Source organism: Nostoc sp. DedQUE12b, from assembly GCF_034530835.1.
GTDB lineage: Bacteria > Cyanobacteriota > Cyanobacteriia > Cyanobacteriales > Nostocaceae > Nostoc.
The window spans coordinates 1-46,625 of the sequence record NZ_JAVRCI010000055.1 but is presented as its reverse complement, the minus strand read 5'-3'; the positions used below and the strand labels follow the sequence as shown (position 1 = coordinate 46,625).

Annotated in this window: 34 protein-coding genes and 2 pseudogenes; 13 read left to right on the top strand and 23 right to left on the bottom strand. The window is 41.1% G+C overall.

Annotated features, from left to right (window positions below; all coding sequences use genetic code 11):
- Nucleotides 1-184: 184 nt before the first annotated feature.
- The 3 genes from RMY16_RS23345 to groL form a co-directional block, all read right to left on the bottom strand.
- Nucleotides 185-880 (bottom strand): hypothetical protein, encoded by a 696-nt coding sequence (locus RMY16_RS23345; RefSeq protein WP_322738352.1) that lies wholly within the window; start codon nt 878-880, stop codon nt 185-187.
- Between the two features lie 64 nt (nt 881-944).
- Entirely contained in the window at nt 945-2,087 is a 1,143-nt protein-coding gene (corA, locus tag RMY16_RS23340) for a magnesium/cobalt transporter CorA (protein WP_322738351.1), read from the bottom strand.
- A 354-nt stretch (nt 2,088-2,441) separates the two neighbouring features.
- Nucleotides 2,442-4,106 (bottom strand): chaperonin GroEL, encoded by a 1,665-nt coding sequence (gene groL / locus RMY16_RS23335; protein WP_322738350.1) that lies wholly within the window; start codon nt 4,104-4,106, stop codon nt 2,442-2,444.
- A gap of 157 nt (nt 4,107-4,263) precedes the next feature.
- Here groL and RMY16_RS23330 point away from each other — a divergent pair, with 157 nt between their 5' ends.
- Nucleotides 4,264-5,346 carry an MraY family glycosyltransferase gene (locus tag RMY16_RS23330; protein WP_322661955.1) on the top strand — a complete coding sequence of 361 codons (1,083 nt, stop codon included), beginning with the start codon at nt 4,264-4,266 and terminating at the stop codon, nt 5,344-5,346.
- 120 nt (nt 5,347-5,466) lie between these two features.
- Here the strand turns inward: RMY16_RS23330 and RMY16_RS23325 are convergent, their stop codons facing one another.
- The 4 genes from RMY16_RS23325 to fabG all read right to left on the bottom strand — a co-directional run bounded on the left by RMY16_RS23325 (nt 5,467) and on the right by fabG (nt 10,294).
- A complete protein-coding gene (locus tag RMY16_RS23325; protein WP_322738353.1) occupies nt 5,467-5,562 on the bottom strand; it encodes a DUF4351 domain-containing protein in 96 nt (31 codons plus the stop codon).
- A gap of 99 nt (nt 5,563-5,661) precedes the next feature.
- Nucleotides 5,662-8,133 carry a GAF domain-containing protein gene (locus tag RMY16_RS23320; protein WP_322738349.1) on the bottom strand — a complete coding sequence of 824 codons (2,472 nt, stop codon included), beginning with the start codon at nt 8,131-8,133 and terminating at the stop codon, nt 5,662-5,664.
- 55 nt (nt 8,134-8,188) lie between these two features.
- Nucleotides 8,189-8,761: a hypothetical protein gene (locus RMY16_RS23315; protein ID WP_322738348.1), complete on the bottom strand. Its 573-nt coding sequence runs from the start codon at nt 8,759-8,761 to the stop codon at nt 8,189-8,191.
- Between the two features lie 786 nt (nt 8,762-9,547).
- Nucleotides 9,548-10,294 carry a 3-oxoacyl-[acyl-carrier-protein] reductase gene (gene fabG, locus RMY16_RS23310; protein ID WP_322738347.1) on the bottom strand — a complete coding sequence of 249 codons (747 nt, stop codon included), beginning with the start codon at nt 10,292-10,294 and terminating at the stop codon, nt 9,548-9,550.
- A gap of 313 nt (nt 10,295-10,607) precedes the next feature.
- Between fabG and trxA the strand changes: the two genes are divergently transcribed.
- Nucleotides 10,608-10,925 (top strand): thioredoxin, encoded by a 318-nt coding sequence (trxA, locus tag RMY16_RS23305; protein ID WP_322738346.1) that lies wholly within the window; start codon nt 10,608-10,610, stop codon nt 10,923-10,925.
- Between the two features lie 596 nt (nt 10,926-11,521).
- On the opposite strand, the gene RMY16_RS23300 is transcribed toward trxA, so the two are convergent.
- The 4 genes from RMY16_RS23300 to RMY16_RS23285 all read right to left on the bottom strand — a co-directional run bounded on the left by RMY16_RS23300 (nt 11,522) and on the right by RMY16_RS23285 (nt 16,487).
- Nucleotides 11,522-13,441 (bottom strand): iron uptake porin, encoded by a 1,920-nt coding sequence (locus RMY16_RS23300; RefSeq protein WP_322738345.1) that lies wholly within the window; start codon nt 13,439-13,441, stop codon nt 11,522-11,524.
- A gap of 544 nt (nt 13,442-13,985) precedes the next feature.
- Nucleotides 13,986-14,498 carry a hypothetical protein gene (locus RMY16_RS23295; RefSeq protein ID WP_322738344.1) on the bottom strand — a complete coding sequence of 171 codons (513 nt, stop codon included), beginning with the start codon at nt 14,496-14,498 and terminating at the stop codon, nt 13,986-13,988.
- Between the two features lie 250 nt (nt 14,499-14,748).
- A complete protein-coding gene (locus tag RMY16_RS23290) occupies nt 14,749-15,531 on the bottom strand; it encodes an isoprenyl transferase (protein WP_322738343.1) in 783 nt (260 codons plus the stop codon).
- 23 nt (nt 15,532-15,554) lie between these two features.
- Entirely contained in the window at nt 15,555-16,487 is a 933-nt protein-coding gene (locus RMY16_RS23285; protein WP_322738342.1) for a ferritin-like domain-containing protein, read from the bottom strand.
- A 190-nt stretch (nt 16,488-16,677) separates the two neighbouring features.
- On the opposite strand from RMY16_RS23285, the gene RMY16_RS23280 reads away from it, so the two are divergent.
- Together RMY16_RS23280 and RMY16_RS23275 are read left to right on the top strand one after the other, a co-directional pair.
- The gene (locus RMY16_RS23280) at nt 16,678-16,977 is read left to right on the top strand and encodes a hypothetical protein (RefSeq protein ID WP_322738341.1); all 300 of its coding nucleotides are present in this window, start codon (nt 16,678-16,680) and stop codon (nt 16,975-16,977) included.
- Between the two features lie 120 nt (nt 16,978-17,097).
- A complete protein-coding gene (locus tag RMY16_RS23275) occupies nt 17,098-17,268 on the top strand; it encodes a hypothetical protein (protein ID WP_322738340.1) in 171 nt (56 codons plus the stop codon).
- 64 nt (nt 17,269-17,332) lie between these two features.
- Here the strand turns inward: RMY16_RS23275 and RMY16_RS23270 are convergent.
- Nucleotides 17,333-18,021: pseudogene (locus RMY16_RS23270) on the bottom strand (Uma2 family endonuclease).
- A gap of 214 nt (nt 18,022-18,235) precedes the next feature.
- Between RMY16_RS23270 and RMY16_RS23265 the strand changes: the two are divergent.
- Nucleotides 18,236-18,490, top strand: a complete 255-nt coding sequence (locus tag RMY16_RS23265; protein WP_322738339.1) for a CopG family transcriptional regulator — start codon at nt 18,236-18,238, stop codon at nt 18,488-18,490.
- A gap of 205 nt (nt 18,491-18,695) precedes the next feature.
- On the top strand, nt 18,696-21,104 hold the full coding sequence (locus RMY16_RS23260) for a tetratricopeptide repeat protein (protein WP_322738338.1): 2,409 nt from the start codon (nt 18,696-18,698) through the stop codon (nt 21,102-21,104).
- Nucleotides 21,105-21,164: 60 nt separating this feature from the next.
- Here RMY16_RS23260 and RMY16_RS23255 read toward each other — a convergent pair whose 3' ends face one another.
- Nucleotides 21,165-22,709, bottom strand: coding sequence for a hypothetical protein (locus RMY16_RS23255; RefSeq protein WP_322738337.1), 1,545 nt, complete (start codon nt 22,707-22,709; stop codon nt 21,165-21,167).
- 226 nt (nt 22,710-22,935) lie between these two features.
- Between RMY16_RS23255 and RMY16_RS23250 the strand changes: the two genes are divergently transcribed.
- Together RMY16_RS23250 and RMY16_RS23245 are read left to right on the top strand one after the other, a co-directional pair.
- On the top strand, nt 22,936-23,667 hold the full coding sequence (locus tag RMY16_RS23250) for a Uma2 family endonuclease (protein ID WP_322738336.1): 732 nt from the start codon (nt 22,936-22,938) through the stop codon (nt 23,665-23,667).
- 27 nt (nt 23,668-23,694) lie between these two features.
- Nucleotides 23,695-24,177: a pentapeptide repeat-containing protein gene (locus RMY16_RS23245; RefSeq protein WP_322738335.1), complete on the top strand. Its 483-nt coding sequence runs from the start codon at nt 23,695-23,697 to the stop codon at nt 24,175-24,177.
- A gap of 87 nt (nt 24,178-24,264) precedes the next feature.
- On the opposite strand, the gene RMY16_RS23240 is transcribed toward RMY16_RS23245, so the two are convergent.
- From RMY16_RS23240 to RMY16_RS23230, 3 genes are all read right to left on the bottom strand, one after another.
- Nucleotides 24,265-26,256 (bottom strand): ATP-binding protein, encoded by a 1,992-nt coding sequence (locus RMY16_RS23240; protein WP_322738334.1) that lies wholly within the window; start codon nt 26,254-26,256, stop codon nt 24,265-24,267.
- On the bottom strand, nt 26,253-27,524 hold the full coding sequence (locus tag RMY16_RS23235) for a DUF4255 domain-containing protein (RefSeq protein ID WP_322738333.1): 1,272 nt from the start codon (nt 27,522-27,524) through the stop codon (nt 26,253-26,255). The genes RMY16_RS23240 and RMY16_RS23235 overlap by 4 nt, the downstream gene beginning before the upstream one ends.
- Before the next feature lie 285 nt (nt 27,525-27,809).
- Nucleotides 27,810-28,241, bottom strand: a complete 432-nt coding sequence (locus RMY16_RS23230; protein ID WP_322738332.1) for an EamA family transporter — start codon at nt 28,239-28,241, stop codon at nt 27,810-27,812.
- 409 nt (nt 28,242-28,650) lie between these two features.
- Here RMY16_RS23230 and RMY16_RS23225 point away from each other — a divergent pair, with 409 nt between their 5' ends.
- Nucleotides 28,651-30,465, top strand: a complete 1,815-nt coding sequence (locus RMY16_RS23225; protein ID WP_322738331.1) for a protein kinase domain-containing protein — start codon at nt 28,651-28,653, stop codon at nt 30,463-30,465.
- 22 nt (nt 30,466-30,487) lie between these two features.
- Here RMY16_RS23225 and RMY16_RS23220 read toward each other — a convergent pair whose 3' ends face one another.
- On the bottom strand, nt 30,488-32,086 hold the full coding sequence (locus tag RMY16_RS23220) for a peptide ligase PGM1-related protein (protein ID WP_322661913.1): 1,599 nt from the start codon (nt 32,084-32,086) through the stop codon (nt 30,488-30,490).
- 569 nt (nt 32,087-32,655) lie between these two features.
- Between RMY16_RS23220 and RMY16_RS23215 the strand changes: the two genes are divergently transcribed.
- Both RMY16_RS23215 and RMY16_RS23210 read left to right on the top strand, forming a co-directional pair.
- Nucleotides 32,656-33,537, top strand: a complete 882-nt coding sequence (locus RMY16_RS23215; protein ID WP_322661911.1) for an SDR family oxidoreductase — start codon at nt 32,656-32,658, stop codon at nt 33,535-33,537.
- Between the two features lie 193 nt (nt 33,538-33,730).
- Entirely contained in the window at nt 33,731-33,988 is a 258-nt protein-coding gene (locus tag RMY16_RS23210; RefSeq protein WP_094352695.1) for a hypothetical protein, read from the top strand.
- A gap of 88 nt (nt 33,989-34,076) precedes the next feature.
- On the opposite strand, the gene mgtE is transcribed toward RMY16_RS23210, so the two are convergent.
- Nucleotides 34,077-35,477 carry a magnesium transporter gene (mgtE, locus tag RMY16_RS23205; protein ID WP_322738330.1) on the bottom strand — a complete coding sequence of 467 codons (1,401 nt, stop codon included), beginning with the start codon at nt 35,475-35,477 and terminating at the stop codon, nt 34,077-34,079.
- 1,140 nt (nt 35,478-36,617) lie between these two features.
- Here mgtE and RMY16_RS23200 point away from each other — a divergent pair.
- Nucleotides 36,618-40,088 carry a PA14 domain-containing protein gene (locus RMY16_RS23200; protein WP_322738329.1) on the top strand — a complete coding sequence of 1,157 codons (3,471 nt, stop codon included), beginning with the start codon at nt 36,618-36,620 and terminating at the stop codon, nt 40,086-40,088.
- Between the two features lie 60 nt (nt 40,089-40,148).
- On the opposite strand, the gene RMY16_RS23195 is transcribed toward RMY16_RS23200, so the two are convergent.
- The 5 genes and pseudogenes from RMY16_RS23195 to RMY16_RS23175 form a co-directional block, all read right to left on the bottom strand.
- The gene (locus tag RMY16_RS23195; protein WP_322738328.1) at nt 40,149-41,699 is read right to left on the bottom strand and encodes a mercuric reductase; all 1,551 of its coding nucleotides are present in this window, start codon (nt 41,697-41,699) and stop codon (nt 40,149-40,151) included.
- A gap of 99 nt (nt 41,700-41,798) precedes the next feature.
- A complete protein-coding gene (locus RMY16_RS23190; protein ID WP_322738327.1) occupies nt 41,799-42,620 on the bottom strand; it encodes a TVP38/TMEM64 family protein in 822 nt (273 codons plus the stop codon).
- Nucleotides 42,589-42,858 (bottom strand): annotated as a pseudogene (locus RMY16_RS23185) (TVP38/TMEM64 family protein); the annotation flags it as partial. The gene RMY16_RS23190 and the pseudogene RMY16_RS23185, both read right to left, overlap by 32 nt.
- A gap of 137 nt (nt 42,859-42,995) precedes the next feature.
- Nucleotides 42,996-43,706: a TIGR04283 family arsenosugar biosynthesis glycosyltransferase gene (locus RMY16_RS23180; protein WP_322738326.1), complete on the bottom strand. Its 711-nt coding sequence runs from the start codon at nt 43,704-43,706 to the stop codon at nt 42,996-42,998.
- Entirely contained in the window at nt 43,703-44,101 is a 399-nt protein-coding gene (locus tag RMY16_RS23175) for a CU044_2847 family protein (protein WP_322738325.1), read from the bottom strand. Before RMY16_RS23175 ends, RMY16_RS23180 begins: the two co-directional genes overlap by 4 nt.
- A gap of 135 nt (nt 44,102-44,236) precedes the next feature.
- Between RMY16_RS23175 and RMY16_RS23170 the strand changes: the two genes are divergently transcribed.
- Nucleotides 44,237-46,625, top strand: a 2,389-nt coding sequence (locus RMY16_RS23170; RefSeq protein ID WP_322738324.1) for a caspase family protein, incomplete at its 3' end; no start/stop codon positions are given.

Here is a 46,625-nt window from a genome sequence, read left to right as displayed (position 1 = left end):
GGCGGTATCTTTCTGTGGCACTATCCTCACGATCGCTCGCACTGGACGTTATCCAGCAAGTTTGGTCTTTCGAGAGTCCGGACTTTCCTCAAACCAGTAACTATGACTGATCTGCAACTGCCTGCGCCTACTCTCTCCTTAGCTCCAGTGTAATCTTTGGTTGGCGTAGTATGTTAACATGGCATTACTTTTTTTTATTCCAAGGTAGAGCGTAAGTCCAAGGTAGTTTCCTAACTGTGAAAGGACAATTGATAATGCTAATGGGAGGAAAATCACGGCCTGGAGCTAGACCTAAACGCACCTCAGATATCCTAAGCACCAATTGCAGGGAAAAGTCCAGCTCTTTTCTTCTGTTAATAAAGTCGTTGTACAACTTTTTTTGCCCTTTTTTTAGTCCATTGATATCAATTAGTGGTTTTTTTGCTGAATAGGTTCCAGCTACTTGATCGCGCTCGAAAACGTCTTCTGCTGTCACTGTTTCAGAAAGTGTTTTCTTGGGAGCAATCAGGCTCGGACTTTGGGGTACTGCTAAGTCGCGGGTTAAGTCTGGTGATTTCCGAATCACGCGGCGCGATTGCTTGCTATGTTCAACTACTAAAGAACTGTTGTCCCAGTCAACGTATATAGCAACCTGATCGGATTTATTTTCAATGCTAATTCCTAAATCTTTCAAATCGTCAATTGGGTATGAGGATTTGAGTTTAAAGGAAATTCCAATTTTATCATCGAGATTTTGTTCTTTGAGTTGCTCGTCAACGATTCCTTTTTTAAACTCAAATTTAACTTGGTCATCGATGGATTCAATCATGCGGTTGAAAACATAAGAAACACCGATAATATAAATCGTCAAAACTACTAAATTCTGGTCGCTACTCCTCATAACTCAGAATCTTAACTCCCAGTGGTAATGAATATATATTCGTCTCATTGCTCATCTGCAATTTTTAATTTTCTTTGATTACTATAGAATTTTGCAGCCAGCCTCTTCGCCAAAAAAAGAATAGCAAACTAAATGCGATCGCTAACATCACTGCCCAGCAAAGTGGATAGCCCCAATACCAGTTCAACTCAGGCATATTATATGGCGATTTTTCAGTATTGAAATTCATACCATATATTCCGGCTACAAAAGTCAGGGGAATAAAAATTGTTGAAACTACCGTTAGTACCTTCATGATTTCATTCATTTTATTACTCACTGCCGAAAGGTACACATCCATTAATCCAGATGCTAGTTCTCGGTAAGTTTCCACCATATCCATCACTTGTACTGTATGGTCATAACAATCTCGCAGGTAGATTCGCACTTCTTCACCAATCAAATCACTGCTATCTCGAATCAAGGAATTAATTGCATCGCGCTGGGGCCAGATAGCACGACGTAGTTGCAGTAATTCTCGCCTAATTTGATAAATACTTTGTAGTGTTTGTGGGGTAGGTTTAACTATTACTTCCTCCTCCAACTCTTCGATTCGCTCACCATAAAGCTCCAGTACTGGGAAAAAGCCATCAATAATTGCATCTAACAGAGCATAAGCTAAATAATCCGCTCCCTGTTTACGGATGATACCTTTGTTTTTTTCAATTCGCGATCGCACCGCTTCAAAGCAATCATGTTCTGGTTCCTCTTGTACGGTCAGTAAATAATTTTTTCCTAATATCAAACTCACTTGCTCGCTATAAAAACCACATGTTCTTTCTTTTGGTACTACCATCCGGGCAATAAAAAGCAATTGATCTTCATAATCTTCTGTTTTGGGACGCTCTGGTACATTGACTACATCTTCTAAAACTAGAGGATGTAACTTAAAAACATTACCCAATCGTTGTAATATGTCTTGACTACCTAAACCTTGTACATCTACCCAAGAAATGGATTCGCTATCAAGATATGGGGCACACTCCTCTGGAGTTGCTATTTGCTCACGGATGAAATTGGTTTGGTTATAGTCAATCAAAAAAATTATCGGTGGTGGTGCATCTGCATCAATAAAAATGGTTCCAGGTATAGTCCCTGGTTGGTGATAGAACTCATCATCATGTGGCTTGTTTAGTATTTTGGGAAGGCGATGCAGTTTTCGTGCCATGCAATATTACCTAATAGTGATTAGTCATTTGTCATTTGTCGTTAGTAAATAACAAAGGACATAAAAATAACTTACACGTTCTTTTACAAAAATTAATATAAAGACGGTAATTTCTAAATTAAGCAATTATTTAGGTTGCTAATTTGGTCATCAGCCAGATTTAATCTGACGAATCTCAATTACGTTAGCGTAGCGGTAGCGAGTCTGCGTCCGCTTTTAGCGTCTCGTAGAGAGCGTCATTACAAATTACGAATTGGTATAGCATATTGCCTTTGAATCAGCAATGCTACAAAAAAAACAGTTTGCCTTGGCAAGACAAACTGCTAAAAAAATATTTATCTGGGTGAGCAGAAGTTAGAACATACCCATGCCGCCCATGCCACCCATGCCGCCCATGCCGCCCATGCCGCCCATGTCAGGGGCAGGAGCAGCGGATTTCTTCTCTGGCTTTTCAACAACGATCGCTTCGGTGGTTAAGACCAAACCAGCAATGGAACCAGCATTTTGCAAAGCTGAACGCACGACTTTGGCAGGGTCGATAATACCAGCAGCAATCAAGTCTTCAAATTCGCCAGTAGCAGCGTTATAGCCAATGTTGATGTCGCTCTCGCGGACTCTAGAGACGATTACAGAACCTTCAGCACCAGCGTTGTCTGCTATTTGGCGCAAGGGGGCTTCTAGCGCTCGTTCGACAATATCAGCCCCAATTCTTTCTTCGTCATTTTCTAGGGTCTTTTTAATCGCTTCTACCGCCTTAGCTAAGTGAATTAAGGTTGTTCCACCACCAGGAACAATACCTTCTTCCACAGCAGCCTTAGTAGCGTTGAGCGCGTCTTCAATCCGCAGTTTACGGTCTTTGAGTTCGGTTTCGGTTGCCGCACCCACTTTAATCACTGCCACGCCGCCAGCGAGCTTGGCGATGCGTTCTTGGAGTTTTTCTCGATCATAGTCAGAATCAGTTTCTTCCAACTGTCTGCGAATTTGACCAATCCGCTTTTGTACTTCTGGCTTGGTGACACTGCCAGCAACTATTGTGGTGCTTTCTTTGTCAATAGTGATTTTGCGGGCAGTTCCCAGCGCTTCTAGAGCAGCGGTATCCAAGCTTAAGCCGATTTCTTCCGAAATCAACTGTCCATCGGTGAGAATCGCAATATCTTCTAACAAAGCTTTGCGGCGATCGCCAAAGCCAGGTGCTTTAATCCCAGCCACGGCTAGTACACCGCGCGCTTTATTCACCACCAAAGTTGCCAAAGCATCACCTTCAACATCTTCAGCAATAATTAGCAAAGGCTGACCTGAGCGGGCAACTTTTTCCAAAATTGGCACTAAATCTTGGATGCTGCTGATTTTTTTATCTGTCACCAAGATCCGAGCGTTTTCAAATTCGACGATTTGCCGTTCGTTGTTGGTGACGAAGTAGGGAGAAATATAACCCCTGTCAATCTGCATCCCCTCAACTACTTCTAGTTCAGTTGTCAGGGATTTAGATTCTTCAACGGTAATTACACCATCTTTGGTGACTTTTTCCATTGCTTGAGCTAACATTTGGCCAACTTCTTCATCGTTACCAGCAGAAACAGTGGCAACTTGAGCGATCGCACTTCCTTCTACAGGCTTGGCTATTTTGGCAATTTCTTCTACCAGTGCCTCAATAGTTTTGTCGATCCCGCGCTTCAAGCTAACAGGGTTACTACCCGCCGCGACGTTTTTCAAACCTTCCCGGATCAAAGCTTGTGCTAAAACTGTGGCGGTGGTTGTCCCATCCCCAGCGACATCTTTAGTTTTTGAGGCCACTTCCTGGATGAGTCTTGCACCAGTATTTTCCAAAGGATCTTCTAATTCAATTTCCTTGGCAACAGTGATACCATCGTTGACAATTTGAGGTGCGCCAAATTTTTTCTCTAAAAGGACATTGCGACCTTTAGGCCCCAAGGTGATTTTTACAGCATCGGCAAGGGCGTTAACACCCCTTTCTAGAGCTCTCCGAGATTCCTCGTCAAATGCAATAATTTTCGCCATGTTTCATTTCTCCAGCGCTTCCATTAGACAATTTAGCACTCACAGCGCCAGAGTGCTAATCTCTCAATCTGCTCAAGTTACAAATGGAAATAAAAAAATTGATTAATATACAGGTGATGCTCATATTAGATACTGGCAGTAATGCTTGAATTGGGAGATGAATCTAGACAACTCCCTTAAGTCCCTTGGTATTGCCGACCCTAGCGGCACCGGCTGGTTGGCAGTAGTATTTACGTTCCTCTTGGCTTGGGTTGTAACTTGGCGTTTAATTCCGATAGTACGCAAATTCGCCTTGCGGGTAGGTTGGGCTGACCAACCCAACGCACGGCGACTCAACCGAGAACCTTTACCCAATGCCGGGGGGCTGGCTATCTACGCGGGTGTCATTGCCGCGCTGGTATTAGCTAGCCTTTTACGACCGATCGAACTCCAAAACGTATTGGCTCAGGTGCTCACTATTCTGTTGGGGGGTTCGATATTAGTCCTTGTAGGCTTTATTGACGATCAATTTGGCTTACCGCCATCTGTTCGATTGTGGGCGCAAATTGTCACGGCACTGTTACTGGTAGCTAATGGCATCAGCGTCAAAGTCCTGTTTGGCACGCCCATCGACTCGCTTCTGTCCATATTGCTAACAGTACTATGGGTAGTAGGGATTACCAACGCCATCAACTTGATGGATGGTATGGATGGCTTGGCAGGAGGAATTAGCTTTATTACCGCCATGAGTTTGTTGGGCGTTGCTGCTCAATTTAACAATCGTGCAGCGGCAATCTTGGTACTTGCAGCTTTGGGAGGTGCTGCACTAGGATTTTTGCGCCATAATTTCCATCCATCACGAATTATTATGGGTGATGCTGGAGCATACTTTTTTGGTTATGTGTTGGCAGCAACTAGTATTTTAGGGAAACTGCAACAAAACACAGTTTATGCGCTAATTCCTACGGTTTTATTTCTGTTGTTACCGGTACTAGACACTACTCAAGTATTTGTGCGGCGTCTACTAGCAGGAAATAACCCTCTGAGTACTCCTGGTAAAGACCATCTGCACCACCGCTTACTTGCTTGGGGACTCTCCCAGCGCCATGCTGCGTTTACGCTTTGGTCAGTTACCTTAGTTTTCAACTTGCTGGCGATGAGAATACAAGGTATGAGTTTGGCTGTGATGCTGACTACTGCCACTAGCATTATCCTGCTTTTGGGCTTTACAGTCTGGCAAAGGATACGCCAACAGCCTTAGTTGCTTGTAGGGTGAGCATTGCAGTGCTAGCCCTACTAGGCTTCTTCTCTGTATGGAAGCGATGTCTACAACAGGCTGTTCGGTGATGCAAAATTCTACTTTGACCAGTCCACTAAAAATTCAAGCTTGAGTTAAATTGTCTTGCAACCAAGTAACTAAATCTCCTTGTGTGGAAAAATCTAACAGTGCTTCGGCTAAATTTTCAAGCTGTTCGATAGATAGCTAACTGATGCTGTCTTGCAATTGCTGACTCAAATTGGCAAAGCTTCGCAGCAGACGCATAATCATCTCTAGAGTCTGTTCTTGCTTGACTACTTAATCAGATAATTGAGATAATTTTGATAACATAACCAAAGTTTGATCAACTTCTTCGTTCATTAGTTCTAAGGAATTATCACCTCTTTGTTTACTATCTTCTACATTAGATTCATTCAAATCATTAATAATTTTTTTTACAGCAGGCTCGTTTGATAATAAAATATGTTCTAAACTAGTTAAAAGATTTTTTCCTACATTATTTTCATTTAACTGACTAATTTCATTATTTTCATCTAACTGACTAATAAGTTCTTTGAATACACTTAAAACTACTTTTGTTGTCTTGACATCATTATTAATATTAATCCGACTTAATAACTTCCTACATAAATTACCAACAGTAGCTATTGTCTGCTCCCTAATAGTTTTGTCTTTTTCTGCATAGTGAACAGCAATATATGCTAAACTAGAAATATTCTCCAGTTTTCGCTTGTCTGATTCATTAAACTTTTCTTTTTGATGACTTGCAACAATTAATAGACCGCGTTGACTTTTATTTTGATCCCAAACAGATACACCTAGTTCTGAATTAATATTATCAAAATATGCTTTATAGTTTAGTTTAGTTCCAACATCATCCACATCACCAATACATCGTGGTTCTTCATACACTTTTACCCAAGCAGCATCATTCTCAGTTATCTTTCCGTGTCTATAAGAAACTTCAAATTGCTTTTCAGTAACATAATTCTCTTGTGTAATAATTTTTTTATTACTCTTATCAAAAATAGTAATTTCTCCTACATCGGCTCCTGTGATTTCTACAGCTTTTTGTACAATTAATTTTATTTGCTCCTGATTTGTTATGATTCCTAGCTCAATACTATCTCGTGTTTGTGACCATCGTAGATTTTGAATGGCAGTAGCAGCTGAAGATGCTAAAGAGTTAATAATTTCCTTTTCTTCATCCACAAAGTTGTGAATTCGTCGGTAGTCAATAAACATGACTCCGACCAGATCATTATTTGCTTTCAATAATATACCAGCCGCAGATTTAATTTTTTCTCGATTAACAAATGATGAGTTTTCTAGAATAGGTTGATCTGAAATTTTAGAAGCATAAATGTCTTTTCCACCTTTGATTAGTGACCAGGGTACTGCATTATCATCAATAGTTTCTGTATCCCTATTTTTATTTTCCAGAAACTTCCCTGCAAAAATTGGTGGAAATTGAAGCTTTTTTTCTGCTTGAATATATTCATAAATAACAACAACATCTGCTGCCAAAGCATTCAATGTATTCCAGGCAATATAACTTATCAATTTACTACCTATCTCATTAAAAGATTGTGTAATAGATTGCAACGCTGATAGCTGACGAGTTTTTTCACGCAATTTTTGATATTTTATAGCATTTCTTATAGCAACAACAGCTTTATCAGCAAAATACTCTCCTAGTTGTAGTTGTTCTATCTTTATATTATGAAATGGGGACTTTTCCCAATAATGGATGTATAATACTCCTACTAAAATAGCGTTTATTTGTTCGTTTGTTTGAGCATTATCTTTTTCATTAATATTGGATATACTACGTAGTATAACTTGATCCTCGCTATTAATTAATAGTGGAATAGCTGCGTAAGCTCTAGATCCTCTTCTCCTGGCTTTATTACTAAAATTAGGATTTAAAGTTCCATCTTCTTGAGAAGAAGATATTACTTTGATTTTTCCTTCAATAATAGCTTCCCATCCCAATCCATTCTGGCGAGGAGAGAATTCATCTACTGGTGTGGGACCAGGATTCCCCGAAAAAATTTCATATATATATTTTCCTTGTCCTTGTTGCAGATTCAATAAAAAATGGAGTGTAGTTAGATCAGCCTTAAAAAGGTTTCTAGCACTCTCAGCAATAGTTTCTAAAACATATGGCTTTAGTTTACCAAATAAATCAAGGACTTCTATCTCTATTGGCTCATTTGTAGTTAGATTGGCGTTAAAAATCATTTTGTAACGCCGAGCTTTGAACTCTTCATCATGCTTCCCTAATACAGTTTCTTCAGAGTCAAATCTTTGCTTTAGCTCATCAGGGAGAGCATTATAAGTGTCTAAGTCAACAATAAACTCTCCAGGATTTGCATTTGCTTCTAGTCGATAAGCCCTAACAATAACGTAGCCTGTAAGCTTACCATTATCTTCTTGAGCAAGTTCACCAGTTGCAGCGCCAATACGAAACCATCTTTTTGCTGATGGTTCAGTTTTACTGGCGTTATGCAATTGCGTGTATTCATGAACAGCTTTTGCAAAATTATAGGCATAAGTGGCATCGTCAAAAATGATAACAGCATTGTCTCCATTACTAGCTATGACAACTCTCTCACGCATCTCACTCACTGCCATTAACCCAGTGTTAACAAACCCTTGAATCTGCTGATTGAGATGTGTGACAGTCTTTACATCTAAATTTTCTTCTAGCATCTTAACAATACTGCTATATCCGACTAAATCGAGTTCAACTACAGTTTTTCTCATTGCTCCATTTTATAGATAGCTTCTGTCCATAACTTGTTTTTGCAGAACAATTTTGTTACAAATTTTGATAAATCAATAGGCTTATTATAATTGAGCATGGAATCACTATGATAGAGGCAATTAAGATATATATTGCATACGTAAAAACCTTTAATTTAAGGAGTGTAATCTTGGCATTAACTGTAATTTGACTAGCAATATCCTCATATTCTTTTTTGTATGGTATATTGAGCTTTTCTTCAAAATAGTGGGTGTTTAACATATCTAGCAGTTGAGTTGGGCGATATTTATACAAATGCCCAAAGTAGTAGAAATTATCTGTATCTTTTGACTGAATAGTTGAATTTATAATTGGTTTAATCTGCAACCATAAGAGACGCTCTAAATTTGTTTTGGGAAGAAAAGAGAGCGAACAAAGTAAAGCACAAATGCACAGTAAAGACGTTGTTGACAAAAGTCCAAAACGCAAGGATTTTGGGAGATTCTGTGCTGTCGCTAAAAGGGTTATAGTTGCAGTAATACCAGCACCAGCAAAAGCAAGCAAAACAGCGTTCTTTGCTTCCGCAAACCTCAGCCACTCATTGACGTTTTGAAAAATCACTAGCAGTTTGTGAGAAACCTCATCCATTAAAACCTGCCCGTTTAATTTCCCTATGTTGAGTTAGTATCCTAACCAGTCGGTTCTAATTAACACAGTTTTCTTTGTTTGCAATTCACTAAATAAACGTATCATATCGGTTTTCAGCCACTACTTGATTAACTTCACTACAACTTGACTCATCTTCAGCCCACGCAAAGCGGAAGCTGCATAGAGCTGTTTCTTCAGGTCGATAACCGCTAGTGTTATAAGTAGTATCTATACAAAACTACAAGTGTATAGAACAGGATTCCAGATTGATATTAGCAATATTAGTAAATTTATTATAGTAGTTAAGCATAAGAAAATATAAACTGTTTAGCCAAATGTTTACTTTCTTCTTACTCAGCATTGATCCCAGCGTTTAGGAATGATTATTGATTTTTGAAAAAATAGAAATATACGTTTACAGTTTTTTTACTCTGACAGCATTTTAGCCCACTTCGGCAGGTGCGATCATAAATGCTGTATTTTTTAAAATGACGTAAATGCTTGATTTTGTAAGGATGACAGCTATACCATTAAATATCAGGGTAGAGGATATTGACCAGTGCGGCATAGTAGAAGGTATATGTGATGAGATGGCACTAGTAACCCAAGTTGCTAGTTATCAAAAAGTGCCTTTTCTTAAGTACAAAATTTATTTTTTTTGTATTTATCAGTACTAAAAATTTATTTTGGTATCTTTATGATACCGTTTATGCGTAACGCACCCTACGAAAATTGTTGTAGAGACGCGACTAATCGCGTCTCTACTTCTAACTCAGCACTATTTATTTATGCCATGACCATACCACCATCGACATTAAAAACTTGTCCGGTAACATAGGCGGCGGCGGGATCGGCAGCGAGGAAGCGCACCATCCCAGCGACTTCTTCAGGCTGACCAAAACGACCGAGTGGGATGTATTTGAGAATATCTTCGGGGTTGTTGAGATCGCTGGTCATGTCAGTTGTGATGAATCCAGGGGCGACAGCGTTAACGGTGATACCGCGAGTAGCGAGTTCTTTGGCAACGCTTTTGGTGAAGCCGATGACACCTGCTTTGGCGGCACTATAGTTTGACTGGCCTGGGTTGCCCATTTGCCCAGCAACAGAGGTAATGTTGATAATCCGCCCCGATCGCTGTTTCAGCATGATTTTACTGACGGCCCGTGTACATAAGAAAACACCAGTTAGATTCAGGTCTATCACAGCTTGCCAATCTTCTGGCTTCAAACGCAAAAGCAGTGTGTCGCGGGTAATTCCGGCGTTGTTGACCAAAATATCCACACGGCTGAACTTTTCCGTGACGGCGTTAACTAATGCGTCTACTTGATCGCCTTTAGAAACGTCAGCCTGGATAGCGATCGCCTGACCTCCTGCTTCGGTAATTTCTGCAACAACTGCCTCAGCAGCTGCACTAGAACTGGCATAATTAATAACTGCGATCGCTCCCTGTGTGGCTAATTCAATTGCGATCGCTCGGCCAATTCCTCTTGATGCACCTGTGACAATTGCGACTTTATCTTGTAATAGTGTCATTTAATGTTCCTCAATCTTAGAAATACCGCGCTAATTATCTTATGGTGATTTCGGGAACATCTGAATATTGTCTGGATAATTAAATATCTATAGTTATTTGTTTGGTCAGGATAAGTTTAAATACATATTTAATCCATATACACAAACAAGAATAATATACGGATTTTATTATGATTATTTAAGATTTTTTGTTGGCAAATCATTCTATATTGACTAATTTAATCCTTTTCCAACAAAAACCCATGAACCTATACCGCTTTTTTTTTCTAAGAATTACTATTGAAACAAACAATTGAAAATCGGTGTGTATCACATGGCAACTAAAAAGCAATTTAACAGCTTTGAAGAGATGCTGTCTGCTTCTGATGTACCTGTATTAGTAGATTTTTACGCTGACTGGTGTGGCCCATGCCAAATGATGGTGCCAATTTTAGAGCAAGTCAATGCTCAACTTAAGGATCGCCTGCGAATTGTTAAAATCGACACAGAGAAATACACAGATTTGGCTACTCAGTATAACATTGCCGCTCTACCAACCTTAGTACTATTTAAGCAGGGTCAGCCTGTGGATCGGATAGAGGGAGTGATGCAAGCACCGCAGTTAGTACAATATCTACAAACAAAGGTTTAAGCTAACACTTAAAATTTGGATTTTAGCTGCCAGAGGCGCGGAATATCGCGTCTTTTTTAGTGCGGGTGCACAGCTAGCTATAGCCCTACGAATCACCGAGTAAAATCTTAAGTAAATATTAAGCATATCTACTTATATGTCTAGAGAAAGTAGTTTAGAAGTTGAGATGTAGATATTGTATAGATATAACAAAACATCTTGACAAGTAAAGCAATATATGAACTATAAGCAGCAAAAACCTGATAAAGCCTATATTTGGGTGAATATTGACTTTGATAAAGTTAAACATAGAATAGATGCGGTGACTTGCCAGATTGAGCGGGTCATAAAAAAGCACCAAATTTCTAATCAAACTGCTAACTCAGGTAGAAGAAACAATTAGGTTATCTCTAGGGTGATGCCTACGATGGGCTAGGGTTACTTACTTTATTTTTAGGGTTTAGATTCTACAAACCTTGGTGGGGTTCAGCATCAAATAAAGATTTTTTTGTCACGATACTAGTCAGATAGGGTAATATTTTTATCACTGTGAACTTTGTTACCCAATCTCAAAATCCCCCAATTTCTTGGAGGATTTTGACTATACTTCCAATCTCTTAAAACGTAAAAGTAGTCCGAAGTACACCTACAGTCGTAGTCTCATTGTTGCTGTTACCTTCTGGGTTAAAAAGAACGAACGCACCAGGGGTAATGCTGATATTATCGCTAACTTGAAGGCGGTAATAGGCTTCCAAATGGTAAGGAGTCGCCCGATTCTCGCCTGTGGGGGTAAGTTGAGCAGAACCACCAGCATCACTACGGAAAAGCGGCTGACCAAAAAGAATCCCGGCGGTGTTCCCTGACTTGAATAAATCTCGGAAGTGAACTCCCGCCATCCAACTAGTAAATGTGGTGGAAGCATTCACGCTGTTTGAAGCAGCATCAACAAATAGTGCTGCACCGTAACCAGATAAGGCTATATTGGGAGACAATCGCCATGTTAGCGTACCGCCAACAGAGTTGAGTGTGACCGGTGTCCCTGCTGCAACCCCTGCTAAAGCACCGATATCACTACTAACTAATCCTGTACCCAAAATATTGATTTCGTGATAACTGTGGGCATAGTTTAAACCAATATCCAGAGCGGAACTTGGCTTGAAGGTTAACTGTGTGGCAATAACACTACTACCACTAAATAAACCTGCTCCCAAAGGTGTAGTAGAAACTCCTGGTACTGCCTCAGCGGCAGATTTTTGGGTTAAATTGGCATTTGGATTGCCGTATAAAGCTCTTAAATCCAAATTTGGCGAAATGTTAAAAATAAATCCCGCCGCCGATGCTAAACCAGTACCCGAAGTCCCACCAGAAATCCGTACCACAGGATTCAAGCCAGCAAAACGAGAAATTGACTCTTGTCCTTCACCATAAAAAGGCGTAATTGCTGGGAAAGCATCTGATGTCTCCGCCGCAGTTCCCCCAAACAAGGTTAATTTATTAGCGACGGGAAAGATATACAGCAATTTGTAAACCTGAACGCTGTTTGCGCTAACACCCGACAAAGTATTGACATTTATTCCCGGAAATTGCGGCTCAAAACTGGTACGTGCGCTACTTGCACTTAAAAGCGGCGCAGCTAATCCTAAACTTTCTTGCAGGCTACCCTCTCCATTAGCTCCACCCAAAAAGTTATAAGCTTGCAATCCAGTAATTAATGAATCTTTACCAGTAAAGCTAGTGGTGAGATTTAACCGCACTCTATTAACTAGGATGATGTTCGGGTCACTGTCATTAGGAGCGCCGCCGCTAGCACCAACACCAGCAATAATTACCTCACCATTGAGTTTAGTCGTAGTAGAAAACTGATTTGCTTCTAGTTCTGCTGTGCGAGCTTCTACAGCATCTACTCGACCCCGCAATGTTGCCAATTCCGCCGCAAATTGTTCTTGTAGTTTCTGCAACGTGGCTAAATCTTCTTTCTTGACCAAATCACCAGTTGCAGTCGCAATCAGTTCGTTGATACGCTCTAAACAAGCATTTAAGCCAGCAGCAAATTCATAGCGAGTCATCGCCCGATTACCGCGATAGGTTTGATTGGGATAACCTGCGATACAACCATAGCGCTCGACTAAAGATTGGAGTGCCTGAAAAGCCCAATCAGTCGGCTGTACATCAGACAATTGGGATACAGATGTTACTTGTGCAAGTTTGTATGAGGTTGGAGATGAACTTGCAGGTTGTGGTATGATTGGCTGCCACAAGTTAACAGTAGAATCTACTTCTAAATCTTGATTTTTTCGCTGTTGATTGACTGAGGATAAGTTTTTTTGATTCTCATTAGCTATCAACAATTTACTGGATATATTATTTGTTAAATTGCTTTGATGAGAATCATTTTTTTGATAGCTGCCATCATCTTGATTAACAGCTACGTTTTTATTTGTAATTTCTAGACTAGGAAGGGCTTGCACAGGTGATAACCCGGCAATTAAACATAAAAATCCCATCCCACTAGCAGAAGCTAGTAGATATTTTGCCATGATAACTCCCAACACCAATAAAATCGTGAAAAAATTGATTGCGATTTCCAAATGGATTGATAAATAAATTTAAAGTATATTTAGCAAAAGAATCTTGTTAACTTTAAACTTTGCATTTCAGGATTTTTTCTGAATTTGCTTACCAGGAAATCAGCTTATATCGCAAGTATTAAATTATAGTAAATACTATTTTTGGAAAGAATTAACAATAAAATATATTGATAGTTTCTATAGTTACTATAGTAAATACCAAATGGTTTGTGAACAGTACGTTCCGTAGGATGCCTAATTTACAAGCCTTCTAAATTTTCTATTTTTAAAGAAAAATCTAATTGCTATATTGACAAAACAGTAATTACATAAGTCTCATTTTGTGATAATGAATATAGGTATTGATCTGAAATCATCGGCTCAATACCTACCAGAGAATAATTTACTCAAAAAAATTAAGAGGCTGCGATCGCTGCTCAATCTAGGTGCAGGCTAAGATTGGGAGGAAAACAGCTGTAGTCTACAATTTCTCTGATTGAGATATTTCAAGTATTCAATCCCACCAAAAACAAACAATCACTGCATCAGAATATCGGCGAACATCTTCACCTGATAGCGCCCCTTCCAATCTAGTTCTCAGTCGGCGCTTCAGGCGCAAACCGTAGTCTTCATTCGTGCCATCACTTACCTCTACTGAGTCAGCCCGCCATTTTTTCCCCAAGTCCAAAAGCTCAGATACTTTTGTGTCTTGGTTCTCTGTCAGAATGTACAGTGTATCGGCAGGATAGGCAATGAAATGGATGATGCTGGTTTCAGGCATGGGACGATAGTTTGCCATTGCAAGAAGGGTATCGACCATACCACCAAAGCTTAAACCGTTTTCATCTGGTGCAAAGATTGGTTTTGTGAACAGAAAGCTTGCCCATAAATTTGTGTGGTTGGAAAGGTCAGTAATCACTTCTTCGCCATCAAACTCATTGAACCGACGCTGCCAAACCAGGCCAGCGAAGAGTTCTTGGGGAGAATAGGATTCCGCAATCGATTGGATTTTGCCTAAATCAAGCATCTTATTGACGGTAAGTAATATTTTTAACAAAACATTTGTAACTACCCTTGCAGTTTATTTACCCAGTGCCTGCTATTCTTATAGTTACTTCGGTCTGTCATAGCAGATAGATTATCCTCGATAATGTTTTATTTGTGAGCGCTCATATACCATCCTGGTAATATGGGTGCTTTTACTTTATCAAGAAAGGCAGAAGGGATATTGCCCTCTGCCTGCTGCCTTTTTCACGTGATGTCTGGTGTTTGGTACACTAAGCTGATAATGAAGCTTTAACTTGACCAAAACGGCGATCGCGATTTTGGTAGCTCAACAAAGCCTGATGAAATGCTTCTCGATTAAAATCTGGCCAAAGAATATCGGTGAAATACATTTCTGTATAAGCCATTTGCCACAAGAGAAAATTACTCAATCGCATCTCACCACTAGTACGAATCAGCAAATCGGGTTCTGGAGTATCTGCTGTGTAGAGATGCTGTTCTACAAGACTTTCATTCACTTCTTGGGCACTGAGTTCGCCCTGTTCTACGAGTTGAGCTACTTGACGGCAAACTCTGGTAATTTCGTTGCGGCTACCATAGTTGACTGCAACAGTAAAGTGGATTGCTTGATTGTTCAACGTCTCTGCCATTGAACGTTCCATTTCGGTCTGTAGAGACTTGGGTAAAGCCGATAAATCTCCAATAAACGAGATTCGTACTCCTTCTTGATGCATCTGAGCCAACTCGCGGTGTAGTAATCGCTCAAACAAATGCATTAGAAAATCTACTTCTTCAACGGGACGCTGCCAATTTTCTGTTGAGAAAGCATAGGCTGTCAAAGCTTTGACTCCCCAATCTTTGCAGCAACGCAATAGTTCTTTGAGCGTTTTTGCTCCTTGGCGATGTCCAGCAATGCGCGGTAATCCTCGACTAGTTGCCCATCGCCCGTTACCATCCATAATGACGGCGATATGTTGGGGGATTTTTTGGGGGTTTAAATCGCTGGGTAATTTTGATTTGTCACTTGTACTGAGCGAAGCCGAAGTATTTGTCATTTGTCATTTGTCCTTTGTTTTGACTAATTAGTTTCAAATAAATTTTGTAAGTACTCTGGTGTGAGGGTGTTGTTCCAACTCCACAAGCGATGCATTGTGTAAGTGAAGGTGAAGAGGAGAGTTGTTTTGTTGGTTAATGACCAAGCATTCCAGTTGAGAGTACCCATCATGCGGCGGAGGGTACGCATGAGGTTGTTACGCTGGTACTTTGGCGATCGCGTTTTGATTAGCGTGCGTCCAATTCGCATCAACCCAGTATCAGGAAAAGCCCAGACTCCAAACCCCCAGAATTTGGTCATGTGGTTGATTTCATCCTGTGCTAGTTCCTCTAGAACATCCTGGAGTGCGCCAGTGGTGTGAGCCATCAACCAAATATAAAGACAGGTTGCACCGTATTCTGTGGCAATGCGGTGTAATCCGTGGCGATATAAGTCTTCGTGAGCGTCATCTGTAGGAAGATAGCCTCTAACAGTACGAAGTTTTGGGGTAATTTTCTCGCCTGTTAATTGGGTGTAGATTTTGATTAATGCAGGTGTGTGCTGACGTTCTTCCTTTTCCCACAAACCAAGTTCTAGCAATTCGCCATCTTTACCGACTGTTCCACCAACAAACCGAGCCATTTGAGGATGCAATTCCAAATACTGCCGACTTGTTTGGGTATAACCGCGAATCGGAGCTTCTGTGTCCATCGCACCGATCAATATAGATAAAAATACTTCTGCGTCTAAACCGATAATTTGATTGCGGTTAATCGTCTGCCAGTCGATGAGTTTCCAGGGACGCGGCTGAGGATTGGCAAACTGTATCGGTAAATCTTGCAGACGTTCATGTAGTTTTTCAACTGCAATATATCTATCTATGAGTGAACGAATGCGGCGCTGTGTTTGCAAGTAATCAGGACTGAGATAGCTTTTACCTGCTAAATCTTCTGCAATTGGGCTGAGGATGTTAAGCATATTTTTATACTTAAATTTTTATCTCTATGCCCAATAGCCTAAGCGATCGCGCTTCGTTTTGTCAGTCGGCTGAAGTCGGCAGTTTGATGCGATCGGGTTGGAAAAGTCGTGGAAATAGTCGGATTTGAACGCTGTGTTAGTTTAGGTTAAAGCTATTCAACTAATAATTTATATGAAGGTTTCAAATCTTATGACAGCATTAACCGAAGCGTTGAAAAAAATTATGAAATGGTTGCAGCAATATCAACCAGAGTTTGCCGCTTCATTTCTACCTGGACTAACTCGTGAAGAAATTCAAGAAAAAACTAAAGATTTACCAGGGTTAGTACCAGAAGAAATCTATGAGCTTTACCAATATAGAAACGGTACTATAAAAGAAATGAAATCAACAGTTGATCCTGTGTTTCAGTTTTTACCATTAGACGAAGCTGTACAGATTTTTCAGGAATTTTTAGCTCCTCATAGTACAGATTATCCTATTTTATATTAAAATCAATATTTGTTTCCTTTTCTTAGAGCTAACTGTTCTCATTGTGCAGTTTTACTTAATAAAGAAAAGCAGCTATCCTCACCAGTAATTGATATTGCTGATGAACTTGAGACTTCAATTATGTATCAGAGCGTAACAAGTATGATGTTGACTATTAGTGATTACTTAGAAACAGGAGTATGCTATCTCGATACAGAAGGGTTTTTAATCACAGATGAAGAAGATAAGCAAGACGAAAAGATGAATAAAATTTTTCTCAAATATAATGCAGGGTTAACTTTAATTCGTTAGCTATATTTGATAATTTTCTGAAAATAATATAGTAAAAAGCCACTATTTAATATTTAGTGCTGACTCAAGCTTTTGGTAAATCTCCAAATTGCTGACGATAACGCTCAAGTTGTTTTTGCGCTAATTCCAACTGTTCTTCTGGAGTTTGATAGCGCTTTCCTTGTTGATCGTACCAATACAAAACCTGACGCTGGATATTACCAGATACGTATTGCCCTCTACCAATTCCCAAACCAATTTCTGGCATCCAAAAGGGTTCACCAATTTGCAGTTGATAGCCACCATCTACTAAGCGATAAACTTCAAAAGGTTGATGGCGAGATGGCGATCGCGTTGCCAATACTTTGGATTATAAATAATATAATACAGTACACCTAACTTGGCATAAGTGTCTAATTTTTTGTCGTATTCTCCACCCGGAGTTAAGGAGACAATTTCTAAAGCCAAGATAGGCACTATGTTATTTTCTTCCCAAACAACATAGCTTTTACGAGATTTATCTGCCTTGCGGCGTTCTACACCCAAGCTCAAAAATCCGTCTGGTACAATCGGCACAAGCGGACTAACCCCTGTAGTATGGTAAACGCCCATATCCACGCTGAAAAACCAGTCATTACGATTTGCCCAAATATATTGCAGCAAAAAGAGAAGCAGGTTAGGAATAAAATTCTGGTCTTCGTTATCCACAGGGGTATCGTCTGAACAAGGAAGTTCAGCACTGCTAGGCAGTTGCCGGGGGTCTGATTTCACCATAAGTAATGATGGTGCTGATGTTACCTAATGATTTTTATTCTAGACGATTCGAGGCGGACGATATACTTTAGGTAAACGTTCTAAGTACAGCTTTGCCTAAATTCATGGAGGATTGAGGGTTGAAATTTAAACGCAAAGGGGCGCAAAGGCAAACGCAGAGGTACGCAGAGGATTCGCTACGAATTAATGAAATGTTGTACTAAGTTTAGTGATAATGAAGAATTTTGATATTCAGCTAGATGAAGAATATGCTCAAAAGCTTGCCTATATTCAACAGGAGGCTGACCAAGATATAGTAGAGGCAATTAAGTCTTCGATTGAACTGCGCTATCAACAACTTCAGCAACAAAAAACAGATCCCTTAGCTAAACTCAAACAAAGTAAATTTATCGGCTGTTTCAAAGGAGAAACTGACTTAGCTGCTAATTCCCAAGCAATTGTGCGTAAGCGTTCGCGTAGCATCTTGTAGAGAAGCTCGTTATAGACATCGCTAATACAAGAAAATTTGGAATAACAGCAATCCTTTCAAGAACTTGCTGCTGAATTTTGAATAAGGTTTGCAAAAGTCGGGAAAAAAGTCGGGTTTACAGAATCTTATCCGAAAACTCCAGCAACATAACTGTAAAGTAATTTATAGTTGTCCCTAAAATCTGAACTACCCTTGTCGTTACACAATGGACGCTGAAGCAGCATTAGCATGGTTAGACGCTACAATTCCCCCGCAGACTGGGGAACGGTTGAGCGATTTGCAAAAAGTGATTCTTGTGCAAGTTTGGTTGGGTAGAAAATACTTGGATATCGCTCATGCTTACGGTTGTACGGAAGGACACGCCAAGGATGCTGGTTCTCAGTTATGGAAGTTGCTTTCTAAGGTATTGCGAGAAAAGATTACCAAAAGTAATTGTCGCGCTACTTTAGAGCGAGTTCTGAGAAAAACTACTGCTATATCATCAAGTCTGATCGATTACTCCAGAACACCCCAACCCACCCCAAAATTAGAGGATACCAATTTTATTGGACGAACAGAAGCGATCGCTCACCTGAATACTTTGGTAAATCAAGGCTCGAAAGTGATTGTCATTCAAGGTGAGGGAGGTTTAGGCAAAACCACTCTGGCGCAGCAATATCTGCATCAGGGGTTTGATTTGGTTTTGGAACTGCTGATGGCGAAGGAAACGCAAAACATCACTCCCGCCGAACGAGTTGTAGAGGAATGGCTTAAACAAGATTTTGACGAAGAACCTGGGGTAGAATTTGGGGTAACTTTGGCGCGACTCAAGCGCCAACTCCACAATCGGCGGATTGGGGTGTTAATTGACAATCTCGAACCTGCATTAGATCGACATGGTGGGTTAATTGCTTCTCACCGCAACTATGTAGAACTATTGCGCGTTTTGGCTGATGCCAGGGTGCAATCTGTTACCTTAATTACTAGCCGCGATCGCCTTTGTGAACCTGGGCTAAATGTAAATCACTATCGGCTTCCTGGTTTAGATGAAAGCGCATGGCAACAGTTTTTTAGCAACCGTGGATTAGCCATCAACTCGCCAACTTTGCAAATCATGCATCGCACTTATGGCGGTAATGCTAAAGCAATGGGAATTCTCTGCGGTTCGATTCAAGAGGATTTTGATGGTGATATGGCTCTTTATTGGCAAGAAAATCATGCCGATCCGTTAGCCGCAACCGACTTAAAAAATTTAGCCGTTAGTCAAATCAATCGTTTGCAAACTCTTGACCCTCAAGCATATCGCTTACTTTGCCGTTTGGGATGTTATCGTTACCAAGATATACCCACCATTTCATCACCAGGATTGTTTTGTTTACTGTGGGATGTTCCAGCCGATCAACATCGCCAAATCATCGCCTCCTTGAGAAATCGGTCTTTGGTGGAGTGTGAAAAAGGCGAATATTGGTTACATCCAGTGATTCAAAAAGAAGCGATCGTACGTTTACGCCTCACCGATGAATGGCAAATTGCCAACCACAAAGCCGCAGAATTTTGGACAATTAGTGTTCAACAAATTGAAACCTTTAAAGATGCTTTGCAAGCTCTAGAAGCATATTATCACTACATAGAAATTCACGAATTTGATTTGGCGGGTAAAGTTATTTTAAAAAGCCGAAATAATCAATGGCAGCAGTTTTTACCTCTTGGTAGCACATTGTATCGGATGGGTTTAATTCAACCGATACTTGCGGCAATTGAGCGAGTTGTTAACAATCTAGAAGATGAGCAAAATCTCAGCGAACTTTATAATATATTAGGCGATCTATATTGGATAACAGGTAAAATTAGTCAAGCGATCGCTTGTCAAGAAAAGACTATTACACTCGCAACCCAAGCACTTAAATCACTTGTACCTCAGCCAGAAAATAAACATACAGTTTACTATCTGAGGATGCTAGAGGTAGATTCTTTATTAAGTATTGGTCTTTACAAAATAGATTTGTGGGAACTAGAGGCAGCCGCAAAGTTATTTCAACAAGTAATTTATTTAGCTCAAAATACCGAGCATCATCGCTGGGCAGAGAAAGCTTCAGTCTGTTTAGCTTTGGTGTATTCTTATTTAGGTTTGTGCGATTTATCATATCAATTAGCAGATGTAGCGTATCAAAATATTACGAACGAAAAACTGATAGAACAGACTGGTAGATTTGTCTATTTTATGCAAATTTTAGGTCAAACCTACGTCAATTTGGGCGAATTTTCTCAGGCAAATCAGATATTTCATCAAGCTTTGACTTTTGCTGAAGAAAGTCATTATATGCAAGTCAAAGCAAAAACTCACAATGGTTTAGCAGAAATCCATCGGCAACAAACAGATTTTGCATTAGCTATTGCTAATCATACAGAAGCAATTGAACTTTTGGATAAAATAGGTGCTAAATGCGATCTAGCTGAAGCTTATTTTCAATTGGGTTTAACTAATCAAAAGATGTTGAAGCCTGATGAAAGTCAAATAAATTTCGATCGAGCGATTCAGCTATTTACTGAAATCAAAGCACCAAAACAAGTTGAAAAAGTTTTAAACTGCGCTGCTCAAATCTGTGTCACCAGTCGGAGATTGGAAACGAGGTAAAAATCTTTGATTTAGTAAACGGCTCTGCAAACAAATCAAAGTAAATAATTAAAAGTTGACTCAAGGACTTGGTGCAGTCCATTGAGAAGTGGTTTGATCGTACTTCCCTTTTATAGTTGCAGCGCGAGGACGAGCTGCTGCTAAAGCCGCTAGTTCATCGTCTTCTGAGGTATAGTCTCCAAAATCTACACCTAATAAACCACCATTACCTAAAATCCCGATACTCTTCAAATGATCTTCAATATTATCTAAATCAAGAATGTCAGAGTCATCATTACTTAAAGTTCCCATCCACATAATCCAAATATCTTTTTCTATTTGATCGACTCCAGGTTTAGTAGGATCGTAAGCCAAAATAGAATTGCCAAAGGCACTCATCGCAGTTGCTTTTTGTCTCAATTCACTAAAGACACTTGCCATTCCATTAATGCGATCGTTCATGGCATTAGTTGCTGTTAATATATCTGCTGGCGAATATGATGATGCACCACCAGCAATTTGTACCCTGATTTCTGCAATTAATCGCTCAAGAATAACGGAATTTTTATGTAAGTTTGCTAATACTTTATTGGTTTGCAATGCACCACGATACATTGATGCAACGTGTTGCCAAATATTACTTCGCAGCATATCCGGTGAAAGACCGCTAGGTTGTAAATCGCTGCCTCGCGTTGTGATGGCATCTGATACAGCAAGAGCTACTGCTGAAGACGCAGCTCCTTGTAAAAATGAAGAACCTGCTGCTGTACCTGCATCCGCTAGGGTGAGAGCAAACCATCCAGCAGCGGTAGAAGGAGCAATATAGGCGGCGGCAAGACCTGCTAAAACACCCGTTCCTATTCCTAAAAATATTCCTCTCCAAAGAGTTTGATTTTGTGCTTCTGCTCTTCCTTGACCAATTACTCTTGAGTAATTGCTGTAAGCCATATCGTAATTTATAGAGAAAATTTTTAATTTTGTACTGATTAAATCAGTATTTGCTACAGATAAATCGACATAAATACTACCTAAATTATGACAAGCATCAATTAATCTTGCATTGGCTTCCGTCAGTGGCAGTTTTGTCGAAAGTTCTGTAACTACTGAGTTTTTTGGCGCTCTCTGCAACACATCTCTTTGCAATACTCCACCTTTGTGTTGTACTACATGAGTCAACTGATTATTCCCTGGCGATTTTCTTTGCCCAAAGTAAACATCGAGAGGCTTCGTTTGCACTTCTTCCTCTTGAGTCTGTTCTTCTGGTGTCATTTGCGGTTGCATCGCAGTATTAGGCATTGACATGACTCGATTAGCCACTCTATCGGCTTCCTGCTCATACTGATCTCCTGGTTCTCCAACCGTCAGTTTTGCTTGTGGACGACGCAACGCTATGCTACTAATGTCGTGAAGTGGGCTTTTTTTGATAGCTTGTGGTTCAAAGGATTGTTCGCCAGCACATTGTGCAGCTTGCAGGTCGGTTGATACCTCGGATGCTTGGATTGGAGCTTTCTTTGCGATGTCAAAGCCGCGCACTGGATTTGCCAGCGTTGGAGTTGTTGCTGAGAGCAGCGACGGATTTGAAGTGGATGTACCTGCTTTCTTGGGTTTAAATATGCGATCGCTCATCTCACATCCTCAAGCATATTTTTGAATCAAATTATACAATTTGTTTAGTGGCGATCGCTATCGACTTAAGTAGAAATTATTCTGTGCCAGCAGGTGTTTTGTGTGAGCGAGACTTATAATCGTAGAAATCTACTAAGTGCTGAGTACCGTTAGCGGTAGCGGGGCATTTAGCACTTAAAAAAGAATTGGGTTAAGTTAGATTTATCTTGTCAAACGAGAAATTATTATGTCTTCTGCTCAAGATTTAGGAATAATTTTAGAAGACACACCAGAAGATGTTATATTTCCTCCTGGTGATTTATACAGTGATGAACCACCTTTGGAAACAGAACTTCACTTGCGGCAAATACTGCTGTTGATTCAGTGTTTGGAATGGTTGTGGCAGGAGCGTCAAGATTTCTACGCTTGCGGTAACATGACGATTTATTACAGTCCGCGTCAACGCAAGTCTGAGCAATTTAGAGGCCCTGACTTCTTTGTAGTTTTAAATACCCAACGCAAAACACGCAAAAGCTGGGTAGTTTGGGAAGAAGATGGCAAATATCCAAATGTGATTGTAGAGATTCTTTCTGACAAAACAGCTGCTACTGATAGAGGATTGAAAAAGGAAATCTATCAAGATATTTGGCGGACTCCTGATTATTTTTGGTTTGACCCGGTAAGTTTAGAATTTAAAGGATTTCATTTATTAGATGGTCGTTATCAAGAACTGCAAGCAAATGAAGCAGGTTGGTTATGGAGCCAGCAATTGCAGTTATATTTGGGAGTTTATCAATCGAAATTGCGCTTTTTCACTCTCAATGGACAACTAACGCCCACGCCAGAAGAAGTAGCACACCAAGAACAGCAACAGCGTCAACAAGCCGAACAGCAACGCGAACAAGCCGAGCAGCAACTTGCTCAAATGGAGTCTATGCTTGCTCGCTATCGGGAAAGATTTGGTGAATTACCAGAGTAATACCAATTCAAAATTCAAAAGTAAATTATGGATGGAGAAGAATTGAGAAGAAGATATGCTGCTGGGGAAAGAGATTTTAGCGGTCTTAATCTCAGAGGTGTTAATATCAGCGGCTCTGAACCAATGGAAGATGTTTTTATTAATATTGACTTGAGTGGAATCAATTTGAGTGGAGCTAACTTGACTGATACTATCTTGGCTGGTGCTGATCTTACTGATGCCAATTTGAGTAACGCCAATCTGACTAGTGCCGACTTGGGCCAGTGCAAATTGATTCGTGCTAATTTGAGTGGAGCCAATTTGACTAAAGCTTGTTTGGATGTTGTTGAGTTCATGGATACTGACATGAGTGGTGCTGAATTGCGATCTGCTTCTATCACCCAAACTTCGCTGGGTAACACCAATATGAGTGGTGCCAAGCATGTGAGTAATGTTGACTGGACTGGTACTCGCGTCAGAGGTCTTGTTTTGGAAGATGGAAGTGTCCTCAACGACGATCACGACTGGTGAGACCATTGTTAGTTGAGAATTCGCCAACAGGGACGCATTCAATCCTAAATTTTGAAAATCAGTAACATCCATTTCAAAATTATAAAATTACATCCATCCGCCAACTTCCGCATCAGTCAAGGGTTTCTCTAACTTACTATATTCTGTTTGAGCCGCCCGCAATACGTGTTTCATCTGCACTGGTTCCCCAGCATCGGCAGCCAAAAAAGCGGCATTTAAAGCAATATTACGGATATTGCCCCCAGCAACATTTAGCCGTGCTAGTTGTAGAGCATCTAAATCTGCGGTTGGGGTTTCGGCTGGAAAGACACGCCGCCAAATTTCGGCTCGTTGCATAGTATCGGGGAAGGGGAACTGCACCACAAAGCGAATCCGCCGCAAAAAGGCTGTATCAATTGCACTCTTCAAGTTCGTAGTCAAGACTGCTAAACCTGGGTAACTTTCCATCCGTTGCAATAGATAACTAACTTCAATATTGGCATAGCGATCGCGCGCATCTTTAACTTCACTCCGTTTGCCAAATAAAGCGTCGGCTTCATCAAATAACAAAATCACTCCACCTTGTTCTGCGGCATCAAATACTCGGCGCAAATTCTTCTCTGTCTCGCCAATATATTTGCTGACTACTGATGATAGGTCAATCCGATAGAGGTCGAGGCGCAATTTATGGGCCAGTACTTCTGCTCCCAAAGTTTTACCAGTGCCGCTACTACCTGCAAATAGGGCGCTGATTCCCAATCCCCTAGCACTCTTGCCCCCAAAACCCCAATTATTATATACAGTACTACGTTGGCGTACATGAGCCGCAATTTCCCGGAGAACTTGTTTCTGCGCCTCTGGCAATACTAAGTCATCCCAATCCCCAGATGGCTCAATCCGCTGGGCGAGTTCATCTAAGCGCGGACGTGCTTGCACGCGGCAGGCATCCCATAAAATGCTAGTAATATCGGTTTCTGGTGTTTGTGCTAATTGTCCTGTGGCTTCTGCACAAGCAGCGCGAATGGTTGCAGCACTGAGGTTAAACTGATCCACTAAGGTTTTGACTTGCCCATTCATTTGCAATGCACTCGCCCCTAGCGCATCTTGCCAAACTGCACCTTGTTCTTTGCTAGTTGGTTGATGTACGTCAAAATTAACTACTAGGCGTTGTGATAAGCCGATCCGTTCTCGACTCGTGACTATTAAAAAGCCCTTTGTGCGTTCGATGAAACGAGCGATCGCATTCAGCCGTGCTGTATCATTAGTATCCAGTTCGTTGCAGTCTATGAGTAAGGCACTCTTACTTAAAATTGTCTCGCGAGTCCACAGGCGGATGAGATTATCCAACTCGCTAGGTGTTAAAGGAATGACTTGTGCGGGCATTACCCACAAACTTAAACCCTGAAGTTGACAAATTGTGGCGGCAATGGCACGTTTACTAGCAGTTTCACCACTAGATAACTGGACAATTGGCAGACTATTAACCTTGGAAGCTTGCGCCCAAACTGCTGCTATTCGCTCTGCCAAATCTTGGTGCGAGGGTACTAAATCGCTAACCTCTTGTAATGGCTCAATGATACCAGCTAGCCGTTCGTCAAGATATTGGATACCTGTGAGATAATGTAAAATCCGCTCATCAATTCTCACCGGACTGAGAGTTAGGGCATGACCATCACCAATTTGAATTAACCGCCAATGACGTAAGGGAGCATTTGGAGCGATCGCATCCCAGTGGACGTTAGGTAAAGCTGCCAAAGCTAAACCCAAAGTTGGGTAAGCTCGTTGTGAATCGCCGTGAACTATAGCACACAATTTGGCAAAATCTCCATTTAATTCCATACCTGCACACAACAGCAACAAATCGCGTTCAAAGGATGAGAGGCGAAACATTTTGCAGACTCTCTCCAGTGCCGATGGTGCAGGCATAGCAGCAGCGGCTTCCTGTAACGCCTGCTGTAAATGCTCTTGGTGGTTCTCTTCAGGTTGATTTTGCTCTTTTGCCGTGTGATTTTCTAAAATACCACGCACCACGGCGAGAGCTGCTGATAGATAGCGGTAGTTTGCCTGATCCCAATTGTGATTAATTGTCGTAGCATTCATAAAATTGTCACCTGTGGCGAATCATATTCCCCTAACTGATTTTTGTGAAGTGGACTTTCGGCGCCATCTACCCGCACTCGGACAATATAAGTTCCTGGTTTGACATTTTTGACCGGAATCGCGATCGCATCAGTGTCTTGGGTAGGTGGTGCAGCCAAGAAAGAGTAAGCTACCGGATTATCACCTGATACCTCATTGAGTAGCAAAACTACCCGTTGTTCCTTACCGACTTTTGGCTGGAATTTAACGGTAATTTCTGCTGTGCGTAAATTGTCGCCGCTATTTTCCACTTGAGTGACGAATGCTGTAATTGTTGGATGTAAGACAAAAGCCGCAACGTTTGATTCAACTAGATGATTCGTTTGGCCTACATTGCCCATTGTCAAATGTACAACTTGGACACCCTGTATGCTTGCGTATAAATCTGGCGGGACTAACAAGCTGATTTGCGTTTCTTTTACTTCTTGAGGTACTAGTAATGTCTCCGTATTACCAAAACGAACTCGTGTGATCTCACCGCGTAACCGTTTACCACGAATTACTAATGTTGTACCTGCAACAATCATTTGTTCGGCTTTAGCTGGAGCTATAACTTGCTCTATATTCGGTTGAGACAAGGGCATCATGTAAAAACTTTCAGACTTGTCATTGCTACTCTCAATCAATACCATTGATGCCAGATAAGTAGCTGAAGGTCGATAGTGTGTTTGTAAAGCAGACCATAACTTAGAAGTTTCTTCCATGTTAAAAAACTCTGGAGTCAATTTGATCTGCCCAATTTGTTCAGCTAAAGCGGACACAGACACACTTGCTACAGCTTGCGAAAAAGCACTTGAGGTATTGGTTGTAGATGCATTTATCAAAGTATTTTCAATAATATCAGATGTGATAGCTGGTGTTTTGTGTAATAAATGCATTGCATAGCCGAGTAAAAGCTCTGCTTGAAAATCCTTAGCTCCGTAAGCTGTGAGTAAGTAGTGCAGATCAAGAGCTAGTGGTGGAGTCTGAGAGCGTGGGTTTCCATTAATCCGTGAGTGCCTGCTCCGAAATTCTTGAGATACCCAATCGACATTGCGATTCTGCGTCACTTGATAGAGAAAAAGGTTGATTTGGGCACGCTCATCAGCTTCAACTGAAATTCGATCCGGCGGTAGGGCAGTTACAATCACATCACCAACACTAGCAGCGATCGGATCACTGACTAAACCATTTTCCAGCAAGACTTTTAGTACTGCTGTCACTGCGGCTATAGAGAGCACATTACTCATCCTGATTCCTCATGGCAATAGCACATATTAATCATGTACGCCAGAGTACATTAATAGAATATATTTTGCAAAACTTTAAGTATTTTGTAGCAAAGACTATCAGCACGGCAGACAAAAGCGCATTGTTAACTATTAGTATAGTACGGCGTAAATCCACCTAGCATTTCAATTTAAAAGACTCGGTAACGATCAAAATCACCTGATTAAAACTCAGCAAGTTTTCGCTGAAAGCTACCTGACGTACTTGAACAGTAGTACTTTCAAAACATCCTTTTAATTAAGACTTTAAATAATTAAAACTAAAGTCCCTATGACTACTAACCCCGTTCCTAAAATGATTTTCCAGCTTAACGTTTCTCCCAAAAAAATGACTGAAAATAATAAAACTAATACCAAGCTTGATTTATCAATTGGTGCAACAAGAGAAGCTTTTCCGGCTTGTAAGGCTTGAAAGTAAAAAATCCATGATAACCCTGTAGATACTCCAGATAATAATAAGAAAATCATGGTTTTTTGGGATATAGCTAAGATATTAACTACGTTTCCCTGAAAAAGTACAATCCCCCAAGCAACTACTAAGATCACAACAGTTCGGATTGCTGTTGCTAAATTAGAATTCACATTTTCTATCCCAATTTTGGCAAAGATAGTTGTCAATGCTGCAAAGCCAGCTGACAATAATGCATATATCCACCATGTTGTGGTGTTGCTTTCCATCTTAGCCTCCTGATTCACTAGTCAAAATTAGCAGTGTCATTTAACAAGAGTGTTAAATTCAATTACTCATCTGTCAAGTTTTACTTGCTAGGTGCGTAGTTTACGCTTGCCCGTTTCACTCTCTTTGTCACTCAGCACTACTGAAGCTGACGACTCTCGTCGAACTTGCGCTAACTTAATATCAGGAACAAATTTAAACTGCTATAGGTCTTAATTTTAAAATTTTATCAAATTTATCACATTACTTTAAGTTATTAATATGTTAAGCTGAGTATAATTAGATAATTACTAGTAGCATATATTACTAATATTCATCTAAGTTATGAAGCAATTAATATTTGTAATACTAGCAATATCTCTGACTAAAAGTTAACACTTAAAGTAAAGTAACTAGGATGGGTTGCCTCAGATGAAATCCCCACCTTCTTCAAATTCTTGGAATGGTCGCTTTGTAGGTGATAATCAGCGATACCGTTTAGACAGACGGTTAGGCGGGGGTGGCATGGGAGAAGTCTTCCTAGCAACGGATACCCGTGTTGGTCAGCAGGTAGCGTTGAAGTTGCTCAAAGATACGCTAGTGGCATCACTGGAAATGAGAAAGCGTTTTGAGCGAGAGGTGGCTGTTTGTGCTGCTTTGCAAAGTGACCACATTGTTAAAATTAGTGATTGTGGTGTAACCCCGGAAGGTTTTCCATTTTACGTCATGGAATTTTTGCGGGGGCAAACGCTTAGACAATTACTGCTGCGCGAAAAGCGTCTGTCTGTTGAGCGGACGGTGAAGATTATGGCGCAAGTTTGTAAAGGTTTACAGCTTGCCCATCAAGGAGTGACTCTCCAACGGGATGGCGGCAAAACCACTGAACATATTCAGGTAGTTCATCGCGACCTGAAGCCAGATAATATATTTTTGATCTCGACAGATTTGGGAGAGTGGGTGAAGGTTTTGGATTTTGGTGTTGCCAAAATTCGGAGTGAATCTTCAGAAAATTCCAATATTACAAATATAACTAGTACATTTATCGGTACATTTCGTTATGCACCTCCTGAACAAATCCAAAGCGATCAAAATTTGGATGCTAGAGGTGATATTTACAGCTTAGGGATTATCCTTTATGAAATGCTGAGTGCCGCCGACCCCTTTGGGATCAGCATTAAGGGTAGTCATGTGAGTGAGGCTTCTTGGGTATTAGCTCATGCTTATGAGCCACCAAAACCACTGCGCGAGCAACCAGGGTGTGAGCATTTACCCGTACAATTAGAAGCCGTGGTGATGAAATGCCTCCACAAGAACCCAGCCAACCGATTTGCAACCGTAGAAGAACTAAATCGGGCTTTGCAAGCTGCTGCCAAATTTGCCACAGAATCTAGTCTACCCGGACAAATTACTGGGCGATCGCAACCTGCTTCTAATCAAGGTTCAAATCACGAAACTGTTCCGAGACAATCGAACGACGATACCGTTATTCGCCCTCCATCTGGTTTCAATCAAGGTTCAAATCACGAAACTGTTCCGAGACAATCGAACGACGATACTGTTATTCGCCCTCCATCTGGTTTCAATCAAGGTTCAAATCACGAAACTGTTCCGAGACAATCGAACGACGATACTGTTATTCGCCCTCCATCTGGTTTCAATCAAGGTTCAAATCACGAAACCGTTCCGAGGCCATTGAACCCAGTTGAACAAAATCCACAGAGTCCTGGGAATAATCCGAACACCAGCAAACCTGATGTGACGTTGTATCAACCACGACCAGGAGCTAATCAAGGCGGTCAACAAGTGCCACCAGATAAGACGTTGTATCAACCGCGACCAGGAGTTAATCAAGGTGGACAACAAGTGTCACCAGATAAGACGTTGTTTCAGCCGCGACCAGGAGTTAATCAAGGTGGACAACAAGTGTCACCAGATAAGACGTTATTTCAGCCGCGACCAGTATCTAATCAAAGTAGACCACCAGTGCAACCAGATGTGACGTTGTATCAGCCACGACTTGCGTCTAATCAACGCCGAACACAAGCGCGAACGGATGACACTATTTACCAACCAAGGCTAAGTGAGCAGCTAACTACGAGAATTACTCCCAATTTATTGCGAATCGTAGGGGTGGTGTTGGCTATTGGGCTGACTTTAGCAGTAGTAACCTATATATATACCCAATTGCAATCTGGTAAACAGCCAAGCAACCAGCAAAATTTACCTAATAACGACCAGCGCATTTAGAACTAATCAGCATTGCTGTGCCCTATAATTCATCCCAAACCACGGGAAAGGAATAATCTGAAAATGGCGAGAAATCACGATTTTCGCTGCGGGTTTCTTCATCCAGAACTTTGACAACTTTGTTATAAATATCTTGTGCTTGTTGGGGGGAATCACCGATGCTGGTTAATCCCACCTTTCCAAACTGCGAAAGGCAACCCATAAGATGAAACACTGTACCAGTTTCTGTACCACTGTCAAAGTGCAGTCTGTGGTGAGCAATGATATCCATCAAATCATTAGGTAATAATCCCTGATAGCGCTCTTTTTGCAAATTATCAGTAGCAATGTAATATTTTGGACGACCTTGTTGACTATAAAATAAACCCGTGGAAAGGTCATAGCGACCGTTTGTTAATAATTTCAGGGTCATGAATGGATGAGTTGTACCACCTTTACGCAGGTTAATTTCGATCGCCTGAATATCCCAGTCTCCATTACCCTTGTCAACGGCGATAAAATCTACACCAAACCGCTCTAAAGTACCTTTTTCTGCTAGTTTTCTGCCAACTTGAAGTCCCAATTGCTGTAATTGCAATCGATATCTTTCATCAGCAGGAAACCTGCAACCAAGATAAATCTGACCGTCTGGGCCTCCGAGAATTTGGTCGTGAGTTGAAAGGATTTCCACTTCACCTTGGGGCGTGATCCGTCCTTGGACGCTGGGCGATCGCTTAATTTCCCCTTCCACGAATGCTTCAGCGATTGCCCCTAACTCAGGCATTTTTCCCAAAAAACTATCCCAAGTTTCTTGTTTTGCCTGAAAGCGCATCGTTGATAAGCGATCGCTAATTGCTGCTATCCTTTCGGCATGAGTACCAGTGTTTGGTGCTAAATTCTCAATCGGTCTGAGATCCAACAATGCATTCCCCTCTCCAGAAATGCCCTCGTTAAGTTTTACTACTACCCGTTTTAATGTTGGTTGCCGTTCCCACAAATCAACGGTAGCTTCTGCCAAATCTGTATGGTTCCAAACTTTTTCGCTGCCATCTGGATGCGGTACTTCGCTTTCCTTGAAGATTTCCCGACTGCCACTTTTTGTTCCCCAAATCTGTAAATCTGGTGCAGCCGCATACAGTGGTACACCCAATTTTAAAGACAATTCGCCTTCCCAGTGCGAAGAGTTGTAGCAGATCATAAATGATTTGTCTAGCCTCAAAGATTTCTGAATCCGCTCTAGCAAGCGTGGGCGTTCTAAAATCTTTTGGCTCAAAGGCTTAAAAGAGGAATCGTAAGTAGAAAGTAACAGCAAGCGATTGCGAGCATGAGAAAAGGGAATTCCTGGCAACAATTGCAGATAATAATCAATGATACTCGGATGCAGCGGTACTGATGTTACATAAATCAGTCGAGTTCGGGGATTCCGCAACCGAATTAAGGAAAATAGTAATCTTTCTTCATAATGCTCGCAGCCTTCGATCTTTTGGAGTTCTCCCTGGTCAAGACTCAAGGAGGGAATAATTAAAATATCCGCTTCACTATTGTCAAATAGTTCGCTCGTTTTCCAGCGATCGCGCAGGGTTAATTGTAAGTGGCGAAACTTTTCAACCTGTTCTAACTCGGAAATATTTAATGTTGCCATAACCCATGCCCTCTAATGATCTCAATGTAGCGCACCACGCACCCTTTTGGAGGATGTATAGTCGCCGTGTCAAGATTCAGGTAGTTTTGTAAAAATTTTCCGGAAGTCCGCAAGGTTCAATCAAACTATAGCCACCCGCAAATCGCCGACTTCTTTAATTTATTTTCCGTCTAAAGGTTGAGCTAATTGCAGCTTACTTTACCTCTTGGGGGCGATAAAGTACAGCAATATAATAGTTAACTTGAAAGCAGGTGAAAAAGAGAAACTTTTCATCATATCGGAGTTGTGTACTTACTTTCATGTTCAAGCATCAGGATAAATAATCTGATTTGCCTACAGTTGCTAGAAAGAAGTAAGTTTGGCAAACATCCAGGATAGAAATGCCTAAAATTGCAAATGGCTAGTGAAAGTCAAAGCAAAAAATAAACCTTGGGTTGAATTTTCGATCCAAGGTTTAGTTATGAAATAGGGAATAAGAGAGATGAGAAAGATGGAGTATAACTAATTCTCAATGCTCAATTCCCCATTTTCAATGCCCAATTCAATATTCAATTACCAAGGTAAAACAGATGGCTAAATCAAAAGAACCAAAAGAGAAAAAAGAACAAAAATTGCAACCGCCACAGCAACAAGAAGCACCAGGTGTTGAATCAGAAATGACACCAAAACCCAAAGCTGATGATGCTCAGTATCGGGGTAGCGGCAAGTTACAAGATAAAGTAGCATTGATTACGGGTGCAGATAGTGGAATTGGTCGTGCTGTTGCGATCGCATTTGCAAAAGAAGGTGCAGATGTGGCTATTCTTTACCTTAATGAACACGATGATGCCAAAGAAACAAAACATTTGGTAGAAAAACAAGGGCGTCGTGCAGTAACCATCGCAGGTGATATTGGCAATGAAACTTTTTGTCAGCAAGCCATACAACAAACAGTTGGTGAGTTTGGCAAACTCGATATTCTCGTCAACAACGCTGCTGAACAACATCCGAAAGAAAGTATTGAAGAAATTACCGAAGAACAACTAGAGCGAACTTTCCGCACTAATATTTTCTCGATGTTTTTCATGACTAAGGCTGCACTAAAGCATCTACAAGCAGGCAGTGCTATCATCAATACCACATCGGTAACAGCTTATAAAGGTAGTCCACAACTACTAGATTACTCTTCTACAAAAGGTGCGATCGTTGCTTTCACTCGCTCCTTATCAAAAAATTTGGTATCCAAAGGAATTAGGGTTAATGCTGTCGCGCCAGGGCCAATTTGGACACCTTTAATTCCCTCAACTTTTCCCGAAGAGAAAGTTGAAACTTTTGGCAAACAAGTACCAATGGAACGAGCCGGACAACCAGAAGAAGTTGCTCCTAGCTACGTATATTTGGCTTCGGATGATGCTTCTTATGTCTCTGGACAAGTGTTACATGTCAATGGTGGAGATGTTGTGAATGGGTAAGTGAAAAATTCAGTTATTAGTCATTAGTCATTGGTCATTGGTTATTCACTTTGAATAAAGGATTAATGACTAATGATAAAAAAATAATTACTTCTAATTATACCCTGATGGTCTTCCATTGGAGGGATGAGTAAATGTGGGAATATTGATAGTCTATCTAGCAGCAAACATTTAAGAAATAATAACTACGTCTATGGCATCTCCTACACCACTAAATGGCAGAGAACTAGTAGATTGTGCTAGAGCAAATGCCCAGCAAGGAATTGAAACTGCTGCTTATCAATGTGGCTATGGTCAAGACCTCAACAAATTTGCCAGAGAACTTAGACAAGCTTGTGAAGACATGAATTTACAAGTGAAGGAACTTAGCGGATTGATTACTGACCAAGACATGATCCTGCAATTGGGTACTGGTGAAATTGTTGCTCCAGATACAGAATCAGAATTGTAAAAGTTAGGTTAGTCATTTGTCCTTTGTCATTTGTAGTGTGTTATTCACTAATGACTAATGACTAATGACTAATGACTAATGACTCTTTTCATAACTTTAAAATTACCCGCGCTAAATTGAAGTAAATCAAAACACCTACAACATCAACTGCTGTGGTGATGAATGGTGCTGACATTAATGCCGGATCTAAACGCAGATAGCGAAATAGAAATGGCAGCGCTGAACCGGATATCGAAGCCAAAATAGAAATAGCTACCAGACTAGTGCCTACAGCGATCGCTACTTCTACTCGTCCTTGCAGAAAATAAGCCCAGACAGTAGCGATCGTACCTAACATTCCTCCCAATAATGCCCCAGCGATCGCTTCCCGCCCGATTACCTGCAATGCACCAAGCGATCGGATTTCATCGGTGTTCATCCCACGAATCACCACTGTGGAAGATTGAGCGCCTACATTACCCCCAGTACCAGTCAACAAGGGAATAAAGGCCGTCAGTGTCACCACTTTTGCTAAAATGTCTTCTTGCGACTTAATAATTGTTCCTGTGACGGTATTGGTTATAAGTAAGACCAATAACCAGACAACCCGCTTCCGAGCAATTTCTAGCAAATTCATTTGAAAATAATTGTCGCCCCCCGACTGCACACCACCACCCAAGGCATAAATATCCTCGGTGGTTTCTTGTTGCAGAATATCAATTACATCATCTACCGTAACAATACCTACTAGAAGCTGTTCTCTATCTACCACAGGCACAGCCAAAAAATCATATCTTTGGATTAATCTTGCAACTTCTTCCTGGTCTGTATCAGTGTAGACAAACACCACATCACGGGTCATAATCTCGCCAATAATTTGCTCAGGCTGAGACGTTACTAATTCTCGCAACGATACAATCCCCGTCAAGCGCCTTGCCGCATCCATGACATAAAGATAATAAATCATCTCACTGGCATTAGCTAAGTTGCGAATTCGCTCTAGAGCTTGAGATACTGTCAAGTTTTCTTTCAGCGAGATTAGCTCTAGGGTCATGATTCGCCCAGCTGTATCAGCTTCATAACCCAATAGTTGGGCTGTAGCTTGACGTTCTGCTGGACTCAGTTGTTCTAGTAAGTGATTGACGACTTTTGCCGGTAATTCATCAAATAACCTAGCTCGGTCATCCGGCGACATTTGATCGACAATATCGCGGACTTCCTGGCTTTTAAGTTCTTCAATTAACCGTTCTTGAACACTGTAGTCGAGATATTCATAAACTTCGATCGCCTCATCCTTAGAAAGCAAGCGAAAAGCCAAAGCGTGCATCGCTTCTGGCAAACCCTCAATTGCCTCGGCGATATCCGCAGGCTGCACGGGTACGAGAATAGATTTTGCTCCCTGCAAGTCTCCTGCTTCCAGGAGCATTTGCAGCTGAGTCCGCACTAAATCTCGCAATTCCCTGCGTGAGAGATTCTGGATGGTAGAGTTTAAATTGTTTGTCTCAGTCAAAGTCCACTTTCCTCAGCCAGTTTGAACAAGGTTGCTGCCCCTAGTCTAGGGGAAAGTGGGAATGTGCAACGTCAAACTTGCAATTTTTCTGACTTGGCGTAAATTGAAAACTTTTGTAAATGAACGAAAGAGTAGGGTTTCGGACGCTAACAATTCTTTGCGTTCAGCAATATCGCGGCGTCTCGTAAAGCCTGCGACATAGCAGCTTCGCTTAGGGCGTAGCCTTTTGTGGAGAAGAGAAACTGTTGCGTAGCCATCCATTAAGTAAGTAGGTGCTAAAAAACACAACTAAACTAAGAAGGGTAAAGGTTAAGGGTAAAAGGGAAAAACCTTTACCCTTTAACCTTTTCCCTTTACCCATACAAAACTTTGTATAGTTCGGTTTAATTGTGCCAACCTACTTAGCAGGATAATCGAACCACAGCAAGGTTACTCAAAAAGTACGATTATTTCTTAAATTCTAGTAGATTGTGTTCCCCAGCTTAAATGCATAAATGGTGAGGCTCTTGCAAAAGCTTTTGCTCCACTGATTTTAGGTTATTACTATGATTTCTGCTGGTTCCGCTAAGAAAGATATAAAGTATAAATAAACATTAATTTTTCAAATCTTTAAATATTAAAATTTTTCTTTACCCAATTTTTATTTAGTTAATAAATATGTAGAAAAAGCACGTTAAATTATCCGGTAATTTGGCAATTTTTATTTAATCCTCATCAAAACTTTTATATTCCTTTAAAAAAGGATGTATCAATGTGAATATTTAAACAAAGTCCCATACAAAACATAGACATAACACCGCAATCTATTGTCAAATATGTAGAAGCAAAAAAATACTTAGGTAGTGTGTGTAAAGTTATTTTGTATGACTATTACGTATGCATCTGCTTTTCTTGTGCATCCTTTGCCTCAAGGAATATGCATCTGCGCATCAATGGAATTTGAGTCTCTCAAGAACTCAAAAATTTGCTCAAAGAAAACAAATAATAATATGTTCTTCAACTAATTATTCATAATTAGCAATTACTAAACATATATTTATAGGTAAATCAATGATTAGCTTATCAATATATTTATATCAAGCTTTATGATGCATTCTTTGTTGAAATATTCAATGTAAAACTAATTTTGCAGCATTAACTATGACATCCAATCAAAACTTATCAACATCGGTAAGTCCAGTAATTACTACTAAATCATCTCTAGAAAGCATTGACCAAGGACAAAGCAGCATTTCTGCTCGGTCTAGCCTACTCTCTCAAGGAGATGGACTCAAAGCAGAGTATTACGACAACATCGACTTCACCAACCTCAAGCAAACTCGCATAGATCCGACGGTGAACTTTAATTGGGGCGCTGGTTCTCCAGATCCGTCAATTGGTGTAGATACCTTCTCAGTGCGCTGGACAGGTAAGGTAGAAGCCAAGTACAGCGAAACTTATAACTTCTACACCACTAGTGATGATGGTGTGCGACTGTGGGTAAATGGTCAACAAATCATCAATAAGTTTGTCGATCAACCTGCAACAGCATACAGTGGCTCAATCGCCCTGGTTGCGGGTGAAAAATACGATATTAAACTTGAGTACTACGAAAATAAATCCAATGCCGTTTCTCAACTGGCTTGGTCAAGCACTTCTCAGGCTAAGGAAATCATTCCTCAGTCACAACTGTATAGTAATATCAGCACACCTAGTAGTGGCAATGGACTCAAAGCAGAGTATTACGACAACATCGACTTCACCAACCTCAAGCAAACTCGCATAGATCCGACGGTGAACTTTAATTGGGGCGCTGGTTCTCCAGATCCGTCAATTGGTGTAGATACCTTCTCAGTGCGCTGGACAGGTAAGGTAGAAGCCAAGTACAGCGAAACTTATAACTTCTACACCACTAGTGATGATGGTGTGCGACTGTGGGTAAATGGTCAACAAATCATCAATAAGTTTGTCGATCAACCTGCAACAGCATACAGTGGCTCAATCGCCCTGGTTGCGGGTGAAAAATACGATATTAAACTTGAGTACTACGAAAATAAATCCAATGCCGTTTCTCAACTGGCTTGGTCAAGCACTTCTCAGGCTAAGGAAATCATTCCTCAGTCACAACTGTATAGTAATATCAGCACACCTAGTAGTGGCAATGGACTCAAAGCAGAGTATTACGACAACATCGACTTCACCAACCTCAAGCAAACTCGCATAGATCCGACGGTGAACTTTAATTGGGGCGCTGATTCTCCCGCTCCGTCGATTGATGCAGATACCTTCTCAGCGCGGTGGACAGGTCAGGTAGAAGCCAAGTACAGCGAAACTTATAACTTTTACACTACTGCTGATGATGCTGTGCGACTGTGGGTGAATGGTCAACAAATCATCGATAAGTTTATCGATCAACCTGCCACCGAATCCAGTGGCTCGATCGCATTGGTTGCAGGTCAAAAGTACGATATTAAACTTGAGTACTATGAAAATAAAGGCAATGCCGTTTCTCAACTGCGTTGGTCAAGCGCCTCTCAGGTGAAGGAAATCATTCCTCAGTCTCAACTTTATTCACCATTTCTTCAGACCACCATCACCTTAGGTTCGTCTTCGATGACTCTAAACGAAGACAGTGATAGTATTACCGTTAAATTAATTAGAACTGGAGATTTAAGTGGTACATCTTCAATCAAGTATGCAACTATAGCTAATACTGCGACAAAAGGAGTTGACTATGGGAGTGAAGGCGTTGAAAGTGCTGGAATACTTACCTTTGCGCCGGGACAAAGCAGCACGCAGGTATCCATTCCGATCAATGATGATTCCTCGATAGAAGGAGATGAAACCTTTAATTTTGTCATCGATCAGGCAGAGGGGGCAACACTAGGACTGCAAAGAACTCTCGCAATTACAATTCAAGACAACGATCGCTCTGGCCTCGATTTCAGTCAGCCAGTAGTTAATGAGGGTGACGGGACTGCTAAGGTGATAGTTACACGGGGCAACGCTTCGGCAGCGGCTAGCGTGAACTACACAACCCTAGATGGGACTGCTAAAGCTGGATCTGACTACCAGGCTGTATCTGGAAGCTTGAGTTTTGTAGCTGGGCAAACCAGCAACACCATTGTTATCCCCATTCTTAATGACAACGTTCAGGAATCAAATGAAACATTTACTTTAAAGTTCAGTAACCCAGTTGGAGTGCAGCTAACTAATCAAGAAACAAGTATCAGTCTTATTGATAATGACTCTGGTAACTTTGCTTTAGATACGGTAGTTTCTGGTTTGACTCAACCCACAGCTTTTGAATGGGCACCTGATGGTAACAGCATGTTCATTGCCCAGAAAAATGGGGTAGTGCGAGTCATGAAAAATGGTACCTTATTATCAACACCATTTACTGATATTCGCGGACAGGTAAATGATACGCGCGATCGCGGTCTGTTAAGCATTGCTGTACATCCAGATTTTGGCAAAAGTCCAAACGGCAACAACTATGTTTACCTGTTGTATACCTACGATCCACCAGAAACTAGCCTAAACAATCCCAAGAACAATCCCAACAGCACATTAGACGATCCCGATCAGAATGGAAATCGTACTGCACGGCTAAGTCGCTTTGAAGCTGATCCCAACACTAATTACACTACTGCGATCGCTGGCAGCGAAGTTGTACTACTCGGCACAAATGGCACTTGGGCGAATATTATCAAGCCAGATGGAAATAGTACAAATGTCACACTTGGCTATGCACCATCAGGAATTCTCAACAAAGATACTGGTAAGCCGTTTACCAGCTTGCAAGATTATATTGATAATCTCGATAAAGTCCAAAATGTCCAGAATTTTATAGCCAATGATAGTGAATCTCATTCAGTTGGTTCTGTGCGCTTTGGTACTGATGGTTCTCTGTTTGTGAGCTTAGGAGATGGTACTTCCTACAATGGGATAGACCCTCGTGCAGTTCGCGTTCAGGATGTTAATAATCTATCCGGCAAGATCCTGCGGATTGACGCGATTACTGGTCAAGGTTTATCAACTAATCCTTTCTACAATGGCGATCTCAATAGCAATAGTTCCAAAGTTTATAGCTTAGGTCTGCGTAACCCCTTCCGTTTCACAATTGATCAAAAGACCAATACCCCCGTAGTTGGTGATGTTGGCTTCGTTAGTTGGGAAGAGGTGAATGTCGCAAAACCAGGAGCAAACTTTGGCTGGCCGTTCTATGAAGGAGGACTTGACGCCAATGGCAATACTACCAGTCTGAAACAATCAGGCTATTCTAACCTAGATGCAGCGAAAGATTTCTATAGTAGTGGTAAAACTGTTACAGCACCAGTTTACACCTACAAACATACTGGTTCTAATTCGATCGTCATGGGTGACTTTTACACAGGTAATACTTTCCCTTCAATCTATGAAGGTGCCTTATTCGTTGGTGATTTCAGTCTAGGAACTATTGATGCTGTAAAATTCGATAGTCAGGGTAAATTCGTCTCAGTTAAGCGGTTTACTTCCCAAGCAGAGAGACCTAATCTAGGGCTAACTGCACAAATCACCACTGGAAAGGATGGTAATCTCTATTACGCCAACTTGACCGGAGGACAGATTAATCGCTTCCGACCTGTTTAGATAACAGTTATCAGTTATCAGTTATCAGTGAACAGTCAGACAACTGTTCACTGATTTTGGTTAAGATAACTTTGTCAGAAATCCTAACAATTTTTTGGTATTTGATGTTAGGAGTGTTCGACGATAAGCATCAGCTGCTTTTTTAATCGCTTCGGCTTGAGTGGGATAAGGATGAATTACACTGCTTAACTTGCTCAAACCAATCTTATTCACCATTGCCGTAGTTACTTCTGATATCATCTCACCCGCGTGACTGGCGACAATGGTTGCACCAATAATTTCATCAGACCCCTTTTTATGGTGGATTTTGAGAAATCCTAACTCTTCACCATCTGCGATCGCTCGGTCTACACTACTAAAAGGAATCTCAATCGTTGTCACTTCAATACCCAATTTTTCCGCCTCGTGTTCGTATAACCCCACGTGGGCAATTTCTGGGTCAGTATAAGTTACCCAAGGCATCACCAAACTACTGAGTTTCGAGCGTCCTATGCCAAAGGGAGAAAACAGGGTATTTTTAATTACAATCCGCGCTGCTGCATCAGCAGCATGGGTAAACTTCCAGTTCATGCAGATATCGCCGGCTGCATAAATTTTGGGATTGGTTGTTTGGAGGTAATCATTTACCTTCACGCCTTGATGCTTGTCATATTCTACACCCACAGCTTCTAAATTTAGATTTTCGACATTTGGCGATCGCCCCGCACCAACTAAAATTTCATCGACTGTCACCGAATCTCGATGACCATTAGAGGAAAAGTAAAGGCGTTTTCCCTCGGTGACAGTTACCACTTCTTCTAACTTGGAATCGAGTACTACACGAATTCCTTCGTTAATCAAAACCTTTTGGAGAATTTCAGCGCCTTCAGCATCTTCTTTATTAAGGATGTGAGAACCGCTATGGAAAAGTACCACCTCACAACCTAAACGCCGGAAAGCTTGCGCTAATTCGCAACCAATAGGCCCACCACCAATCACCGCCAAACGTTCCGGTCGTTGAATTAAGGAAAAAACCGTTTCATTGGTTAGATAACCCGCCTTTTCAATTCCCGGAATCGACAGTTGTGCAGCTCTTGCGCCAGTCGCAATTACAGCTTTTTTAAATTGGAGAGTTTTATCACCAACTTCCACCGTATTTTTACTTGCAAATCGACCGCTACCCAAAAAGACATCGACACCCAACTTTTGAAACCGTTCTGCCGAGTCGTTAGGGCTGATATCAGCCCTTATCCGCCGCATTCTTGCCATGACTTTGGGAAAATCAACATCAATATTATGTTGGGGAATATTAACTCCTAAACCTTTAGCATCCCAGATTTCGCCAACGACGCGGGCAGAACGAATAATAGTTTTAGATGGTACGCAACCAACATTTAAGCAATCTCCACCCATGAGATGCTTTTCAATCAACGCCACCTTTAAACCCAAATCCAGACCCGCCGCACCCGCAGCCACTACTAATCCCGCCGTACCAGACCCAATTACTACCAAGTCGTAAACATCTGCGGGTTGAGGATTAACCCAATTTGGGGGATGGACGTAAGACACCAACTTTTGGTTGTACTCATCAATTGGGCGAACTGTGACTCTCTCTAAATCTGAATTGGTCATTGGCAAAACCTCTTTTAAAATTAAGAATCCCGATTAATTTTTTTATGTTTGTTTATAGCGGTTCTCGATTGGGTGAGCGACAAGAACCCCGGTGCTACCCTACAATTCTTCTTCTAAAGCTTTGCGCGCAATCCGGGTTACATAAACTGTAACGGCGACTGTCGCAAATAAACCCAAGATGCGAATTGCCCATTGTAAAGTCGGGTTGGTAGGTTGAGCCTCAGTGCCAATCATCGCAAGATTACCTGCAAGGGAACCAATATAAACATACATAATGGTTCCAGGAATCATCCCTAGAGAGCCGATAAAGTAATCTTGAAGTGAAACTCCCGTGATGCCAAAAGCATAGTTGAGCAAATTGAAAGGAAATATTGGGGACAGTCGCGTTAACAGGACAATTTTTAATCCTTCTCTACCTACAGCTTCATCTATAGCGGCAAATTTTTTGTTATCTGCAATTTTACCAGCAACCCAACTTCTTGCTAAATAACGTCCGACGAGAAAAGCAGCTGTAGCACCAAGAGTTGCACCGATAAACACGTAAAGAGAACCCCAAACTGCACCAAAAATTACACCAGATCCCAAGGTGAGAATAGAGCCTGGGAAAAAAGCAACAGTAGCGATAATATAAAGGGCAATAAAAGCGATCGCTCCCACTGTACCAAGGCTATCAATCCACTCTAAGGCGTTCCGTAAAATTGCTTGGGGATTAAAAGAATTTGAATTTACCGATTCTTGTGCTACAGCTAGGTCTGTGTTTAATGAGAAACTACTTGCCAATATTAGTAATATTAATATACTGAGGCGAAAAAACTTCTGGAAGTTTCTGGTATTAATACTTTTAACACTTCGGCTTCGCTCAATGTTAAAGCCGAGCGGAGTCGAGGCTTTAAATATCTGAATGATTGTTAGTTTTTTCATGGGTTGTGATTTCTTCTACTGCCACACTTTGAGCTAATGTTTTCTGAGCAACTTTTGTGATATACACAGTTACAGCAACGGTAGCAATCAACCCAACTACTCGCATTACCCATTGCCAGACTTGAGTTTCTGGAGTAATTGGTTGATGAGAGGTGTTAATCATGGCAAGATTACCAGCTAAAGAACCAATATAAACGTACATCACAGTACCGGGAATAATGCCGAAAAAACCTAATATAACGTGAGTTCGATGAACCTCTCCCGGACAACCTCCCTCTCCCCCAACCCCTCTTGGACACCGAGAGGGGTTGGGGGAGAGGTCAAAAAAGGCTTGTCGAACTCACGTTAAGATATAGCACCTACATGAGAAACAGCTTAAAGCCTCTTAAATTTTTCTCGACGATACCAGCTACAAATTCGCTCAGGTGAAACGCCGAGCAAATAAGCAATAATTACTATTTGATTAAGTAGCGTAGTTTTTAATACTCCCTTTTGCAACCATCTACGGGCTGAGGTGACAACTGATGTAGGGATAATTACAATGCGTCCGATGCGTTTTAAACGACGCATGAGTTCAAAGTCTTCCATGATAGGCAATTCGGGAAAACTGCCTATTTTTTGAAATACTTCCTTGGTTAAAAAAATTGCTTGGTCGCCATAAGGCATTTGATAAAAATGCGATCGCACATTTACTCCCCACTCCACCCATCGTAAACTGAAAAGTGAGGCATCAATCCGCAACTTAAAAGCACCAGCTACAATCCCAGGTTGTTGTAGCGCTGTGCGAATCATCTCATCAAACCCCGTTGGCAAACGGGTATCTGCATGGAGAAATAACAGAATATCACCGCTAGCCGCTAAAGCACCCGCGTTCATTTGCACAGCACGACCGGGAGATGATGAGATAACTTTGACATTTAAAGATTGAGCGATCGCTACAGTATCATCACTAGAGCCACCATCGACTACAATGACTTCTATATTTAGATTGGCTTGAGTAGTAGCAATGGCTTTTTTAATATTCCCCGCTTCATTAATAGCCGGAATAATAATCGAAATTTTCGCTGCGTCAATACTCTCACTCATAATTGCTGAGTTTTCTTTTCCGGTTGGTCAGGAAATGAACACTCTACCGTTACCTTCAGATTACTTTCAGCCGTGCCTTTAGTTACGTAAGGTATACCTGCTTCACCGCCAACTTTGATGCCAAATTCAAGAGTAACTTTATCAATATTAGCAACAGGGATTTTCTTAAAAGCATTCAGTGAATAAACAGTGTAAGCCCGAATTGTACCTTCAATTGCTTGGAAATTTTGCACTATCTGTTTTTGTGCAGCATCAGCATCCCATCCCTTATCAATTAGCGCTTCTTCTCCCTCTGGGGAAACTTCGGTAATCACTGGTGGTGCATCTACGTTATTTGTGGCTTCAATGTAAATAATCGTGCCATCTTCTAACTGAATAGGTGTGAGTTGAGTCATGGGATAAATCTCGCCTAAAAGAATTGCGTCTAGGGTAGTCCACCTGTGCTAACCTACAAAATTTTACGGAAAATGCGGTAAATTTCTTGTAGAAGCTGGAAATAATTCGGCACAACTATCATAGGGCTTTGCAGGATGAGTCGAGACGCTTTGGTGGTGGGAATTAATACGTATGACCGCTTAAAATGTCTCAACGCACCAGCTGCCGATGGTGAAGCGATCGCTCAAATCTTACAACAATATGGTGAATTTCGGGTAACGCGGCTACCAGCAGTCAAAGACAAGGAAAATGAGACGATTCGCATTGGTAAGCAAACTAAAGTTAGTTTAACTCAGTTAGAAAGAGCGATCGTCCAATTATTCAAACCAGACGGGAAGCCGCCAGACACAGCACTGCTGTATGTTTCTGGTCATGGGTTACGGAAAAGTGTCGGAATTCAGGAAGGTTATTTAGCGACAAGTGAAGTCAACCCCGATGCGGGAACTTGGGGATTATCTCTACAATGGCTGCGACGACTGCTGCAAGAAAGTGAAGTCAGACAACAAATTGTGATTTTGGATTGCTGCTATAGCGGGGAAGTGCTAAATTTTGCAGAAGCAGATCCAGGCGATCGCGGTAAAGGTAGAGACAGGTGTTTTATTGCGGCTTCTCGTGCTTTTGAAGTCGCTTTTGAAGAGATTAACAGCCAACACAGCGTTCTTACTGCTGCACTGCTGAAAGGTTTAGAACCAAAACAAGACCGTTGGGTGAGTAACTATACTTTAGTAGACTTGCTCAATCAAGAACATCACCCGTTCCCCCAGCGTCCCATTTTTGCTAACTCTGGTGAAGCAATTAATCTCACCCGCAAATGGAATTCCTCTGTTGTTAACTCTACAGTACAAATATCAGCTATTTGTCCTTACAAAGGGTTGTCTTATTTTGATTGCACCGAAGCAGATGCCAACTTATTTTATGGCAGAACAGCGTTAACTGATGAATTATTAGAAAAAGTGCGATCGGGTAATTTCCTCGCTGTGCTGGGAGCATCAGGAAGTGGTAAATCTAGTGTTGTCAGAGCAGGTTTACTTTATCAATTACAGTTAGGACGCAGGTTATCAGGTAGCGATACTTGGCAGTTGAAAATATTTCGACCAGGGATTAACCCCATACAAAATTTAGCACTGGCATTTGTAGAATCAGAATTATCAGATATTGAACGCGCATCTCAATTAGCAAAAGCAGAAGAATTAATTGCCAAAGGCGCAGTCGGTTTAGGACAGTTGATTACTGCTGCACAAACTCAGCGCGTAGTGCTAGTGGTAGACCAATTTGAAGAAACTTTTACTCAATGTCAAGACATTACAAAACGACAGCAGTTTTTTGAATGTGTGCTAGGTGCTTTGCAACGGGATGACAATAAACTCTGCCTCATAATCACAATGCGGGCTGATTTCTTTGGCAAATGTCTGGAACAAGAGTATGGCGGACTTGCAAAGAAAATTCAAGAGCATTTAGTAACAGTAACGCCGATGATTCGGGAAGAATTAGAAACAGCAATTATCAAACCTGCTGAACAGGTGAACTTAGCAGTAGAACTGGAATTAGTTTCTCAAATGATTGCAGATGTAGAAAATTCACCAGGAAGTTTACCGTTGTTGCAGTATACGCTAACAGAACTATGGCAGCAAAGAACTGAAGAACGGTTAACCCTAACTACGTATAGCAAACTAGGTGGAGTCAGGAGAACCCTGCAAACACGTGCTACAGAAGTTTATGAATCATTATCACTTGAAGAACAGCAAGCAACAAAGCGGATTTTTTTAGAATTGACGCAGTTGGGAGAAGGAACAGAAGATACCCGCAGACAAGTTTTGCAAGGAGATTTAGTTAGTTCGCAGTATTCAGAAGCTGTGATTAATAGAATAATTCAACGGTTAGCTGATGAGAAGCTACTTGTCACCAGTACCTTATCTAATCAAATTGCTGTGGTGGATGTGGCACATGAAGCACTCATTCGCTATTGGTCGCTATTACGCAAATGGATTGAGGAAAGTCGAGATATACTGCGGCAAAAGCGTAAAATTGAAGCGGCAGCTATTGAATGGCGAGATAGGGGAAAAGCTAAAGATTATCTGCTTCAGGGAAAACGGTTGAGAGAAGCAGAAGATTTTCATAAACAACAAACTGACAACTTAAGATTATCTGACCTAGCTGCTGAGTTTATTCAAACTAGTGTCAGAGAAACGCGGAGTAATCGCTTTAGATCCGTTGGGTTTTTCTTAATTATTCCGCTGGTTACGTCAGTAGTTCTAGGTATTGTAATTGAAAAACCAATTAGAATAAGCATTGAAAAACAAATTAGGATAAGCCAACTTTGGCAGCAAGTCGATGCTGTTAAGGGAAGGGAGTATAGTCGAGCAAGAATTCAAGCACTGGAAAAACTGGTACAAGCTGGTGAGAGCTTAACTAATAAAGATTTCAGCGGTCTCGACCTCAGTGGTGCCAACCTCAGCGGTGCCGACCTCAGCGGTGCCTACCTCA

Excerpts from the sequence above, each read along its gene's own strand:
- RMY16_RS23320 (WP_322738349.1), bottom strand. The coding sequence starts at position 8,133 with ATGAGAAAAACTGTAGTTGAACTCGATTTAGTCGGATATAGCAGTATT.
- RMY16_RS23200 (WP_322738329.1), top strand. The coding sequence starts at position 36,618 with ATGACATCCAATCAAAACTTATCAACATCGGTAAGTCCAGTAATTACT.
- RMY16_RS23300 (WP_322738345.1), bottom strand. The coding sequence starts at position 13,441 with ATGGCAAAATATCTACTAGCTTCTGCTAGTGGGATGGGATTTTTATGT.
- corA (WP_322738351.1), bottom strand. The coding sequence starts at position 2,087 with ATGGCACGAAAACTGCATCGCCTTCCCAAAATACTAAACAAGCCACAT.
- groL (WP_322738350.1), bottom strand. The coding sequence starts at position 4,106 with ATGGCGAAAATTATTGCATTTGACGAGGAATCTCGGAGAGCTCTAGAA.
- RMY16_RS23175 (WP_322738325.1), bottom strand. The coding sequence starts at position 44,101 with ATGACTCAACTCACACCTATTCAGTTAGAAGATGGCACGATTATTTAC.
- RMY16_RS23275 (WP_322738340.1), top strand. The coding sequence starts at position 17,098 with ATGTATCAGAGCGTAACAAGTATGATGTTGACTATTAGTGATTACTTA.
- RMY16_RS23240 (WP_322738334.1), bottom strand. The coding sequence starts at position 26,256 with ATGAATGCTACGACAATTAATCACAATTGGGATCAGGCAAACTACCGC.
- trxA (WP_322738346.1), top strand. The coding sequence starts at position 10,608 with ATGGCAACTAAAAAGCAATTTAACAGCTTTGAAGAGATGCTGTCTGCT.
- RMY16_RS23265 (WP_322738339.1), top strand. The coding sequence starts at position 18,236 with ATGAAGAATTTTGATATTCAGCTAGATGAAGAATATGCTCAAAAGCTT.
- RMY16_RS23290 (WP_322738343.1), bottom strand. The coding sequence starts at position 15,531 with ATGACAAATACTTCGGCTTCGCTCAGTACAAGTGACAAATCAAAATTA.
- fabG (WP_322738347.1), bottom strand. The coding sequence starts at position 10,294 with ATGACACTATTACAAGATAAAGTCGCAATTGTCACAGGTGCATCAAGA.
- RMY16_RS23260 (WP_322738338.1), top strand. The coding sequence starts at position 18,696 with ATGGACGCTGAAGCAGCATTAGCATGGTTAGACGCTACAATTCCCCCG.
- RMY16_RS23220 (WP_322661913.1), bottom strand. The coding sequence starts at position 32,086 with ATGGCAACATTAAATATTTCCGAGTTAGAACAGGTTGAAAAGTTTCGC.
- RMY16_RS23280 (WP_322738341.1), top strand. The coding sequence starts at position 16,678 with ATGACAGCATTAACCGAAGCGTTGAAAAAAATTATGAAATGGTTGCAG.
- RMY16_RS23235 (WP_322738333.1), bottom strand. The coding sequence starts at position 27,524 with ATGAGTAATGTGCTCTCTATAGCCGCAGTGACAGCAGTACTAAAAGTC.
- RMY16_RS23315 (WP_322738348.1), bottom strand. The coding sequence starts at position 8,761 with ATGGATGAGGTTTCTCACAAACTGCTAGTGATTTTTCAAAACGTCAAT.
- RMY16_RS23195 (WP_322738328.1), bottom strand. The coding sequence starts at position 41,699 with ATGACCAATTCAGATTTAGAGAGAGTCACAGTTCGCCCAATTGATGAG.
- RMY16_RS23210 (WP_094352695.1), top strand. The coding sequence starts at position 33,731 with ATGGCATCTCCTACACCACTAAATGGCAGAGAACTAGTAGATTGTGCT.
- RMY16_RS23250 (WP_322738336.1), top strand. The coding sequence starts at position 22,936 with ATGTCTTCTGCTCAAGATTTAGGAATAATTTTAGAAGACACACCAGAA.
- RMY16_RS23285 (WP_322738342.1), bottom strand. The coding sequence starts at position 16,487 with ATGCTTAACATCCTCAGCCCAATTGCAGAAGATTTAGCAGGTAAAAGC.
- RMY16_RS23245 (WP_322738335.1), top strand. The coding sequence starts at position 23,695 with ATGGATGGAGAAGAATTGAGAAGAAGATATGCTGCTGGGGAAAGAGAT.
- RMY16_RS23295 (WP_322738344.1), bottom strand. The coding sequence starts at position 14,498 with ATGCTTGATTTAGGCAAAATCCAATCGATTGCGGAATCCTATTCTCCC.
- RMY16_RS23345 (WP_322738352.1), bottom strand. The coding sequence starts at position 880 with ATGAGGAGTAGCGACCAGAATTTAGTAGTTTTGACGATTTATATTATC.
- RMY16_RS23230 (WP_322738332.1), bottom strand. The coding sequence starts at position 28,241 with ATGGAAAGCAACACCACAACATGGTGGATATATGCATTATTGTCAGCT.
- RMY16_RS23225 (WP_322738331.1), top strand. The coding sequence starts at position 28,651 with ATGAAATCCCCACCTTCTTCAAATTCTTGGAATGGTCGCTTTGTAGGT.
- RMY16_RS23215 (WP_322661911.1), top strand. The coding sequence starts at position 32,656 with ATGGCTAAATCAAAAGAACCAAAAGAGAAAAAAGAACAAAAATTGCAA.
- RMY16_RS23180 (WP_322738326.1), bottom strand. The coding sequence starts at position 43,706 with ATGAGTGAGAGTATTGACGCAGCGAAAATTTCGATTATTATTCCGGCT.
- RMY16_RS23255 (WP_322738337.1), bottom strand. The coding sequence starts at position 22,709 with ATGAGCGATCGCATATTTAAACCCAAGAAAGCAGGTACATCCACTTCA.
- RMY16_RS23190 (WP_322738327.1), bottom strand. The coding sequence starts at position 42,620 with ATGAAAAAACTAACAATCATTCAGATATTTAAAGCCTCGACTCCGCTC.
- RMY16_RS23330 (WP_322661955.1), top strand. The coding sequence starts at position 4,264 with ATGAATCTAGACAACTCCCTTAAGTCCCTTGGTATTGCCGACCCTAGC.